Annotated in this window: 49 protein-coding genes and 1 pseudogene (2 of these 50 only partly in view); 22 read left to right on the top strand and 28 right to left on the bottom strand. The window is 72.1% G+C overall.

All coding sequences use genetic code 11. The features are described 5' to 3' along the window. Positions 1-1,091 carry the 5' portion of an MFS transporter gene (locus IE153_RS03625; RefSeq protein ID WP_189588295.1) on the bottom strand. The gene continues 268 nt to the left of window position 1, outside the view, so the window shows 1,091 of its 1,359 coding nt (coding positions 1-1,091); its start codon is at positions 1,089-1,091; the stop codon falls past the left edge of the window. A gap of 163 nt (positions 1,092-1,254) precedes the next feature. Then, a complete protein-coding gene (locus tag IE153_RS03620; protein ID WP_189588294.1) occupies positions 1,255-1,920 on the bottom strand; it encodes a TetR/AcrR family transcriptional regulator in 666 nt (221 codons plus the stop codon). A 142-nt stretch (positions 1,921-2,062) separates the two neighbouring features. Between IE153_RS03620 and IE153_RS03615 the strand changes: the two genes are divergently transcribed. Both IE153_RS03615 and IE153_RS03610 read left to right on the top strand, forming a co-directional pair. Next, entirely contained in the window at positions 2,063-2,938 is an 876-nt protein-coding gene (locus tag IE153_RS03615) for a shikimate dehydrogenase (RefSeq protein ID WP_189588293.1), read from the top strand. 14 nt (positions 2,939-2,952) lie between these two features. Continuing rightward, positions 2,953-4,749, top strand: a complete 1,797-nt coding sequence (locus tag IE153_RS03610; protein ID WP_189588292.1) for a bifunctional sugar phosphate isomerase/epimerase/4-hydroxyphenylpyruvate dioxygenase family protein — start codon at positions 2,953-2,955, stop codon at positions 4,747-4,749. Here IE153_RS03610 and IE153_RS03605 read toward each other — a convergent pair. From IE153_RS03605 to tkt, 8 genes are read right to left on the bottom strand one after another with little or no spacing between them, the layout of a single operon-like run. Then, positions 4,736-6,202 carry a membrane-associated oxidoreductase gene (locus IE153_RS03605; protein ID WP_189588291.1) on the bottom strand — a complete coding sequence of 489 codons (1,467 nt, stop codon included), beginning with the start codon at positions 6,200-6,202 and terminating at the stop codon, positions 4,736-4,738. The genes IE153_RS03610 and IE153_RS03605 overlap by 14 nt on opposite strands. Before the next feature lie 58 nt (positions 6,203-6,260). After that, a complete protein-coding gene (locus IE153_RS03600) occupies positions 6,261-6,848 on the bottom strand; it encodes a histidine phosphatase family protein (RefSeq protein WP_189588290.1) in 588 nt (195 codons plus the stop codon). Between the two features lie 3 nt (positions 6,849-6,851). Next, positions 6,852-7,736, bottom strand: coding sequence for a phosphogluconate dehydrogenase (NAD(+)-dependent, decarboxylating) (gene gnd / locus IE153_RS03595; protein WP_189588289.1), 885 nt, complete (start codon positions 7,734-7,736; stop codon positions 6,852-6,854). 1 nt (position 7,737) lies between these two features. Continuing rightward, positions 7,738-9,402 carry a glucose-6-phosphate isomerase gene (gene pgi / locus IE153_RS03590; RefSeq protein ID WP_189588288.1) on the bottom strand — a complete coding sequence of 555 codons (1,665 nt, stop codon included), beginning with the start codon at positions 9,400-9,402 and terminating at the stop codon, positions 7,738-7,740. Continuing rightward, entirely contained in the window at positions 9,395-10,330 is a 936-nt protein-coding gene (gene opcA, locus IE153_RS03585) for a glucose-6-phosphate dehydrogenase assembly protein OpcA (protein ID WP_189588287.1), read from the bottom strand. Before opcA ends, pgi begins: the two co-directional genes overlap by 8 nt. After that, positions 10,327-11,991 (bottom strand): glucose-6-phosphate dehydrogenase, encoded by a 1,665-nt coding sequence (zwf, locus tag IE153_RS03580; RefSeq protein ID WP_189588286.1) that lies wholly within the window; start codon positions 11,989-11,991, stop codon positions 10,327-10,329. The genes opcA and zwf overlap by 4 nt, the downstream gene beginning before the upstream one ends. Then, positions 11,988-13,133: a transaldolase gene (tal, locus tag IE153_RS03575; protein WP_189588285.1), complete on the bottom strand. Its 1,146-nt coding sequence runs from the start codon at positions 13,131-13,133 to the stop codon at positions 11,988-11,990. The genes zwf and tal overlap by 4 nt, the downstream gene beginning before the upstream one ends. A 19-nt stretch (positions 13,134-13,152) precedes the next feature. Further along, positions 13,153-15,228 carry a transketolase gene (tkt, locus tag IE153_RS03570; protein WP_189588284.1) on the bottom strand — a complete coding sequence of 692 codons (2,076 nt, stop codon included), beginning with the start codon at positions 15,226-15,228 and terminating at the stop codon, positions 13,153-13,155. A 166-nt stretch (positions 15,229-15,394) separates the two neighbouring features. On the opposite strand from tkt, the gene IE153_RS03565 reads away from it, so the two are divergent. After that, the gene (locus tag IE153_RS03565; RefSeq protein ID WP_189588546.1) at positions 15,395-16,282 is read left to right on the top strand and encodes a helix-turn-helix transcriptional regulator; all 888 of its coding nucleotides are present in this window, start codon (positions 15,395-15,397) and stop codon (positions 16,280-16,282) included. An 85-nt stretch (positions 16,283-16,367) separates the two neighbouring features. Here IE153_RS03565 and IE153_RS03560 read toward each other — a convergent pair whose 3' ends face one another. Beyond that, complete coding sequence (locus tag IE153_RS03560; protein ID WP_189588283.1) at positions 16,368-17,762, bottom strand: glycoside hydrolase family 16 protein; 1,395 nt, start codon at positions 17,760-17,762, stop codon at positions 16,368-16,370. Positions 17,763-18,089: 327 nt separating this feature from the next. On the opposite strand from IE153_RS03560, the gene IE153_RS03555 reads away from it, so the two are divergent. From IE153_RS03555 to IE153_RS03540, 4 genes are all read left to right on the top strand, one after another. After that, positions 18,090-18,590, top strand: a complete 501-nt coding sequence (locus tag IE153_RS03555; protein ID WP_189588282.1) for an SRPBCC family protein — start codon at positions 18,090-18,092, stop codon at positions 18,588-18,590. Continuing rightward, positions 18,583-20,202, top strand: coding sequence for a phytoene desaturase family protein (locus tag IE153_RS03550; RefSeq protein WP_189588281.1), 1,620 nt, complete (start codon positions 18,583-18,585; stop codon positions 20,200-20,202). Before IE153_RS03555 ends, IE153_RS03550 begins: the two co-directional genes overlap by 8 nt. Positions 20,203-20,247: 45 nt before the next feature. Beyond that, positions 20,248-21,129 carry an SDR family oxidoreductase gene (locus IE153_RS03545; protein WP_189588280.1) on the top strand — a complete coding sequence of 294 codons (882 nt, stop codon included), beginning with the start codon at positions 20,248-20,250 and terminating at the stop codon, positions 21,127-21,129. A 72-nt stretch (positions 21,130-21,201) separates the two neighbouring features. Then, entirely contained in the window at positions 21,202-22,053 is an 852-nt protein-coding gene (locus IE153_RS03540) for an oxygenase MpaB family protein (RefSeq protein WP_189588279.1), read from the top strand. Between the two features lie 31 nt (positions 22,054-22,084). Here the strand turns inward: IE153_RS03540 and IE153_RS03535 are convergent, their stop codons facing one another. The 4 genes from IE153_RS03535 to IE153_RS03520 all read right to left on the bottom strand — a co-directional run bounded on the left by IE153_RS03535 (position 22,085) and on the right by IE153_RS03520 (position 26,044). After that, positions 22,085-22,828, bottom strand: a complete 744-nt coding sequence (locus IE153_RS03535) for an IclR family transcriptional regulator (RefSeq protein WP_189588278.1) — start codon at positions 22,826-22,828, stop codon at positions 22,085-22,087. Continuing rightward, positions 22,825-24,195, bottom strand: coding sequence for an alpha/beta hydrolase family protein (locus tag IE153_RS03530; RefSeq protein WP_229828684.1), 1,371 nt, complete (start codon positions 24,193-24,195; stop codon positions 22,825-22,827). Before IE153_RS03530 ends, IE153_RS03535 begins: the two co-directional genes overlap by 4 nt. Further along, on the bottom strand, positions 24,192-25,538 hold the full coding sequence (locus IE153_RS03525) for an MFS transporter (protein WP_189588276.1): 1,347 nt from the start codon (positions 25,536-25,538) through the stop codon (positions 24,192-24,194). Before IE153_RS03525 ends, IE153_RS03530 begins: the two co-directional genes overlap by 4 nt. Before the next feature lie 80 nt (positions 25,539-25,618). Continuing rightward, positions 25,619-26,044 carry a MarR family winged helix-turn-helix transcriptional regulator gene (locus tag IE153_RS03520; protein ID WP_308432133.1) on the bottom strand — a complete coding sequence of 142 codons (426 nt, stop codon included), beginning with the start codon at positions 26,042-26,044 and terminating at the stop codon, positions 25,619-25,621. Positions 26,045-26,273: 229 nt separating this feature from the next. Here IE153_RS03520 and IE153_RS03515 point away from each other — a divergent pair, with 229 nt between their 5' ends. From IE153_RS03515 to IE153_RS03500, 4 genes are read left to right on the top strand one after another with little or no spacing between them, the layout of a single operon-like run. After that, positions 26,274-27,191: an SDR family NAD(P)-dependent oxidoreductase gene (locus tag IE153_RS03515; protein ID WP_189588274.1), complete on the top strand. Its 918-nt coding sequence runs from the start codon at positions 26,274-26,276 to the stop codon at positions 27,189-27,191. An 11-nt stretch (positions 27,192-27,202) separates the two neighbouring features. Beyond that, entirely contained in the window at positions 27,203-28,078 is an 876-nt protein-coding gene (locus IE153_RS03510) for an amidohydrolase family protein (protein ID WP_189588545.1), read from the top strand. 10 nt (positions 28,079-28,088) lie between these two features. Next, entirely contained in the window at positions 28,089-29,591 is a 1,503-nt protein-coding gene (locus tag IE153_RS03505) for an acyl-CoA synthetase (RefSeq protein WP_189588273.1), read from the top strand. Positions 29,592-29,599: 8 nt separating this feature from the next. Further along, positions 29,600-30,055, top strand: coding sequence for a MaoC family dehydratase (locus IE153_RS03500; protein ID WP_189588272.1), 456 nt, complete (start codon positions 29,600-29,602; stop codon positions 30,053-30,055). Here the strand turns inward: IE153_RS03500 and IE153_RS03495 are convergent. The 9 genes from IE153_RS03495 to IE153_RS03455 all read right to left on the bottom strand — a co-directional run bounded on the left by IE153_RS03495 (position 30,046) and on the right by IE153_RS03455 (position 42,716). After that, complete coding sequence (locus tag IE153_RS03495; RefSeq protein ID WP_189588271.1) at positions 30,046-30,873, bottom strand: PaaX family transcriptional regulator; 828 nt, start codon at positions 30,871-30,873, stop codon at positions 30,046-30,048. The genes IE153_RS03500 and IE153_RS03495 overlap by 10 nt on opposite strands. 52 nt (positions 30,874-30,925) lie before the next feature. Then, complete coding sequence (locus IE153_RS03490; protein ID WP_189588270.1) at positions 30,926-32,599, bottom strand: histidinol-phosphatase; 1,674 nt, start codon at positions 32,597-32,599, stop codon at positions 30,926-30,928. Between the two features lie 11 nt (positions 32,600-32,610). Continuing rightward, positions 32,611-34,437: a LamG-like jellyroll fold domain-containing protein gene (locus IE153_RS03485; protein ID WP_189588269.1), complete on the bottom strand. Its 1,827-nt coding sequence runs from the start codon at positions 34,435-34,437 to the stop codon at positions 32,611-32,613. A gap of 34 nt (positions 34,438-34,471) precedes the next feature. Further along, positions 34,472-37,405 (bottom strand): glycoside hydrolase family 2 TIM barrel-domain containing protein, encoded by a 2,934-nt coding sequence (locus IE153_RS03480; RefSeq protein WP_189588268.1) that lies wholly within the window; start codon positions 37,403-37,405, stop codon positions 34,472-34,474. Beyond that, complete coding sequence (locus IE153_RS03475; RefSeq protein ID WP_189588544.1) at positions 37,402-38,280, bottom strand: alkaline phosphatase family protein; 879 nt, start codon at positions 38,278-38,280, stop codon at positions 37,402-37,404. Before IE153_RS03475 ends, IE153_RS03480 begins: the two co-directional genes overlap by 4 nt. Positions 38,281-38,455: 175 nt before the next feature. Beyond that, the gene (locus tag IE153_RS03470; protein ID WP_189588267.1) at positions 38,456-39,304 is read right to left on the bottom strand and encodes a carbohydrate ABC transporter permease; all 849 of its coding nucleotides are present in this window, start codon (positions 39,302-39,304) and stop codon (positions 38,456-38,458) included. Further along, positions 39,301-40,185, bottom strand: coding sequence for a carbohydrate ABC transporter permease (locus IE153_RS03465; RefSeq protein ID WP_031111123.1), 885 nt, complete (start codon positions 40,183-40,185; stop codon positions 39,301-39,303). The genes IE153_RS03470 and IE153_RS03465 overlap by 4 nt, the downstream gene beginning before the upstream one ends. A gap of 124 nt (positions 40,186-40,309) precedes the next feature. Then, entirely contained in the window at positions 40,310-41,587 is a 1,278-nt protein-coding gene (locus IE153_RS03460; RefSeq protein WP_189588266.1) for an ABC transporter substrate-binding protein, read from the bottom strand. After that, on the bottom strand, positions 41,571-42,716 hold the full coding sequence (locus tag IE153_RS03455; RefSeq protein ID WP_189588265.1) for a carbohydrate kinase family protein: 1,146 nt from the start codon (positions 42,714-42,716) through the stop codon (positions 41,571-41,573). The genes IE153_RS03460 and IE153_RS03455 overlap by 17 nt, the downstream gene beginning before the upstream one ends. A 149-nt stretch (positions 42,717-42,865) precedes the next feature. On the opposite strand from IE153_RS03455, the gene IE153_RS03450 reads away from it, so the two are divergent. From IE153_RS03450 to IE153_RS03430, 5 genes are all read left to right on the top strand, one after another. Then, positions 42,866-43,630: a DeoR/GlpR family DNA-binding transcription regulator gene (locus IE153_RS03450; RefSeq protein ID WP_189588543.1), complete on the top strand. Its 765-nt coding sequence runs from the start codon at positions 42,866-42,868 to the stop codon at positions 43,628-43,630. A gap of 190 nt (positions 43,631-43,820) precedes the next feature. Continuing rightward, the gene (locus tag IE153_RS03445; RefSeq protein WP_189588264.1) at positions 43,821-45,161 is read left to right on the top strand and encodes a 6-phospho-beta-glucosidase; all 1,341 of its coding nucleotides are present in this window, start codon (positions 43,821-43,823) and stop codon (positions 45,159-45,161) included. A gap of 71 nt (positions 45,162-45,232) precedes the next feature. After that, positions 45,233-48,274 carry an alpha-mannosidase gene (locus tag IE153_RS03440; protein WP_189588263.1) on the top strand — a complete coding sequence of 1,014 codons (3,042 nt, stop codon included), beginning with the start codon at positions 45,233-45,235 and terminating at the stop codon, positions 48,272-48,274. Between the two features lie 4 nt (positions 48,275-48,278). Further along, on the top strand, positions 48,279-49,529 hold the full coding sequence (locus IE153_RS03435; RefSeq protein WP_189588262.1) for an alpha-L-fucosidase: 1,251 nt from the start codon (positions 48,279-48,281) through the stop codon (positions 49,527-49,529). A gap of 78 nt (positions 49,530-49,607) precedes the next feature. Continuing rightward, positions 49,608-50,126 carry a cupin domain-containing protein gene (locus IE153_RS03430; protein WP_189588261.1) on the top strand — a complete coding sequence of 173 codons (519 nt, stop codon included), beginning with the start codon at positions 49,608-49,610 and terminating at the stop codon, positions 50,124-50,126. A 4-nt stretch (positions 50,127-50,130) separates the two neighbouring features. Here the strand turns inward: IE153_RS03430 and IE153_RS03425 are convergent, their stop codons facing one another. Then, on the bottom strand, positions 50,131-51,267 hold the full coding sequence (locus IE153_RS03425; protein ID WP_189588260.1) for an ATP-grasp domain-containing protein: 1,137 nt from the start codon (positions 51,265-51,267) through the stop codon (positions 50,131-50,133). Between the two features lie 257 nt (positions 51,268-51,524). Between IE153_RS03425 and IE153_RS03420 the strand changes: the two genes are divergently transcribed. Both IE153_RS03420 and IE153_RS03415 read left to right on the top strand, forming a co-directional pair. Beyond that, positions 51,525-52,385, top strand: coding sequence for a metallophosphoesterase family protein (locus IE153_RS03420; RefSeq protein WP_189588259.1), 861 nt, complete (start codon positions 51,525-51,527; stop codon positions 52,383-52,385). Then, positions 52,382-53,041, top strand: a complete 660-nt coding sequence (locus IE153_RS03415; RefSeq protein ID WP_189588258.1) for a 4'-phosphopantetheinyl transferase family protein — start codon at positions 52,382-52,384, stop codon at positions 53,039-53,041. The genes IE153_RS03420 and IE153_RS03415 overlap by 4 nt, the downstream gene beginning before the upstream one ends. 200 nt (positions 53,042-53,241) lie before the next feature. Here IE153_RS03415 and IE153_RS03410 read toward each other — a convergent pair whose 3' ends face one another. The 3 genes from IE153_RS03410 to IE153_RS03400 form a co-directional block, all read right to left on the bottom strand. After that, the gene (locus IE153_RS03410; RefSeq protein ID WP_031109019.1) at positions 53,242-53,466 is read right to left on the bottom strand and encodes a hypothetical protein; all 225 of its coding nucleotides are present in this window, start codon (positions 53,464-53,466) and stop codon (positions 53,242-53,244) included. A gap of 176 nt (positions 53,467-53,642) precedes the next feature. After that, entirely contained in the window at positions 53,643-54,173 is a 531-nt protein-coding gene (locus IE153_RS03405; RefSeq protein ID WP_189588257.1) for a toxin-antitoxin system, toxin component, read from the bottom strand. 32 nt (positions 54,174-54,205) lie between these two features. Further along, a complete protein-coding gene (locus IE153_RS03400; RefSeq protein ID WP_189588256.1) occupies positions 54,206-54,865 on the bottom strand; it encodes a helix-turn-helix domain-containing protein in 660 nt (219 codons plus the stop codon). Positions 54,866-55,103: 238 nt separating this feature from the next. On the opposite strand from IE153_RS03400, the gene IE153_RS03395 reads away from it, so the two are divergent. From IE153_RS03395 to IE153_RS03380, 4 genes and pseudogenes are all read left to right on the top strand, one after another. Further along, entirely contained in the window at positions 55,104-55,769 is a 666-nt protein-coding gene (locus tag IE153_RS03395; protein WP_189588255.1) for an MmyB family transcriptional regulator, read from the top strand. 99 nt (positions 55,770-55,868) lie between these two features. After that, positions 55,869-57,023, top strand: a complete 1,155-nt coding sequence (locus tag IE153_RS03390) for an NAD(P)/FAD-dependent oxidoreductase (RefSeq protein ID WP_189588254.1) — start codon at positions 55,869-55,871, stop codon at positions 57,021-57,023. Continuing rightward, a pseudogene (locus tag IE153_RS03385) lies at positions 57,020-57,316 on the top strand ((2Fe-2S)-binding protein); the annotation flags it as partial. The gene IE153_RS03390 and the pseudogene IE153_RS03385, both read left to right, overlap by 4 nt. A gap of 142 nt (positions 57,317-57,458) precedes the next feature. Beyond that, positions 57,459-57,671: the 5' end (the start) of an FAD/NAD(P)-dependent oxidoreductase gene (locus IE153_RS03380; protein WP_189588252.1), read on the top strand. Its footprint extends 1,152 nt past the window's final position; the window shows 213 of its 1,365 coding nt (coding positions 1-213); the start codon lies at positions 57,459-57,461; its stop codon lies off the right edge, out of view.

Genomic DNA, 57,671 nt, shown 5'->3' with positions numbered 1-57,671 from the left:
TCGCCGTAGAACGCGGGCCACACCCCGTTCGCGGCGCTGTAGACGACGCCGAAGCAGACGATGCCCGTCAGGAACGTCAGCGGGTAGGAGCCCGTGGAGACCGCCCACAGGTACAGGAACATCGTCACCGCGCTGCCGGCCGCGCCGATCAGGAACACCGGGCGGCGTCCGATCCGGTCGGACAGCGTCGCCCACAGCGGGATCGCGGCGAGCGCGACGACATTGGCCAGGGCGCCCACCCACAGCATGGCCGTACGCGACATGCCGACCGCGTCGCTCGTGGCGTACGCCAGCGCCCACACCGTGAAGATCGTGCTCACCGAGGCGATCAGCGCGCCCCCGATCACCCGCAGCACATCCGCCCAGTGCTCGCGGAGAAGGATCACGAGGGGCAGCTTGACCACACCCTCCTCGGCGGCCTGCTGGGCGAAGGCCGGCGTCTCGTCCAGCTTGCGGCGGATCACCCAGCCGACGACGGCGACCCCGACGCTCAGCCAGAACGGCAGCCGCCAGCCCCACGACAGCAACTGGTCCTCGGGCAGCGCGGCGACCGGGATGAAGACCAGCGTGGCCAGCAGCTGGCCGCCCTGGGTGCCGCTGAGGGTGAAGCTGGTGAAGAAGCCGCGCCGGTCCGGTGGTGCGTGCTCCAGCGTCATGGAGTTGGCGCTGGCCTGCTCGCCCGCCGCCGAGATGCCCTGCAGCACCCGGCAAAGCACCAGCAGGACGGGGGCGAGAGAGCCGACCTGGTCGCGGGTCGGCAGACAGCCGATGAGGAACGTCGACAGGCCCATCAGCATCAGCGTGAAGACCATGATCTTCTTACGGCCGAGCTTGTCCCCGAAGTGCCCGAGCACCAGCGCGCCCACCGGGCGGGCGGCGTACGCGACGCCGAACGTGGCCAGCGACAGCAGGGTCGCGGTCGCCGGGTCGGACTCGTCGAAGAACACCTCGGGGAAGATCAGCGCGGCGGCGCTGCCGTAGATGAAGAAGTCGTAGTACTCGAGGGCGCTGCCGATCCAGGCGGCGGTGGCGGCCTTCCTGGGCTGGCCGGGCGGGGCGGCAGACCCTGAGGGCATGGCGGGGACGGACACGGCGGCTCCTTCGGGGGCCCCACACTAAGGCGGGGCGAGGCGACGGACGAGCAGAGGGGACGTGCCGGATCGCGGCTAATTAACCCACTGGGTAGTTAGTAGGGGATGGCCAGAGATGCTGCGCCCGCGTGCCGCCGGTGTCAAGGGGTGCTGCGCCGGGCGTTCAGCCGGCCGAGCGCTCCGCCGTCAGGTACGCGATCACCATGTCGCCCAGCATCGCCCGGTAGTGCGCGCGCTGCGCCCCGTCGAGCAGGTCGCGGCCGAACAGCGCGCCGAAGGTGTGCCGGTTGGAGACCCGGAAGAAGCAGAAGGAGGAGATCATCGCGTGCAGGTCGACGGCGTCGACGTCGGCCGTGAACAGGCCGGACTCCTGGCCCGACGCCAGGATCCGGCGGATCACGTCCAGGGCGGGGGAGCCGATCTTCCCGAGTTTCTCGGAGCCGGCGATGTGGTGGGCCTCGTGGATGTTCTCGATGCTGACCAGGCGGATGAAGTCCGGGTGCTGCTCGTGGTGGTCGAAGGTCAGCTCGGCCAGCCGCCGGATCGCCGCCACCGGGTCCAGGTGGTCGACGTCGAGCTCCTGCTCGGCCTCCCGGATCACGCCGTACGCGCGCTCCAGCACGGCCGTGAACAGCTGCTCCTTGCCGCCGAAGTAGTAGTAGATCATCCGCTTGGTGGTGCGGGTGCGGGCGGCGATCTCGTCCACCCGGGCTCCGTCGTAGCCGGCCCGGGCGAACTCCTGGGTGGCGACGTCGAGGATCTCGGCCCGGGTGCGGGCGGCGTCACGGATGCGCTCGCCGGATCGTGCCGGTTCTTCGACGCTGGTCATCAGGTTCCTTCGGGCGGAGGGTCCGGTGCCGGTGATTCTAGAAGCAGGGGCCCGTCCGCCCATGGGGTCTTCCCGAGCCCGTGCTCGACTGATATAGCTAACGTACTAGTTCGTACATTAGTGAGCCGCTCGGGAGGCGCGCGTGCCCAAGGAGTCGTATCTCGTCGGACTGATCGGTTCCGGCATCGGCCCGTCACTCAGTCCGGCGCTGCACGAGCGGGAGGCCGACCGGCAGGGCCTTCGCCTGGTGTACCGGCTGATCGACATCGACACCCTCGGGGTGCCGCCCGAGGCGGTCGGGGACCTGGTGCGGGCCGCCCGCGACCTGGGCTTCGACGGGCTCAACATCACGCACCCCTGCAAGCAGCTCGTCATCGAGCACCTGGACGCGCTCGCCCCGCAGGCCGAGGCGCTGGGCGCGGTCAACACCGTCGTCTTCGAGGACGGCCGCGCGGTCGGCCACAACACGGACGTCACCGGCTTCGCCGCCTCGTTCGCGCGCGGGCTGCCCGACGCGCCGCTGGAGCGGGTCGTGCAGCTGGGGGCCGGCGGTGCGGGGGCGGCCGTCGCCCACGCCACGCTCACCCTCGGCGCCGGACGGGTCACCGTCGTCGACGCCCTGCCCGAGCGGGCCGTGGCCCTGGCCGGCTCCCTGAACCGGACCTTCGGAGCGGGCCGGGCGGCCGCCGCCTCCCCGGACCGGCGGACCGAGCTGCTCGCCCGGGCCGACGGCATCGTGCACGCCACCCCCACCGGCATGGCCGCCCACCCCGGCCTGCCCCTGCCCGCCGAGCTGCTCCACTCCGGACTGTGGGTGGCCGAGGTGGTCTACCGCCCGCTGGAGACCGAGCTGTTGCGGACCGCCCGGGCCCTGGGCTGCGCCACCCTCGACGGCGGCGGCATGGCCGCTTTCCAGGCCGCCGACGCGTTCCGTCTGTTCACCGGCCGGGAACCCGACGCCGCGCGGATGCTGGCGGACCTGACCGAACTGGCCGGGGCCGTCGGAGCTCCGAACTAGAGAGAGGTACCGACGTGCGTACGTCCATCGCCACCGTCTCCCTCAGCGGCTCCCTCACCGGGAAACTCGACGCCGCCGCCCGGGCCGGCTTCGACGGGGTGGAGATCTTCGAGAACGACCTGCTGGCCTGCCCCCTCACCCCCGAGGACATCCGCGCCCGCTGCGCCGACCTCGGTCTCCGCATCGACCTCTACCAGCCGATGCGGGACATCGAGGCCGTCCCCGAGGCGGAGTTCGCCCGGAACCTGCGGCGGGCCCGGCACAAGTTCGAGCTGATGCGCCGGCTCGGCGCCGACACGGTCCTCGTCTGCTCCAGCGTCTCCCCGCAGGCGGTGGACGACGACGCCCTCGCCGCCGAGCAGCTGAGCCGGCTCGCCGACCTGGCGGCGGAGTCCGGTGTCCGGGTCGCCTACGAGGCGCTGGCGTGGGGGCGGCACGTCAGTACCTACGACCACGCCTGGCGCATCGTCGAGACGGCCGGTCACCCCGCGCTCGGCACCTGCCTGGACAGCTTCCACATCCTCTCGCGCGGCTCGGATCCCCAGGGCATCGCGGACATCCCCGGCGAGAAGATCTTCTTCCTCCAGCTCGCCGATGCCCCGCTGCTGGCCATGGACGTCCTGCAGTGGAGCCGCCACTACCGCTGCTTCCCCGGCCAGGGCGGCTTCGACGTCGCCGGGCTGGTGCGCCAGGTGCTGGCCACCGGCTACGACGGCCCGCTCTCCCTGGAGGTCTTCAACGACGTGTTCCGGCAGGCCGACGCCGGTCCGACCGCCGTCGACGCCCGGCGCTCCCTGCTGGTCCTCCAGGAGACGGTGGGCAGGGCACCCCTGCCCGACCCCGTCGTCCCCACCGGCGTCGCCTTCGCCGAGCTGGTCACGCCCGACGCCGAGCCCCTCGCCGCCCTGCTCGGCGCCCTGGGCTTCACCCGCACCGCCCGCCATCGCGGCAAGCCCGTCGCCCTGTGGGAGCAGGGCGACGCCCGCGTCCTGGTCAACACCGGGACGGCGCCCCGCCGCGACGGCACCCGGCTCGCCGCGATCGGACTGGAGTCACCGGACCCGGCCGCAGCCGCCCGGCGGGCCGAGGCCCTGCTCGCGCCCGTGCTGCCGCGCCGTCGCGCGCCGCAGGACGCCCCGCTGGACGCGGTCGCCGCTCCCGACGGCACGGAGCTGTTCTTCTGCGCCACCGGACGCCCGGAACTGCCCGACTGGCGGGCCGACTTCGAGAACACGGGCGTGCCCCCGGCGCAGGCCGGCATCCGGGGCATCGACCACCTCGCCCTCACCCAGCCCTGGCACCACTTCGACGAGGCGGCCCTCTTCCATCGGGGCGTGCTCGGCCTGCACGCCCAGGAGAGCGTGGACGTGGCCGACCCCTACGGTCTGATGCGCAGCCGTGCCGTCACCAGCCCCGACGGCAGCGTGCGGATCGCCCTCACCGTCGGCGCCGCGCCCACCGACGACACCGTCCACGCCCAGCACATCGCCCTGGCCACCGACGACGTGGTCGCCGCTGCCCGCCGGTTCCGCGAGGCGGGCGGCAGTCTGCTGCCGGTGCCCGCGAACTACTTCGACGACCTCGCCGCCCGCTTCGAGTTCGCCGACGGCGAGCTGGAGACCTACCGCGACTTCGGCATCCTCTACGACCGCGACGACCACGGCGTCTTCCGCCACTGCTACACCCGCACCGTCGGCCGGGTCTTCTTCGAACTGGTCCAGCGCGACGGCGGGTACCGGGGCTACGGCGCCGCCAACGCCCCGGTGCGGCTGGCCGCGCAGCACACGGCACGGGCGCTCACTGGCGGCTGACGGTCCGGGTGATGCCGGTGACGACGGTGGTGGCGAGGATCCAGCCCGTGAGCACCAAGGTGTAGGAGAGCCACTGGTAGCCGTCGGTCGGGGCGAACGCGGCCTCCTGTCCGAAGGAGATCACCGGCAGCAGCAGGTCGAGGGTGTAGAACACCGGGTTGAACTGCGGTGCCTCGTCCGCCTTCAGCGGCGCGGGGTGGTGCAGCGCGTAGGCGAGCGAGCCGACCGCGAGCAGGGACACCAGCCAGCCCGCCGCCCGCAGGGGGCGGAAGCCGTAGCCGACGGTGGCGTCCTGCACATGGCCCCACAGTCGGCCGTACCAGGGCAGGGTGCTGCGGCGGCGGCGCTGCTTGGCGAGCTGGACCAGGCGGGCGGCGGGGTCGTCGCCGATCCTGCGGTAGGCGGCGGTCAACTGCTCGTAGGCGTGCGGGACATAGCCCTCGCCGTCCCGCTCCAGCATCGCCAGACGTCGCTCGGCGGGCTCGTGCGGGGTGAGGGAGGTGTAGACGAGGCTGTTGAGCAGGACCTCGCCCGGGACCGCCTCCGGCTCCAGGAACAGCACGTCCATCTGGGCGCGCCGCAGATTGAGGGTGCCCTCCATGGGAGGGCCCTTGCGCACCCAGAGTTCCCCGATGGTGCAGCTGCTGGCCCGCAGCGCCGCGTCACCCGGGTTCGCCAGCCGCGCGTGCGACAGGTCGAGCCGGCCCGCGATCCGGGCGCCCCGCAGGCCGATCCAGCCCAGCACGTCCGCCTCACGCAGCAGGGCGTCGCCCTCCACCGTGAGCGTCTCCGCGTCCAGGGCGACCTCGCCCGCACCGGCCTGCAGCCGCGCCCCGTTGAGATCGATCGAGCCGGCGACCGAGGCGCCCGTCAGCCGCACCTCGCCGCGCGTGCGCAGGCCCGGCGCCGACAGGCCGTCCCCGACGGTCACATGGTTGAGCTGGAGCGCCGGCTGACCGGACTGCGTCTCGTCGATCCCGGCGCCGTCCATGAACAGCGCGCCGGAGATCTGCGCCCCGCCGAGCCGCACGGGCCCGTCGAACAGGCAGTCCGACATGCGCAGGACGCCGTCCACGCGCAGGGTGGCGGCGTCCAGGCCGGGCAGCACCGAGCCGCGCAGGTTCAGCTGGCGCAGCCGCGCCGCGTACAGCACGGGCACGTCCTCGAAGAAGCAGTGGCTGAGGCGCATGGCGTGGTCGAGGTCGGCGTACTGGAGGTTCAGCACTCCGGTGATCCGCGCACCCGCCAGTCTGAGAGCGGCGGTCTCCCCGTCCTCCTGCGGGGCGCTCAGCAGCAGGGCCCGCACCACGGCCGCCCGTACGGTCCGGTCGGGGCCCCAGTCCGCGCCCCGTGCCGGGTCCTCGTCGGCCGCGCCCCGGAAGTCCACGTCCTGCCCGCGCGGAAAGGCGCGCCACACCCGCTCCTCGGCGGGTGTCATGTCGTCGATCTCCATCAGCCGGGACTCTGACGTGCCCGGCCGGAGGTGTCAACTCACCTCCGGCCGGGGCTCGTTACGCCCGGGTGTTCCACTCCGCGATCACGGGCCGGCCGTGCTCGGTCGACAGCCGGCTGACCGTGCCGGTCTCCAGCCGGAACAACTGCCCCCGCGCCGGGGGCAGACCCAGTCGGCGGGCCGTCAGGACGCGGAGGAAGTGGCCGTGCGCCACCAGCATCACATCGCCCTCGGGCAGCGACTTCTCCGCCCGGGCCAGCACCCGGTCGGCGCGTTCGCCGACCTCCTCGGGGGACTCGCCGGGCTCGCCGTCGGGGCCGGGCGGGCACCCGTCGGTCCACAGGTCCCAGTCGGGGCGGGTGCGGTGTGTCTCCTCGGTGGTGACGCCCTCGTAGGCGCCGTAGTGCCACTCGTGCAGGTCCGCGTCCCGCACGGTCCCCGTCAGGCCCGCGAGTTCGGCGGTGCGCACCGCGCGGCCGAGCGGGCTGGTGAGGACCAGTGCGAAGGAGCGGTCCGCGAGGAGCGGGGCGAGCGAGGCGGCCTGCTCCTCACCGTGCGGGGTGAGGGGCAGGTCGGTGAAGCTGGTGTGCTGTCCGCTCCGGCTCCACTCCGTCTCGCCGTGGCGGACCAGCAGCAGATCACCCACGTCCTACGCCTTCTTCGCGGACTCGACGGCGTGGCCGCCGAACTGGTTGCGCAGCGCCGCGATCATCTTCATCTGCGGCGAGTCGTCCTGCCGGGAGGCGAACCGGGAGAAGAGGGAGGCGGTGATCGCGGGCAGCGGCACGGAGTTGTCGATCGCCGCCTCCACCGTCCAGCGTCCCTCACCGGAGTCCTGGGCGTAGCCCCGGAGCTCCTCCAGGTGCTCGTCCTCGTCCAGGGCGTCCACCGCCAGGTCGAGCAGCCAGGAGCGGATGACGGTGCCGTCCTGCCAGGAGCGGAACACCTCGCGGACGTTGTCCACCGAGTCCACGGCCTCCAGCAGCTCCCAGCCCTCGGCGTAGGCCTGCATCATCGCGTACTCGATGCCGTTGTGGACCATCTTCGCGAAGTGCCCGGCGCCCACCTTGCCCGCGTGGACGAAGCCGTACGGGCCCTCCGGCTTGAGCGCCTCGAAGATCGGCCGCAGCCGGTCGACGTACTCCTTCTCGCCGCCGACCATCAGGGCGTAGCCGTTCTTCAGTCCCCACACGCCGCCGGAGACGCCCGCGTCGACGAAGCCGATGCCGCGCTTGCTCAGCTCCTCGGCGTGCTTCTCGTCGTCCGTCCAGCGCGAGTTGCCGCCGTCGACCACCGTGTCGTACGGCTTGAGGAGGTCCGCCAGACGGTCGATGACGTGCTGGGTGGGGTCGCCGGCCGGGACCATGACCCAGACCGTACGCGGCGCCTCCAGCTGGTTGACGAGGTCGGCCAGGCTGGCGACGTCGGACTTCTCGGGGTCGGTGTCGTAGCCGATGACGGTGTGGCCGGCGTTGCGCAGGCGCTCGCGCATGTTGCCGCCCATCTTGCCGAGACCCACAAGACCGATCTGCATGTCAGTTCACTTCCCGAAGTGTGCGGTAGGCGGCCACCAGTGCGGCCGTGGACGGGTCGAGACCGGGGACGTCGGCGCCCTCGGTCAGGGCGGGCTCGACGCGTTTGGCGAGCACCTTGCCGAGCTCGACGCCCCACTGGTCGAAGGAGTCGATGTTCCAGACGGCGCCCTGCACGAACACCTTGTGCTCGTAGAGGGCGATCAGCTGGCCGAGGACCGACGGGGACAGTTCGGTGGCCAGGATCGTCGTGGTGGGGTGGTTGCCCCGGAAGGTGCGGTGCGGCACCTGCTCCTCGGGCACACCCTCCGCGCGGACCTCCTCGGCGGTCTTGCCGAAGGCGAGCGCCTGCCCCTGCGCGAACAGGTTGGCCATCAGCAGGTCGTGCTGCGCCTTCAGTTCGTCGCTCAGCTCGGCGACGGGCCGGGCGAAGCCGATCAGGTCGGCCGGGATGAGCTTGGTGCCCTGGTGGATGAGCTGGTAGTAGGCATGCTGTCCGTTGGTGCCCGGCGTGCCCCACACCACCGGCCCGGTCTGCCACTCCACCGGCTTCCCGTCTCGGTCCACCGACTTGCCGTTGGACTCCATGTCGAGCTGCTGGAGGTAGGCGGTGAACTTGGACAGGTAGTGGCTGTAGGGCAGCACCGCATGCGACTGGGCGTCGTGGAAGTTGCCGTACCAGATGCCCAGCAGGCCCAGCAGCAGCGGGGCGTTGGCCTCGGCCGGGGCGTTGCGGAAGTGCTCGTCGACGATGCGGAAGCCGTCGAGCATCTCCCGGAAGCGGTCCGGGCCGATCGCGATCATCAGGGACAGGCCGATAGCGGAGTCGAAGGAGTAGCGGCCGCCGACCCAGTCCCAGAACTCGAACATGTTGTCGACATCGATACCGAAGTCGGCGACCTTCTCCGCGTTGGTCGACAGCGCGACGAAGTGCTTCGCCACCGCCTTCTCGTCGCCACCCAGGCCCTTCAGCAGCCACGAGCGTGCGGACGTGGCGTTCGTGATCGTCTCGATGGTGGTGAAGGTCTTGGACGCGACGATGAACAGCGTCTCCGCCGGGTCCAGATCGCGCACCGCCTCGTGCAGGTCCGAGCCGTCCACGTTCGACACGAAGCGGAACGTCAGATCCCGGTCGGTGAACGGCCGCAGTGCCTCGTAGGCCATCGCGGGGCCCAGGTCCGAGCCGCCGATGCCGATGTTGACGACGTTGCGGATGCGCCTGCCGGTGTGGCCGGTCCACTCCCCGGAGCGCACCCGGTCCGCGAAGGCGGCCATCTTGTCGAGCACGGCGTGCACGGCCGGGACGACGTTCTCGCCGTCGACCTCGATGATGGCGTCCCGCGGGGCGCGCAGCGCGGTGTGCAGCACGGCCCGGTTCTCGGTGGTGTTGATCCGCTCGCCGCGGAACATCGCGTCCCGCAGCCCGAACACGTCGGTGGCCGCGGCCAGCTCCTGGAGCAGGGCCAGCGTCTCGTCGGTGACCAGGTGCTTGGAGTAGTCGATGCGCAGGTCGCCCACGCGCACGACGTAGCGCTCGGCGCGTCCCGGGTCCGCCGCGAACAGCTCCCGCAGATCGGGCTGCGGCAGGGCGTCCGTGCGGTGGTCCTCCAGGGCGGTCCACTCGGGACGCCGGTCGAGCCTCGGGGAACCGGAGGGGGAGTCAGACATGAGCGGGGGTCTCCTCGGTTGCCTCGCCGTTCAGGGCGATGGCGTACATCTCGTCCGCGTCGAGGCGCCGCAGCTCCTCGGCGATGAGTTCGGAGGTGGCACGGACCTTCAGGGCGAGGGTGCGCGACGGCTGGCCCGGCAGGGTCAGCGTGGCCAGCGGCCCCTCGGGGCGGTCGATGACGATCTCGCCGCTCTCCGTGCCCAGGCGTACGGCCGTGACGACCGGCCCGGCGGTGACCACCCGGTCGACCCGCACGTGCAGCCGCGCCTCCAGCCAGCGGGCCAGCAGCTCGGCGGCCGGGTTCTCGGCCTCGGCCTCCACCGCCGCCGACACGATCCGCGCCCGGGCCTGGTCCAGCGCCGCCGCCAGCATCGAACGCCACGGCGTCAGCCGGGTCCAGGCGAGGTCGGTGTCACCGGGCGCATAGGCGCGGACCCGGGCCTGGAGCGTCTCCAGCGGGTTCTCGACGGCGTACAGGTCGGTGATCCGCCGCTGGGCCAGCGCCCCGAGCGGGTCCTTCGAGGGCACCTCGGGGGCGTCCACCGGCCACCACACCACCACCGGTGCGTCCGGCAGCAGCAGCGGCAGCACCACCGAGTCGGCGTGGTCGGACACCTCGCCGTAGGTCCTGAGGATCACGGTCTCGCCGGTGCCCGCGTCGGCGCCCACCCGCACCTCGGCGTCGAGGCGGGAGGACTGGCGGTCGCGCGGGGTGCGGGCGTGGCGCTTGATGACGACCAGGGTGCGCGAGGGGTGCTCGTGCGAGGCCTCCTCGGCCGCCTTGATCGCGTCGTAGGCGTTCTCCTCGTCCGTGACGATCACCATCGTCAGGACCATGCCCACGGCGGGTGTGCCGATGGCGCGGCGCCCCTGCACCAGCGCCTTGTTGATCTTGCTTGCCGTGGTGTCGGTCAGGTCGATCTTCATGGCCTGCGCCAGCTCCGTCCGTCTCGTGCGAGCATCTCGTCTGCCTCCTCGGGTCCCCAGCTGCCCGAGGCGTACTGCGCGGGACGGCCGTGCGTGGCCCAGTACTGCTCGATCGGGTCGAGGATCTTCCAGGACTCTTCCACTTCCTGGTGACGGGGGAACAGGTTGGCGTCGCCCAGGAGGACGTCAAGGATCAGCCGTTCGTACGCCTCGGGGCTCGATTCGGTGAACGACTCGCCGTAGGCGAAGTCCATCGTCACGTCCCGGATCTCCATCGACGTGCCCGGCACCTTCGAGCCGAAACGGACCGTCATGCCCTCGTCCGGCTGGACGCGGATGACGATCGCGTTGGAGCCCAGCTCCTCGGTCGCGGTGGAGTCGAAGGGGGAGTGCGGCGCCCGCTGGAACACCACGGCGATCTCCGTCACCCGGCGGCCCAGCCGCTTGCCGGTGCGCAGGTAGAACGGGACACCCGCCCAGCGGCGGTTGTCCACCTGGAGCCGGACCGCGGCGTATGTGTCCGTCGTGGACGACTGGTCGATGCCGTCCTCCTCCAGGTACCCGCGCACCTTCGTGCCGCCCTGCCAGGCCGCCGCGTACTGGCCGCGCACGGTGCCCTGCCCCAGGTCCTGCGGCAGCCGCACCGCCTTGAGGACCTTCAGCTTCTCCGTGAGCAGCGAGGCGGCGTCGAAGGCGGCCGGTTCCTCCATCGCGGTGAGCGCCATCAGCTGGAGCAGGTGGTTCTGGATGACGTCACGGGCGGCGCCGATGCCGTCGTAGTAGCCGGCCCGGCCGCCGATGCCGATGTCCTCGGCCATGGTGATCTGCACGTGGTCGACGTACGACCGGTTCCAGATCGGCTCGAACATCTGGTTGGCGAAGCGCAGGGCCAGGAGGTTCTGGACGGTCTCCTTGCCGAGGTAGTGGTCGATCCGGAAGACCTGCTCCGGGTCGAACACGTCGTGCACGATCCGGTTGAGCTCCTCGGCCGACCTCAGATCGTGCCCGAACGGCTTCTCGATGACCGCCCGGCGCCAGGAACCCTCGGGGGCACTGGCCAGCTTGTGCTTCTTCAGCTGCTGGACGACCTTGGGGAAGAACTTCGGCGGCACCGACAGGTAGAAGGCGTAGTTGCCGCTGGTGCCCCGGGAGGCGTCCAGCTCCTCGACGGCGGAACGCAGCTGCTTGAACGCCGTGTCGTCGTCGAAGTCACCGGGGATGAACCGCATGCCCTCGGCGAGCTGCTGCCAGACCTCCTCGCGGAACGGGGTGCGCGCATGCTCGCGGACCGCGTCGTGCACCACCTGTGCGAAGTCCTGGTCCTCCCAGTCCCGGCGGGCGAAGCCCACCAGGGAGAAGCCCGGCGGCAGCAGACCGCGGTTGGCCAGGTCGTACACGGCCGGCATCAGCTTCTTGCGGGACAGGTCGCCGGTCACACCGAAGATGACGAGCCCGGAGGGCCCCGCGATCCTGGGCAGACGGCGGTCGCGCGGGTCGCGCAGGGGGTTCTCGAAGTGAGTGTCGGCGTGCTCCGTCCGGGGAGCGTGACCGCTCACCCCGGTCTGCTCCACCCCGGCCGCCTCCTGTGCGGCCAGGGCTTCCTTCTCCTCCTTGGTGCCCTTGGTCTCCTGTTCGGCCGTCTGGGGGATGCCCTCGCTCATTCCGCGTCAACTCCCTTGCTGTTCAAGGACTTGGTGACCGCGTCCAGCAGCTCCTGCCAGGCCACCTCGAACTTGGCCACGCCCTCGTTCTCCAGTTGCCGCACCACCTCGTCGTATGCAATGCCGAGCCGTTCGACGGCCGCCAGGTCGGCACGGGCCTGGGCGTAACCGCCGGTGACCGTGTCGCCCTGGACGTCGCCGTGGTCGGCGACGGCGTTCAGCGTGGCCTCCGGCATGGTGTTGACCGTGCCGGGGGCGACCAGTTCGTCCACGTACAGGGTGTCCTTGTATGCGGGGTCCTTCACACCGGTGGAGGCCCAAAGGGGGCGCTGCCGGTTCGCACGGGCCCCGCCCAGCGCCTGCCAGCGCGCCCCGGCGAAGACGTGCTCGTACGCCTCGTAGGCGAGCCGCGCGTTGGCCAGGGCCGCGCGGCCCTTCAGGCCGAGGGCCTCGTCCGTGCCCAGCAGCGTCAGCCGCTTGTCGATCTCGGAGTCCACACGGGAGACGAAGAACGACGCGACCGAGTGAATGCCCGACAGGTCGAGACCGGCCGCCTGGGCCTTCTCCAGGCCGGCGACGTAGGCGTCCATCACCTCGCGGTAGCGGTCCAGGGAGAAGATCAGCGTCACGTTCACGCTGATGCCCGCGCCGATCACCTCGGTGATCGCCGGCAGACCGGCCTTCGTCGCCGGGATCTTGATCATCACGTTGGGGCGGTCCACCAGCCAGGCCAGCTGCCGGGCCTCGGCGACGGTCGCCGTCGTGTCGTGGGCGAGGCGCGGGTCGACCTCGATGGAGACCCGGCCGTCCCGGCCTCCGGTCGCCTCGTACACCGGCCGCAGGACGTCGGCGGCGGCCCGGACGTCGGCGGTCGTCATCATCCGCACGGCCTCGTCCACGGTCACCCCGCGCACCGCCAGGTCGGCGAGCTGCTCCTCGTAGCCCGCGCCGGAGCCGATGGCGGCCTGGAAGATGGACGGGTTGGTGGTGACGCCGACGACGTTCCTCGTGGCGACGAGCTCGGCCAGGTTGCCGGACTCGATCCGCCGACGCGACAGGTCGTCGAGCCAGATCGACACGCCCTCGTCGGACAGGCGCTTCAGTGCTCCCGCGTTCGCGGTCGCTTCGGTCACAGTGATCATCTTCTTTCGGGCGGTCGGATCAGCCACGGGCGGCGGCGAGGGATTCCCGCGCGGCGGCGACGACGTTCTCGGGGGTGAAGCCGTACTCGGCGAACAGGGTCTTGGCGTCGGCGGAGGCACCGAAGTGCTCCAGGGAGACGATGCGTCCCGCGTCCCCGACGAACCGGTGCCAGGTCAGCCCGATCCCGGCCTCGACGGCGACCCGGGCCTTCACGGACGGCGGCAGCACGCTGTCGCGGTAGGAGCGCGGCTGCTCCTCGAACCACTCCACGGACGGCATCGACACGACGCGGGTGGGCACGCCGGCGCCCTGGAGCAGCTCGCGCGCCCCGGCGGCGACGTGCACCTCGGAGCCGGTGGCGATCAGGATCACCTGGGGCGTGCCGCCCTCGGCCTCGAACCTCACGTAACCGCCGCGCGCGGCGTCCGGGTCCGGCTCGTACGTGGGCACGCCCTGGCGGGTGAGCGCGAGGCCGTGCGGGGCCGGGGCGGTGCCGTGCCGCTTGAGGATCTCGGCCCAGACGACCGCGGTCTCGCCTGCGTCGGCGGGGCGTACGACGTTCAGGCCCGGGATGGCCCGCAGCGCGGCCAGGTGTTCCACGGGCTGGTGGGTCGGGCCGTCCTCGCCGAGGCCGATCGAGTCGTGCGTCCACACGTACGTCACCGGCAGCTGCATCAGTGCGGACATCCGCACGGCGTTGCGCATGTAGTCGGAGAAGACCAGGAACGTGCCGCCGTAGACCCGGGTGTTGCCGTGCAGCGCGATGCCGTTCATCTCCGCGGCCATGGAGAACTCGCGGATGCCGAAGTGCACGGTGCGGCCGTACGGGTCGGCCTCCGGCAGCGGGTTGCCCGCCGGGAGGAACGAGCTGGTCTTGTCGATGGTGGTGTTGTTGGAGCCGGCCAGGTCGGCGGAGCCGCCCCACAGCTCGGGGACGACCGGGCCGAGCGCCTGGAGGACCTTCCCGGACGCGGCCCGGGTCGCGACCGCCTTGCCCGCCTCGAACACCGGCAGGGCATCCTCCCAGCCCTCGGGCAGCTCGCCCTTGCTGACCCGGTCGAACGTGGCCGCCCGCTCCGGGTTGTCGGACCGCCAGGCGGCGATCCGCTTGTCCCAGGCGGTGCGTGCTTCGGCGCCCCGGTCCAGGGCCAGGCGGGTGTGGGCCAGCACCTCGTCGGCGACCTCGAAGGACCGCTCCGGGTCGAATCCGAGGAGGCGCTTGGTGGCCGCGACCTCGTCCTCGCCGAGCGCCGAGCCGTGGGAGGCCTCGGTGTTGCGCGCGTTCGGGGCGGGCCAGGCGATGATCGTGCGCATCGCGATGATGGACGGACGCTCCGTCTCGGCCTGAGCCGCCCTCAGCGCCGCGTACAGCGCGTGCGGGTCGACGTCGCCGTCCTCCAGCGGCTCGATCCGCTGCACGTGCCAGCCGTAGGCCTCGTAGCGCTTCAGCACGTCCTCGGAGAACGCGGTCGCGGTGTCGCCCTCGATGGAGATGTGGTTGTCGTCGTAGAGGAAGACCAGGTTGCCGAGCTTCTGGTGGCCGGCGAGCGAGGAGGCCTCGGCCGAGACGCCCTCCTGGAGGTCGCCGTCGGAGACGATCGCCCAGATCGTGTGGTCGAAGGGGGAGTCGCCCTCGGGGGCGTCCGGGTCGAACAGGCCGCGCTCGTACCGGGCGGCCATCGCCATGCCGACGGCGTTCGCGACGCCCTGGCCCAGCGGGCCGGTGGTGGTCTCCACGCCCGCGGTGTGCCCGTACTCGGGGTGGCCGGGCGTCTTGGAGCCGTGCCTGCGGAACGCCTTCAGGTCGTCCAGCTCCAGCTCGTACCCCGCGAGGTAGAGCTGCGTGTAGAGGGTCAGCGAGGTGTGCCCGGGGGACAGGACGAAGCGGTCACGGCCGGTCCACTCGGGATCGGCGGGGTCGTGCCGCATCACCTTCTGAAAGATCGTGTAGGCGGCCGGAGCCAGGCTCATCGCGGTACCGGGGTGGCCGTTGCCGACCCGCTGGACGGCATCCGCCGCCAGAAGACGGGCGGTGTCGACGGCACGCCGGTCGAGTTCGGTCCATGCGAAGCGGTCCGCTGTCTGCGTGCTCATCTTCAAGAAGTCCTCGATGGGAGCGAAGTTGCTGGTCTGACGTGTTCAAAATTAAAAGTCTGACTTTTACGGCGGAAGGTCGGCGTGTGCCAGCCTGTGGTGAAAGTGGGACACCCGCCGGCAGCAGGGCACGCGAGCGGGGCGGGACGAGGGGTACTTGGTGGACATTGTGGACAGAAGCGTCCAAGGCGGCGATGGGATCGATACGTTCCCCTTCCCGGTCGAGCTCAGCGTCGGCGGCGTCGGCATGCAGATCGGCCCGATGGGGACCGGCCGCACCTGGCACGCCGACGCGCCCCTGGAGCGCGTGCACCGCATCGACTTCCACGTCGTGATGCTGTTCGGCGCGGGCCCGGTCCGGCACATGGTCGACTTCACCGAGTACGAGGCCACGGCCGGGGACCTGCTGTGGATCCGCCCGGGGCAGGTCCACCGCTTCTCGCGCAGCAGCGAGTACCGCGGAACCGTGCTGACCATGCAGCCCGGCTTCCTGCCCCGCTCGACCGTGGAGGCCACCGGCCTCTACCGCTACGACCTGCCGCCCCTGTTGCGCCCCGACGCGGCCCAACTCGCCGGTCTGGAAGCCGCGCTCGCCCAGCTGCTGCGCGAGTACGAGGACACGGCCACGCTCCCGCTGAGCCTGCACACCGCCGTTCTGCGTCACACCCTGACGGCGTTCCTGCTGCGGCTCGCCCACCTGGCGGCGAGTGCGGCGCAGGCCCTGCGGCAGCGCTCCGACTCCACCTTCACCCTCTTCCGGGACGCCGTGGAGCGGGACTTCGCCACCAACCACAGCGTCAGCGCCTACGCCGACGCGCTCGGCTACTCCCGCCGCACCCTGGTCCGGGCGGTGCGCGCCGCGACCGGGGAGACCCCCAAGGCCTTCATCGACAAGCGCGTGGTCCTCGAGGCCAAGCGGCTCCTCGCCCACACCGAACTGCCCATCGGCCGGGTCGGCGTGGCGGTCGGCTTCCCCGACGCCGCGAACTTCTCCAAGTTCTTCCACCAGCACACCGACCAGACCCCGGCGGCCTTCCGGGCGGAACTGCGCTGAGAGCGACGGGTGCGACGCGGCCGAGGGCGGCCCGGCACAGCGAAAAGGGGCTCCACGCGCGCGTGGAGCCCCTTCGCGAGAGCCGTCAGTGCCCGAAGGTGAACCAGTTGACGTTCACGAAGTCCGCCGGCTGACCGCTGGTGAAGGTCAGATACACGTCGTGCGTGCCCGTCACGGCGCTGATGTTCGCCGGGACGGTCTTCCACGACTGCCAGGCCCCGGTGCTGCCCACCGCGAAGCTGCCGACAGGTGCGTTGCTCCGGCTGTCCAGCCGCACCTCGACCAGCCCGCTGACGCCGCCGGCCGCTCCGCTCGCGACCCGGGCGCTGAACTGCCGGGCCGCCGTGGAGCCGAAGTTCACGCCCTTGAAGTGCAGCCAGTCGCCGTTTGCGAGCGCGCCGACGTTCTGCCCGCCGCCGGAGTCGGCCGTCGTCTCGGTGATCACGCCGGACTGACCGTCGTAGGACTCGGCCTGGATGGCGGCGTAGGCGTCGCGGTTCCCGGTCGGCGGGGGTGTGGTGCCGCCGCCGGACGACAGCACCTGCACGTAGTCGACGACCATCGCGTGGCCCGGCTGCGTCCCGGCGTCCGGGCCGCCGCCGAACGCGTCGGGGAAGCCGCCGCCCATCGCGACGTTCAGGATGACGAAGAAGCCGTGGTCGGTGGCGTTCTTCCAGGTCGTCGCGTCGACCTGGTTGGCGCGCACGGTGTGGTAGTTGACGCCGTCGAGGTAGAAGCGGATCTCCTCGACGCTCGTCGAACGGTCCCACTCCATCCGGTACGTGTGGAAGCCGGCCTGGCAGGAGGTGCCCTGGCAGGTGGTCGAACCGCCGATGCCGCTGGTCTCGTTGCAGGGACCGCCCGGAGAGGTGCCGCAGTGCATCGTCGCGAACACCGTGTTCATGCCCTGGGTGTTCTCCATGATGTCCAGCTCGCCGACCGCCGGCCAGTTCCAGTAGTTGCCGCGGTACGGGGCGCCCAGCATCCAGAACGCCGGCCAGTAGCCCTTGGCGGCGGCGCCGGTGACGTTCGGCACCTGGATGCGCGACTCGACGCGGAGCTTGCCGCCGGCCGGGGGCTGGAAGTCGGTGCGGTTGGTCTCGATCCGGCCGGAGGTCCAGTTGCCGGCGGCGTCCCGCCGGGGCGTGATGCGGAGATTGCCGTTGCCGTCGAGCGCGACGTTGTCCGTGCTGTTCGTCATCGTCTCGATCTCGCCGGTGCCCCAGCCCGTGGGACCGCCCGGGTACCCCCTGCCGGTCGCGTACTGCCAGTCGGAGGTGTTGACGCCGGTGCCGGCGGCGCCGTTGAAGTCGTCCACGAAGAGCTGCGTCCAGCCCGACGGGGGTGTCGGCGCGGAGGCGGTCGCGGACGGGGTGGCGACCGCGGAGGCGGCGGCCGCGAGGCCGAGCGTGCTGACGACGGCGACGAACGCCCGCCGCAGCGGGCGCCGTCTGCGCCGGGTGCCGGTGGTGTCGCTCATGTGGGGATGCCTCTCGGATCGGATGCGGGAGGGTGAGAGCGCTCTCAAAGTGCCGTCAATGTGCTCCCCGCGACCCGGGTCGTCAAGAGGTAAAGCCGGGATTGGTGCGAGGTCGGTCGGTGAGTGCACAGCTTGAACTGGCCGGCGCCGAAGGGTGAGCACGCGCAGGGAGCGCGGCAGGCCTGGTGGGCCTGCATCGCGCGTGTGAGAGCGCTCTCACACGCTGCGGCGCGACAGTCGGCGAGCCGCAGGACCGCGCTGTTGAACCAGGGCTACCGGGGCACTCGGGGTGGACGCAGACCACCGCCCGAGGCAGCAGGAGGCACCGTGGCCGTACGTCATCACCTGATCCGAGTCGGCCCGGGCGCCGTGTGGGACGTCCTCGCCGACGGCCACCGCTACGCGGAGTGGGTCGTGGGCACCTCCGAGTCCCACCCGGTGCGCGGACAGTGGCCGCGCACCGGCGCGGCAATCGGCTACGAGGTCCGCCTCGGCCCCGTGCGGCTCGACAACGAGACGGTCGTCCGCCACTGCGAGGAAGGCAGGCTGCTGGAGCTGGAGGCCCACGCCGGTGCGCTCGGCTCGGCACGCATCGCGATCGAGCTGCGGCCCTGGGGCGAGCACTGCCTGGTGATCGTGGACGAGCACCCCCTACGGGGCGCGGGCGGCCGGCTGCACAACGTCGGATTCGAGGCGCTGATCCAGCTGCGCCACCGCGCCATGCTGGCCAGACTGTGCGAGGCCGAGGCACGGGTCCCGGGAGGCACCCGCCGCGGCCTGGGACAAGTGACCGCGAGGTCCGACGCGGGCGGGCCCGGCCATGCCTGACGCCGTGGTGATCGGCGCGGGCCCCAACGGCCTGGTGGCCGCCAACGTCCTCGCCGACGCCGGGTGGAGCGTCGAGGTGCTGGAGGAACAGCCCGAACCGGGCGGCGCCGTACGCCACGACCGGGGCGTCGACCCCGCCTTCGTCAACGACCTGTTCAGCTCCTTCTACCCCCTCGCGGCCGCCTCGCCCGTCCTGGCCTCGCTGCACCCCGAGGAGCACGGACTGCGCTGGAGCCACGCGCCCAGCGTGCTGGCCCACCCCCTCACCGACGGCAGCTGCGCCGTCCTGGACCGGAACATCGACATCACCGCCGCGTCCCTCGACACCTTCGAGCCGGGCGACGGAGCGGCCTGGCAGCGGCTGCACCAGGTGTGGCAGAGCCTGCGCCCCGGCCTTCTGGACGCCCTGTTCACCCCGTTCCCGCCCATCCGCGCCACGGCACGGCTCGCACTGCGGCTGCGGGCCGCCGGCGGACTGCGCATGGCCCGCTCCCTGGTGCTGCCGGTGCGGCGCCTGGGGGAGGAGGAGTTCAGCGGCCAGGGCGGCCGGCTGCTGCTGGCCGGCAACGCCCTGCACGCCGACCTCGCCCCCGAGTCGGCCGGCAGCGGTGGTTTCGGCTGGCTGATGGCCATGCTGGGCCAGACCTACGGCTTCCCGGTCCCGGCCGGCGGCTCCGGCGCGCTGACCTCGGCCCTGGTCCGGCGTCTGGAGACCCGGGGTGGACGGGTCCGATGCGGGCAGCGCGTCGAGCACGTCGTCGTCCGCGGCGGGCGCGCCGTCGGCGTGCGCACGGCGGGCGGTGACGCGGTGCGGGCCCGCCGGGCGGTGCTCGCGGACGTGTCGGTGCCCGCCCTGTACGGCGAGCTGGTCGACCCCGCTCACCTGCCCGCGCAACTCCTCGACGACCTGCGGCGCTTCCAGTGGGACTTCGCCACCTTCAAGGTCGACTGGGCGCTCGACGGGCCGGTGCCCTGGCAGACCGAGCAGGCGTCCCGGGCCGGCACCGTGCACCTCGCCGACGGCATGGACGAGCTGACCCGCTTCACCGCGCAGATCGCCATGCGGCAGGTCCCGGACCGGCCGTTCACGATCTTCGGCCAGATGACCACCTCCGACGCCACCCGCTCCCCCCAAGGCACCGAATCGGCCTGGGCGTACACCCACATCCCGCACGAGATCCGCGCCGACGCCGCCGACGAGGGCATCACCGGCCGCTGGGACACCAAGGACCAGGAACTCATGGCCGACCGCGTCGAACGTCAGGTGGAGCGCTTCGCACCCGGCTTCCGCTCACTGATCCGGGGCCGCCGCATCCTGGCGCCCCCGACCCTGGAGGCGCTCGACGGCAATCTCGCGGGCGGCGCCATCAACGGCGGCACCACCGCGATGCACCAGCAACTCGTCTTCCGCCCCCTGCCCGGAACCGGCCGCCCGGAGACCCCGGTGCCGGGCCTGTACCTCGCCTCCGCCGGAGCCCATCCCGGCGGCGGGGTGCACGGCGCGCCCGGAGCCAACGCCGCCCGGGCCGCCCTGCGCCGCAACCGGCCTCCCGGCCTCGCCGGGGCCCAGCGGCTCCTCGCCCACCGCGACCGCACCGGAGCCAGGCGCTGAACCCGGCCCTCCGGGCAGGGCCGGCGCCGGAAGGAAGGGCAGCCCATGGCAAGCAGTCCGCTCGCCGAGCGCACGATCGTCGTCACCGGAGCCGCCCGCGGCGTGGGCGCGGCCGTGGCCCGCGAGGTCGCCCGGCGCGGCGCCCGGGTCGCGCTCGTCGGTCACGAGAAGACCGCCCTGGACGCGGTCGCCGCCTCCCTGCCGGGCCCGGCCCTCGCCCTGGAGGCCGACGTCACCGACCTCTCCGCGCTGGAAGCGGCGGCGGACACCGTGCGGGACCGCCTCGGCCCGCCCTCGGCCGTGGTGGCGAACGCCGGCATCGCCGAGGGCGGCGCACTCCTCGCCACGGACCCGGCCGCCTGGCGCCGCGTGATCGACGTCAACCTCACCGGCAGCGCCCAGACCGCCCGGGCGTTCCTGCCGGACCTGCTCGCCACGGCGGGCTACTTCCTCCAGGTCGCCTCCCTGGCCTCGATCGGCGCCGCCCCGCTGATGAGCGCCTACTGCGCCTCCAAGGCGGGGGTCGAGGCCTTCGCGCACTCCCTGCGCGCGGAGGTGGCACACCGCGGGGTCGCGGTGGGCATCGCCTACCTCAACTGGACGGACACCGACATGATCCGCGACGCCGACCGGTACGACGTCCTGCGCGAACTGCGCCTGCACATGCCTCCGCCGGCCCGCCGCGTGTACCCCGTGGAGGTCGTCGCCGCCCGCCTGGTCACAGGCATGGAGCGTCGTCGTACGGCCGTCTACGCACCGGCGTGGCTGCGCCTCGCCCAGCCGATCCGCCCGGCGATGCCCCCGGTGGTCCTGCGCGTCGCGCGCCGCGCACTGCCCCGCCTGGAGGCTTCGGGCCCGGTCCGTTACACGGGGCCGCTCGGCGCCGGGGGCCGGGCCGACCGCGCGGCGGCCGGACCGGGCTCCTGACGACTCCGGCCCGTCACGCCCGCACGGGCGGTGCATGCCGGACACTGGTCAGCAGGAGAAGGGAGGCCGACCGTGCTGACCGGAGTCCGTGAACAGCTGGGCCAGGCCCTGTTCCGCCGCGTCGCGGGACCCGGCGGACCCGCGACCCGTGCCCGTATCCACCACACGCCCGGCCCGCGCTGGTTCGCACCGGACCGGCCGATCCGCACGGTCCACGGCGACGCCTCGATGTTCATCGGCGGGCTGACCGCCCTGCTCCTGCAGTCGCTGCATCCGGTCGCGATGGCGGCGGTCGCCTCGCACTCCGGCTTCCGCGGCGACCCGTGGGGCCGCTTGCAGCGCACCAGCACTTTCCTGGCCGTGACGACGTACGGCACCGCCACGGACGCCCAGGAGGCGGTCGACCACGTGCGCGGCATCCACCAACGGATCCGCGGCACGACCGCCGAGGGCGTGCCGTACCACGCGGCCGACCCGCGTCTGCTCGGCTGGGTGCACGCCGCCGAGACGGACTGCTTCCTGCGCGCCCACGAGCGCTACGGGTCCCGGCCCCTGGACGCCGCCGGCTACGACGCCTACGTCGCCGACACCGCACGCGTCGCCGAGGCGCTGGGGGCGCTCGACCCGCCGCGCGACCGCGGCGAACTGGCCGAGCGCCTGACCGCCTACCGGCCCGAACTGCGGGCCACGCCCGAGGCCCGGGCAGCCGCCCGTTTCCTGCTGTTCCAGCCTCCCCTGCCCCTGCCCGTACGGCCCTTCTACGGCGGGCTGGCCGCGAACGCCGTGACCCTGCTCCCGCTCTGGGCACGCGGCATGCTGTGGCTGCCCCGGGTCCCGGTCGTCGAGGACCTCGCCGTACGCCCCACCGGCCGCGCCCTGACCCGGACCATCCGCTGGGCCATGACCCCGGCCCGGGAGGCCTGAACCCACGGCGTCCGCCGAGCCCCGGCACCGGTCAGGGCTGCCAGCCCAGCGCCCGCGAGATCCCGCGCGCCGCCACCCGCACCGCCGGGCCCAGCACCGGGACCTGGGCGTCCGCGTGGGGCACCACGATCGACACGGCGGCGGTCACCGTGCCGTCCGCGCCACGAACCGGCGCGGCCACCGACAGGGCGTCCTCCGTGACCTGACGGTCGCTCACCGCCACTCCCGACCTGCGCACTTCGGCCAGCACCCGCCGCAGCCGCTCCGGTTCGGTGATCGTGTACGGGGTGAAGGACGCGAGGTCGCCCTCGCAGTACTCCTTCTGGAACACCGGGTCGCCGTGGGCCAGCAGAGCGAGTCCGACCCCGGTGGCGTGCATCGGCCAGCGGGCGCCGACGCGGATGTGCACACCGACCGCCGACCGCCCCGACAGCCACTCGGTGTAGACGACGTCCCGCCCGTCGCGCACGGCAAGCTGCACGTTCTCGTGTGTCGCCTCGTACAGGTCCTCCAGGTACGGCAGCGCGATCTGCCGCAGGGCGAGGCCGCGCGGGGCCAGGGCGGCGAGTTCCCACAGCCGCAGCCCGACGTGGTAGACGCCGGACTCGTCCCGCTCCAGGGCGCCCCACTCGGTGAGCGCGCCCACCAGCCGGTGCGCCGTGGTCAGGCTCAGCCCGGCCCGCCGGCTGATGTCCGTCAGGCACAGCGCCGGATGCTCGTGGTCGAAGGCCGCGAGCACGGACAGCAGCCGATCGGGCGCGGTGGAGGCGGTCATGGCCGGGCGTCTCCCGGGTGAGCGAGATCGTAGGGGCGGGGGTAGTCGGCAGGCCGGTAGGGAACGTAGCGGGCCCCGGCCGTCGGGTCCTCCTGCTGCGCACGGGAGTTGAGCGCCCCGGCCGACACGTCCCAGTGGCCCGTGTCCAGGCGGTCTTCCAGGGCGTCCAGCGCGCCCAGCGTCTCGCCGGCGGTGAAGGTGCAGTGGCCGGGGCCGTCGACGTACGCCTGACGCAGGAGCCCCGCGGAGCCCCCGGCCGTGGCCGCCCGCCGGTAGGCGCTCTCGGCCTGCACCGGGATCAGCGCGTCACCCGTCGTGTGGATGTTCAGCTGGGGGTCGGTGAGCCGGCCCGACGGCACACTGGTCTTCCGCATCCACCCCACGGCCGACGGGTCCGCCGAGATCCGGGGTGCCCGGCCCAGGGCCGAGAGGTCGGTACGCAAGGACAGGCCCGCCTCCTTGTAGAGCTCCGTCACCTCTTTGTACAGCGGGGACCGGGCGAGCATGGCCCCGTAGTCGACGCCCGTGTTCCAGGACGGGTTGCCGCCCGCCCGGCTCTCGGCCTCCTGCCGCCAGCTGAAGGCGGGCCTCTGGATGAGACCTCGGACGGCGGCGAACTGGTTGGACTGCTGGGTCCCCCAGTCGGTGGGGCCCGGCTTCGTCTGCGAGGCGTCGTTGTAGCCGGGGATGTTGTGCAGGGCGGCTGCGAGGCCGATACGGGCCCGGCCAACGGGGGTCTGCTGGGCGGCGTCGACCTTCGTGGTGAGGCTCTTCGCGGCGGCGACCGCCTCGGCCTGGTCCGCGAACCCCGCGAGCCGGATGCCGGAGTCCGGGGCGAGCAGCGTACGCAGCGCGAACACCGGGTCCAGGGTGCTGTTCCAGTTGGCGACGCCGCCCTGCACCAGCCCGCACATCGACAGCGAGCCGTCGAAGCGGTCGGCGTGCCGCTCGGCGAGCATGGTGGTGACGAAGCCGCCGTACGAGGTGCCCCAGGCGAGTGTCCGCCGGGCCGATCCGAACTTCTCGGTGAACAGGTCCAGCGTGGCCAGCTGGTCGGGCACCGCCTCGGTGATCGCCCAGCCGTTCGTCGCGTAGGAGGAGCCGATCAGGGCGTAGCCCTCGGCCAGCAGCTTGTCCCGGGCGGCCGTACTCGGCGTGTTCTGGGCCTGCTTGGGGGAGCCCGCCGGGGCGTAGCCGTGGCTGTACAGCAGCACCGTGCCGTTCCAGGACGCGGGTACGTCCATCACGTACGCGGCGCCGGAAGGGAGTTCGCCCTCCAGGTGGGCGTCGGTGGCGTCGGCGGCCTGCGCGGGCAGCGCGGTTGCCACGGAGAGGCAGGTGGTCAGGAGAGCGAGGCGGATCCTCAACGCGGGGTTCCTTCCAGGGCGGGGGTGGCGGCGGGCGATTCGAGGGCGTCCGTGTGCGTCTCGCGCAGCCGCCACACGGTGACCGCGGTGATCGCGGCGCCCGCGCACAGCAGCAGTGACACCGGGGTGCTGCCGCCGCCGTAGGAGGCCAGGAGGCTGCCGGCGATCAGCGGGGAGAAGCCGGCGCCGATCAGGGTCGCGCCCTGGTAGCCGAGGGAGGCGCCGGTGTAGCGGACACGGGTGCCGAACATCTCGGTGAGCAGGGCGCCCAGCGGCCCGTACATCGTGGACTGGGCGACGCCGTGGCCGAGCGCCAGGGCGAGGATCAGCAGGCCGGGGGAACCGGAGTCGACCAGGGCCAGCACCGGGAAGGCGAGCGCCGCCGAACCGACGGCTCCGGCGAGGACGACGGGCCTGCGGCCGACGCGGTCCGACAGCGCGGACGCGCTGGGCAGCACGACGAGGGCCACGCAGGAGGCGACGGTGACGGCGGTCAGCACCTGTGGGCGGGTGTACCCCTCGTCGACGGCGTAGGAGATCATGAAGCTGGTCAGCAGGGACTGGGCGGTGAAGGCGCCGATGCCGACACAGGCGGCCAGCAGCACGGGCTTCGGGCGGCGCAGCACCTCCACGATCGGCGGCCGGTCCACCGGCTCCCGCTTCACCTGTGCGAACAGCGGGCTCTCGGCGACCTTCAGACGCACGAACAGGCCGACGCCGAGCAGCACGATGCTGAGCAGGAACGGCACCCGCCAGCCCCAGGAGCGGAACTCGTCGTCCGGCAGGGTGGCGACGAGGGTGACCACACCGGCCGACAGCACGGAGCCGAGCGGGGCGCCGAGCTGGGTGAAGCTGGACCACAGGCCGCGCCGGGAGCCCCGCGCGTGCTCGGCGTGCTCGACGACCATCAGCATCGCGCCGCCCCACTCGCCGCCGATGGCGATGCCCTGCACCACGCGCAGGGCGACGAGCAGCACCGGGGCCCAGACGCCGATCGCGTCGTAGGTCGGCAGCAGGCCGATGAGGAAGCTGCCGGAGCCCATCAGCACCATGGTCAGCAGCAGCATCGACTTGCGGCCCAGCCGGTCGCCGAAGTGCCCGAAGAGGATGCCGCCGAGCGGCCGGGCGAGATAGCCGGCGGCGAAGGTGCCGAACGCGGCGATGGTGCCGACCGCCGGGTCGGCCCGCGGGAAGAACAGTTCGCCGAAGACGAGTGCGGCGACGGTGCCGTAGACGAGGAAGTCGTAGAACTCGACAGTCGTGCCGAGCAGGCCGGACACGGCGACGCGGCGCAACTGCCGTGAATCGGAGGAGGGTTGGGGAACGGACGGGGATGGCTGCACGGTGGGCTCCCTGGGGACGGGGCGCGGTTGGTCCGTGAAGTTATGCATCTATCGTGCAGCCGTCAATCATTTGCACAACATCAGTTCAGGCCGTCCTCCGCGATCCGCAGCAGCAGCGCGTGCAGGGACTCCCGTTCGGCCGGGTCCAGCGGGCCCAGCAGTTCGCCGGTCACGCGCAGGCCGGCCTCGTCGGTGTCGCGCAGGAAGTCGCGGCCGCTGTCGGTCAGCACGACGATCCGGCTGCGACGGTCGTCCGGGGAGGGGCGGCGCTCGGCGAAGCCCAGCTTCTCCAGGTCGTCGACCAGGCCGACGATCGCGCTCGGGTCGTAGCCGAGCCGCGTGCTCAGTTCGCGCTGCAGGGCGCCGTCGGTGCCGGCGAGGAAGCGCAGCACCGCGTAGTGGCGCAGGCGCAGGCCCGACTCCTGGAGGCAGGCGTTGAAGAGCTGTCCCGAGCGCAGGCCCAGGCGGTACAGCAGGTAGCCCGTGTCGGCGTGCAGGCCGCGCATCCACGGCTCGTGGGCGTCGATGGGCTTCGCGGTGACGTTCTCGCGTGTGATGGCGGGCTCCCTGTGCTCGGTGCTGCTTCCTGCTGATTCCAGCATCCCGCACCCACAGGTCGGCAACAACTATTGACGTCAACAATTATTGCTCTTAGCTTCGATCTCGCAGTCGAACCCGTGTGACCCGCGTCGAATCCGTGTGACGCGCAGTGAAACCGCGTGAAGGGACCCGCTCGTGCCCAGCATCGATCTCTCCGGCAAGGTCGCCGTCGTCACCGGCAGCGGTCGCGGCCTCGGCCTCGCCTATGCCCACGCCCTGGCCGCCCACGGCGCGTCCGTGGTCGTCAACGACGTCGACGAGGCGGTGGCCGAGGCGGCCGTGAAGTCCATCGTGGAAGCGGGCGGCAGGGCCGTCGCCGAGGTCGTCCCGGTCGGCACCTCCGAGGCCGCCGAGCGGCTGGTGAACCGCGCGGTCGAGGAGTTCGGCCGGCTCGACGTGCTCGTCACCAACGCGGGCATCCTGCGCGACAAGGTCCTGTGGAAGATGACCGACGAGGACTTCGACGCGGTGATCACCACCCACCTCAAGGGCACCTTCACCTGCGCCCGCGCCGCCGCTGTGCGGATGCGCGAGCAGGGCGAGGGCGGCTCGCTGATCCTGGTCGGCTCCCCGGCCGGCCAGCGCGGCAACTTCGGCCAGACGAACTACGCCGCGGCCAAGGCCGGCATCGCGGCGATGGCCCGTACCTGGTCGATGGAGCTGGGCCGCGCCGGCATCACGGTCAACGCGATCGTGCCGGTCGCGGCCACCGCGATGACCGAGACCATCCCGGCCTTCGCCCCGTACATCGAGGCCATGAGGAGCGGCGAGCCGCTCCCGGACTTCCTGCGCAAGGGGGAGGGCTTCGGCACCCCCGAGGACTGCGCCGCCCTCGTCCCGTTCCTCGCCTCCGAGGCCGCCCGGGGCGTCACCGGCCAGGCCATCGGCATCGGCGGCGACAAGGTGGCACTCTGGTCGCATCCGCAGGAGATCAGGGCGGCCTACGCCGACGGCGGCTGGACCCCCGACACGCTGGCCGACGCCTGGCCCACCTCGGTCGGTGCCGAGCCCCAGTCGGTCGGCATCCCGGCGCCGAAGTTCCCGGAGGCGTGATGGACCGCTCGATGAACGTCGACGACCTGGTCGCGATCGACGTCCACACCCACGCCGAGGTCTCCTCCAAGGGCCACTCCTCCCTCGACGAGGACCTGCACGACGCCTCCTCGGCGTACTTCAAGGTCGAGGGCAAGCGAAAGCCCACCCTGGAGGAGACGGCCGCGTACTACCGCGAGCGGAACATGGCCGCCGTGATCTTCACGGTCGACGCCGAGTCCGCGACCGGCACCCCGCCCGTCCCCAACGAGGAGGTCGCCGAGGCGGCCGCCGCCAACGCCGACGTCCTCATCCCCTTCGCCTCCGTCGACCCCTTCCGGGGGAAGGCGGGAGTGAAGCAGGCCCGCCGCCTGGTCGAGGAGTACGGGGTGAAGGGCTTCAAGTTCCACCCCAGCATCCAGGGCTTCTTCCCCAACGACCGCGCGGTGGCGTACGACCTGTACGAGGTGATCGAGGAGACCGGCGCCATCGCCCTCTTCCACACCGGCCAGACGGGCATCGGCGCCGGAGTCCCCGGCGGGGGCGGGATCAGGCTGAAGTACTCCAACCCCCTCCACGTGGACGACGTGGCGGCCGACTTCCCGCACCTGAAGATCATCCTGGCGCACCCGTCCTTCCCCTGGCAGGACGAGGCCCTGGCCGTCGCGACGCACAAGCCGGGCGTGCACATCGACCTGTCCGGCTGGTCGCCGAAGTACTTCCCGCCGCAGCTCGTGCAGTACGCGAACACGCTGCTGAAGGACAAGGTGCTCTTCGGTTCCGACTTCCCCGTCCTCACCCCCGACCGCTGGCTCGCCGACTTCGGCAAGCTGACGATCAAGGACGAGGTCCGGCCGAAGATCCTCAAGGAGAACGCGGCCCGCCTGCTCGGGCTGACGAAACCGTAAGGGGCGTGACATGCGCAACGAGGGACTGGGGTCATGGCCCGCACGCCGGGCCCGCAAGACCCCGCACCGCACCGCCCTGATCCACGGCGAGTCGGCCACCGACTACGGCGCCCTCCACACCCGCACCACCCGACTGGCCCACGCCCTGCGCGCCCGGGGCGTGCGCCGCGGCGACCGCATCGCCTACCTCGGCCCGAACCACCCCTCCTACCTGGAGACGCTGTTCGCGGCCGGCACGCTCGGCGCGGTCTTCGTCCCGCTCAACATCCGCCTCGCCGGCCCCGAGATCGCCTACCAGCTCGCCGACTCCGGCGCCCGGGCCCTCGTCTACGGCCCGTCCTACGCCGGTCTGGTCGCCGGCCTGCCCGGCAGCACGGACGTCCGCGTCTACCTGGAGGTCGGCGGCGAGTACGAGGCGGCCGTCGCCGAGGCGCCCGCGGAGCCGATCGACGAACCGGTCGGCGCCGACGACACCTGCATCATCATGTACACCTCGGGCACGACCGGCCGCCCCAAGGGCGCCATGCTCACCCACGGCAACCTCACCTGGAACGCGGTCAACGTCCTCGTCGACACCGACCTGATCGCCGACGAACGCGCCCTGGTCTCCGCCCCGCTGTTCCACACGGCGGGCCTGAACATGCTGACCCTGCCGGTCCTGCTCAAGGGCGGCACCTGCGTCCTGGTCGACGCCTTCGACGCGGACGCCACCCTCGACCTCGTCGAACGCCACCGCATCACCTTCATGTTCGGCGTGCCGACGATGTTCGACCAGGTGGCCCGCCACCCGCGCTGGCCGGACGCGGACCTCTCCTCGCTGCGCATCCTCACCTGCGGCGGCTCCCCGGTCCCCACCCCGCTGATCGAGGCGTACCAGGAGCGCGGCCTGACCTTCCTCCAGGGCTACGGCATGACCGAGGCCGCTCCCGGCACGCTCTTCATCGACGCCGAACACGCCGTCGCCAAGGCGGGATCCGCGGGCGTGCCGCACTTCTTCAGCGACGTCCGCGTCGTACGGCCGGACCTGTCGCCGGTCGCCACCGGCGAGGTGGGCGAGGTCGTGGTGCGCGGCCCGCACGTCATGCCCGGCTACTGGGGGCTGCCCGAGGAGACGGCCGCCTCCTTCGCGGACGGCTGGTTCCGCAGCGGGGACGCCGCCCAGGTCGACGAGGACGGCTACGTCCACATCGTCGACCGCATCAAGGACATGATCATCTCGGGCGGCGAGAACATCTACCCCGCCGAGATCGAGGACCGGCTCCTCGCCCACCCCGACATCGTCGAGTGCGCGGTGATCGGGGTGCCGGACGACAAGTGGGGCGAGGTGCCCCGCGCGGTCGTCGTGCCCCGCGAGGGCGCCGCCCTCGACCCCGACGAGGTGCTCGCCTCCCTCGCGGGCAGCCTCGCCAAGTACAAGATCCCGAAGTCGGTGGTCCTCGCGGACGAACTCCCGCGCACCGCCTCCGGAAAGCTCCTCAAGTCCCGCGTCCGTACCCGCTACGGCAAGAGTTAAGGATCCGCATGAGCATCACCGTCAACGGCCTCGACGAACTCAAGAAGCTCGCCGGCAGCGACCTCGGCACCAGCGACTGGATCGAGGTGACGCAGGAGCGCATCGACACCTTCGCCGACGCCACGGGCGACCACCAGTGGATCCACGTGGACCCCGAGCGCGCGAAGGAGGGCCCCTTCGGCGCCCCCATCGCGCACGGCTACCTCACGCTCTCCCTCTTCATCCCCCTGTTCACCGAGCTGCTGGACGTCCAGGGCGTGACGACGAAGGTCAACTACGGCCTCAACAAGGTGCGTTTCCCCTCACCGGTCAAGGTCGGCTCCCGCATCCGCCTGACGGCGAAGCTCGCCGAGGTCGAGGAGGTGCCGGGCGGTGTGCAGATCACCGTCGAGGGTGCCATCGAGATCGAGGGCGCCACCAAGCCGGCCGCGGTGCTGCAGAGCCTGTCGCGGTTCTACGCCTGAGGCCGCGCCGGCACCAGGTCCAGAAGGCGTTCCGAGGCCTCGTGGGCGAGCGGTGAGAGCCGTTCGTGCACGGTCCGGAACGTCTTCTCGGCCTGTTCCGCCGGCCAGTCGTCCGGAAGGTGCCCGACGGGCAGCCGTGGGTCGCGCCGGACGATCTGCAGCCACTCCGTCTGCAGGCGCAGGCGCAGCACGAGGGCGTCGCCGGCGTCCGGCAGGGCGTCCTCCCAGGGCTGCCAGCGCCCCACGAACCCCTGGTAGTGCCCGGCCAGGTCGGACAGCTCCCAGGTCTCCTCGATCATCTGGCCGATGTCCGTGCCGGTGTCCGCGTGCGCCCGGAACACCTTCACATGGGCGGACAGGCCGAGCTCGGCCACCAGGGCCGACACGTCGACCTCGCCGGGGGCGATCCACAGGCCGTTGAACAGCGGGCCGAAACCGCTCCAGGTCAGCTGGGAACGCAGGTCGTGGCGCCGGCGCTGCCAGGACTCCGGCAGGGAGAAGCCGAGCAGCGTCCAGGTGCCGTCCCAGTGCCGGTTGACGGCGCCCGTCTGCCAGATGCGCTGCTCGCCGTCGCGCAGCACCGCCTCCGAGCGTTCGGTCAGCCCGAAGTACATGCGGCGGCCCTCGCGCTGCCGGCGCAGCAGGTCACGGCCCACCATGCGGCTCAGCGTGGAGCGCGTGGCCTGCTCGCCGATCCCGGCGCGGGCGAACACGTCGATGACGCTGCCCGAGTACACGCACACGTCGCGGCCGAGCACCTGGTCGCCCAGGAACGTCAGCATGAGGGACTGGGGCCGCAGCGACTCTTCACCGGTCACGCGGCCCACCGTACCTCCGCCGGATCACTCCGTGACCTGCTGGGACCCGGAGTCAGGAACCCCCGACATCGACGAACACGGGGTTGGAATAGAACCACGTGTCCGCCCACGGGTCACCGTTCCCGGGCTCGTGCGGGATCGGCCCGTTCGGGTCGACGGAGGCACCGAGGTACCCCGCGCCATGGCGGTTGCCGTCACTGCCGCGCAGCCGGACGTAGAAGGACTCGTCCCCGGCGGTGAGGGGGATGCGCAGCGTGTACGTCCCCTTGCGGCCGGCCACGTCCTTCGTCTGTACGACCCTGGTGTCCGGCGCCCGCCAGCTGTCCCGGTCGGCCACCGGACCGCGCACCGCGCCCCGGATCACGTCCACGTGCGCCAACTCGGGCAGGATCCCCTGGGGGTTGGGCCGGGAGGCGCTTGTGACGGTGACGTACAGCGTGATCCGCTCACCCTTGCGGACCCGCAGCCTGCCGCCCAGCGTGACACCGCGCCCGGCGTCGCAGTCCCGCTTCAGCCGGACGTCGAGCCCGTCGAGCAGGTGCCCGTGGTCCAGCCAGACACGGCCCGCGCGCAGGCCCGCCATCACCGACCGGTAGCCGTAGCGGGTCACCCCGACGTGGGTGCGGCTGAACTCGCCCGGCCAGAAGTCGCTGCCGGGCTGCGGGGTGTCGGTGTTCACCGGGTCGGGGAGCCTGCCGGTGTTGTCGAAGTTCTGCCCGGCCGGCCAGTCGCCGTTCTTCCAGGTGTCGAAGACCGTGCGGTGGTTGTCGGAGTTGGTGGTGACCGAGTACAGGCTGCCCTCGGCCAGCATCGAGTCCCACAGCCCGCCGACCGTCGCGGTAGCCCAGTCGAAGCCGCCGTACGTCACGTACGCCTCGGGCGGATACCCCGGCCAGGACTGCGCCGAGGGCTTGTTCTCGTACTCGCCGCGAATGGACGTGCTGCCCCGCCAGCCGGGGAGCGCCGCGCCCTGGGCGCCCGGCGCGCCCTCCATGCCGATCATGATCTCGGGGGCCGCATCCCGCCAGGCGCGCATCTCGTGCGGCGAGTCGATGCCGAGGCGCAGCGGGTGGTTGGCGATGACGAGGACGTCGTCGACATATCCCGAACGGCGTTGCTGCGCGAGCCACTCGATCGCCCTGACCGCGTGCGCCTCGTTGCGGGCGGTGTCGGCCGCACCGGCGGAGCCCTCGGTGTAGCCGAGCAGCTTGCCGTCGTAGGCCAGCTCGAACTGCGTGAGCAGATCGGTCTCGTGGGGGCCGGGGGCCGCGAAGACCGTGCAGTGCTCGGCGGCCGGGATGTACCACTCCAGGCCCTGGAAGATCAGCTGGCGCGGGTTCCGGGCACGCGCCTTGACGATCTCGGCGTGCTCCAACTCGGCCCCGTAGTACGCGTGCCCGAAGTTGGAGTGCTCGTTGAACACCATCCAGTCCAGGCCGTACTCGGCGCCTGCCCGTGCCAGCTGGGAGAACGTGTACTTGGCATCGTGGCTGTAGACGGAGTGCACATGGTGGTCGCCGACCAGGTAGGCCAGGCGCGGGTCCTCGCCGCCGAAGCCCCGCTTCTCGGCGGAGGCGAAAGCGGGGGTGGCGGCGGACCCGAGGGCGAACGCGGCGCCGAACAGGCCCGCGCGGCGCAGGAGTCCACGCCGCGACACGCCCTGGGCGTCGAGGTCGGCGGGGGAGACGGAGGGGTCCGCCCAGGAGGGGAGCTGCTGCTCGGTCATGGTGATCCCAGTCAGTGAGTCATGAAGGACGAGACGGGCAGTGCCCGGGCGGCGATCCGGACGTCGCCGAGGCGGCCGTGGAAGATCTGGTCGATCTTGTCGGCGTAGGTGTAGCCGCCCAGCAGCCACGGCCCTCCCACCGAGGTGATCCCGACGGAGGGCGCTTTCGGGTTGCGGAGCACCGGGCAGCCCTCGACGTAGAGCGTGGTGTGCCTGCCGTCGTTGACGACCGCGAGGTGCCACCAGGTCTCCAGCGGCGTCTCCTGGCCCCAGTTGGTGGCGATGCCCTGCTGGTCGAGCGGCCGCATCGCCCACTGCGGCTCACGGTCGTTGGACAGGGACAGTGTGGCCAGCGGCTCGTCCGGGTCGTCGGCGGTCTTTCCGGCGGCGCCGCCCGTGCCCGTGCGGGAGACCAGACCCGACCAGGCGTTGTGGTCCGGGTCCCAGTCGGCGGGCAGCCGGTAGAACGCCTCGATGGTGTAACCGTCCCCGAACGTCGCCGCGTTGAGCGGGGCGCCGTCGACCGTCCTCAGATACGCGCCCTTCAACGGGGACTTGAAGCCCTGGAACTCCAGGCTGCCGTGGCCCGGCTGGTCGGGGTGGTGGTCGGCCGACCAGCCCAGCGCGCCGCCGCCGACGGTGACCGGGGAGAGGTCGTTGCCCCGCCCGGACAGGTCGCGGACCCTCCCGTCCACGGGCTTCTCGAAACGCCAGTACGCCACCGTGCCCGGCAGCAGCATCGTCGAGACGGGCCGAGCCGGCCGTGCGGGTACGGGCGCGAAGCCGGAGAAGCGTTTCTGGAAGTCGATCTCGACGGAGAAGCGGTCGGCGTCGCCGCTCAGCTCCATCTCCTGCCGCTCCAGCTCGTTGAGCCCCTTCGCCGCCCGGCCCAGGATCCACGGCGAGAGCGTCTCCACGTCGATCACGCCGCGGTCCAGGTCGAACCGGTAGAGGCGGATCATCGCCGCGCCGCCGAAGTAGCGGTTCTGGTAGTTCGTCAGATGCAGATGGACGTCGTGCCCGGCCGCGTTCTTCCGGGTCGCGCGGGCGGCGGGCCAGTAGTGCCCGCCCAGGGCCAGGAAGATCTGGTCGTGGTCCTCGATCAGCTGGTCCCACAGCTGCTGCCCGTAGTCCGACAACGTGTCGTCCTCGACGACCAGTTCGTGCGTCGTGAGGATCACCGGCGTCTTCGGGTGCTTCGCCAGTACGCCCTTGGCCCACGCGTAACCCTGCGGCGACAGCCGCCAGTCCAGGGCGAGCACCAGCCACTCCCGGCCGCCCGCCTCGAACCGGTGGAAGGAGTTGTAGCCGTCCGGGGAGGCCCCGCCGAACGTCCGCTGCTCCTCGAACCGCCGCGGCCCGAAGGCGTCCAGGTACGGGGTGCTGCCGCGCTGGTCGGTCGTCGACGACTTCACGTCGTGGTTGCCGGCCAGGACGCTGTAGCCGACGCCCCGCCGGTCCAGCAGCCGGAACGCCTCACCTATCGCGGCGAACTCCTCCTTCGCGCCGTTCTGCGTGAGGTCACCGAGGTGGGACAGGAAGACGATGTTCTCCTCCCGGCCGTGCTCCAGCAGGTAGCGCAGCGAGGCCTCGACCGGCGCCTTGTCGATGCTCGGCCCGTCGAAGAGGTACTGCGTGTCCGGCATCACCGCGAGCGTGAAGCGGCGGCTGCGCGGGTCGGGGCGCCACGACGAGGCCGCCGCCTGGGCGGTGGCGGCGGGCAGCGCGGTCACCGCCGCCGCGGTCGCGCCGAGCAGCGCCGTCGCGCGAAGGAAACCGCGTCGTCCGGCACCGGCCTGGGGCGCCTCGCCCAGGTCGTGGTCATGCGAAGTGCACACGGGTGCTCCATGAGGTGACTGAGAGGGGAGGAACTCAGAGAACGCGCAGGGTCCAGCTCCAGCGGTGGACGCCTGCCGCGACGAGGTAGGAAGCGAAGGTGTCGGGCCCGCAGGAGGCCGTGCCCAGTCCGCGGTGCGCCGCGTCGATGTGCACCACGCACCCGGCCCGCGGCACCAGTTCGTCATGGTGCGCGACGGCGGCGAGATCGGCCGCGCGATGCCGGGTCACGGAGACCTGGCGGGCCCGGTCCAGCCGCACCGCGAGGCCGGTGGCGTCGGGTGCGGACAGCGTGAACCGCCGTACGCCGTGCCGCCCGCCGCTCTCCTGCGGCCGCAGATAGGGCGTGAACAGCTCGTCGACCGGAAGGCGGTGGTGACCGACGGGCGCGCCCGCGGCCCGGTCCGGATACGACTCCCAGGGGCCCTGCCCGAACCACTCCAGCAGGTTCAGCCCGGCGACCGTCTCGAACACGGTCCCCACCCGGGCCACGTCGTGCAGCGCCTCGGGCAGTTCGGCGCTCTCGTCGACGATCAGCCCGCCGTCCACGGCCGTGATCACCTGCTCGTGCCGGACGGTCCCGCCCGCGCAGCGGTAGTCGGACACCACGGCGACCCGGCCGGGAGACCGCCGTACGGAGACGACCTCGCGGATGGGCGCCTCCAGCCCCCAGTCCCGCCAGCGGTCCGCCATGCCGCCCAGTGCGTCGTTGTCGGTCGGCGCCCGCCACAGCGACAGGGTGGGCGCGGCCGTCAGCAGCGGATGGACCAGCAGTCCGTCCTCGCCGACCTCGACCGTGCCGTCCGGGACCCGGGTGTGCGCCGGCGGGAGCGCTGCCCGCAGCCGGACCTGCGGCAGGCACACCACCGTGCCGCGCGGTGCCCACGGCTCGTCCCCGGCCGTCGTGACCCGCAGGGTCAGCCACGCCTCGCCGCCGTCCTCCGGCACCGCGAACGGCAGCGGCACCGCGGCCGTCTCGCCGGGCCGCAGAGCGGGCAGTTCAGCGGGCGCCGTCAGGGTGTCGCCGTCGGCGAGGGACAGCTCCCACTCGCCGGACAGCCACTCCAGGCCCCGGAAGTGCTGGTGGTTGCCCAGGACGACGCCCTCGTGCCGGAAGGCCTCGATCCGCACCGGCGCGGCGATCTCGCGGTGCTCGAACATCACCGGCTTGGGGGTGCGGTCGGGAAAGACGACCCCGTCGGCGATGAAGGCGCCGTCGTGGTCCGTCTCGCCGAAGTCGCCGCCGTACGCCCAGCGGTGCCCGGGCGCGGCGACACCGTTGTCGTAGAGCCCGGCGCCCCCACGCCCGGCCGGTCTGCCGTCGTTCACACGCTGGAGGATGCCGTGGTCCCAGAACTCCCAGATGAACCCGCCCTGAAGACCCGGGGTGGCCTCGATGGCCGCCCAATGGTCCGCCAGCGTGCCGTTGCTGTTGCCCATGGCGTGCGAGTACTCGCACTGGACGAGCGGCTTGGTCTGCGTGCCGGACAGGGCGTGCGCGAGGCACTCCTCCAGCGGGGCGTACATCGGGCAGGCGATGTCCGAGGCCAGGTCCGGATCGGCCCAGCCGCGCTTGGCCGCGCCCTCGTACTGCACCGGCCGGGTCGGGTCGTGCCGACGCACCCACCCCGCCGCCGCGTCGTGGTTCGCGCCGTAGTCGGACTCGTTGCCCAGCGACCAGATGATCACGGACGGGTGGTTCTTGTCCCGCAGCACCATCCGCGCGACCCGGTCCACGAACGCGCCCAGGTAGCGCGGGTCGTCGGCGATCTCGTGCGCGTGGTCGTGGGACTCGATGTCGGCCTCGTCGACCACGTAGAAGCCGAGCTCGTCGGCCAGGTCGTACAGCGCCGGGTCGTTCGGGTAGTGCGCGGTGCGGATCGCGTTGAAACCGAACCGCTTCAGCAGGACGAGGTCCGCGCGCATGTCGTCGTAGGTCACCGTCCGCCCGGTCAGCGGGTGGAAGTCGTGCCGGTTGACGCCGCGGATGAACACCCGCTCCCCGTTGACCAGCAGATCCCTGCCGTCGATCTCGACGTCGCGGAAGCCGACGCGGTGCCGGGAGGTGTCGGCGACCGTGCCGTCGGCGCGGTGGAGGCGGACGGTCAGGCCGTACAACTCGGGCGTCTCGGCGGTCCAGGTGCGCACGTCCGGTACGGCGGTACGCAGCCGTGCCTCCCCGAGGAAGTCGGAGACGCGCTCGTCCTCGGCGTTGGCCCGGTCGAACGCCGTGTCCTGCGCGAGCAGCTGCCCGTCCAGCTCCCCGCTGACGTACCAGCCCCCGGGCAGCGCCCCGCCCGCGTCCCGCACCCGGCACTCCACCAGCAGGTCGCCGTTTCGCCGGGCCCGCACGGTCACGTCCGCGAGATGCAGGGGGTCGACGGCGTACAGCAGCACCGAGCGGGTGATCCCGCCGTGCCACCACTGGTCCTGGTCCTCGATGTGCGAGGCGTCCGACCACTTGACCACGGTCAGGCGCACGGTGGCCCGCTCCCCGGGGCGCACCAGGCCCGTCAGGTCGAACTCGGCGGCCAGGTGCGCGTCCTTGGAGATCCCGACGGGCAGCCCGTCCACATGCACCAGCAGCACGCTCTCGGCCGCCCCGACCTGGAGGACGATCCGCCGCCCGGCCCACTCGGCCGGCACGTCCACACCACGCTCGTACACCCCGGTCGGGTTGGCGGTGGGCACGTCCGGCGGGAACTCGGCGAACGGCATGCGGATGTTCAGGTACTGCGGGAGGTCGCGGGTGCCCTGCATGGTCCACACCCCGGGGACGTGCGACGACGACCAGACCTCCCCGAGCGGGGCGTCCGGCGCGGGCAGCAGCTGGAAGCGCCAGTCGCCGTCGAGCGGGACGGCTCCGGAGCGCCGGTCGACGGCGTTCATCGGCAGCCGGCCCCAGGAGGTCACCTCGGGGGCCTCCCAGGGGCGCAGGGCTGTCAGGGGATCGAGGGGTGCGTCGTTCATGACCATTCCGAAGTCGGTGCGGTGGGCCCGGGCAGAACACGGCCCTGCAGACCCCAGGCGGGGTCCACGGGGATGCCGAGACGGTCCAGGACGGTGGGGGCGATGTCGACGAGGCGGGGTGTGTCGAGCCGGGTGCCTGCGGGCCGGGCGGGTCCGCCCGGTTCGGCGAGGACGACGAAGACCTCCCGCTCGGCGCGGGAGTCACCACCGTGGCCACCGGAGTCGAGGTGTCCGTGGTCCGTGGTGACCAGCACGGTCCAGTGCTCCTCGGCGCGGCCGGGGTCCGACGCCCGGGCGCCGATCGCCGCGAGCAGCCGCCCGAGGTGGCCGTCCTGGGCGAGGAGGGCCCGGTCGTAGGCGGGGGAGAGGGGGCCCGTGTCGTGACCGGCCTCGTCGGTGGCGCCGAAGTACACGAACACCACGTCCGGGTCGGACGTGGTGAGCCAGCGCAGGGCGGTGCGGGCGACGCGGCGGTCCGCGGTCTCGTAGCCCCTGGATTCGCCGTTGTGGCGCACCCGTCGACCGATGGTCCGGCCGAGGGTGCCGCGGCGGACCAGGGCCGGCCAGGACACCGCGGCCACCGTCCGCAGACCGGGCCGGGCGCGGGCGGCGCGGGTCAGGAAGTCGGGGTAGCGGGCGTAGTCGGCGCCTTTGAAATCGTTGCCGGTGACCCCGTGGCGGTCGGGCCACACCCCGGTGAGGACGCTCGACCAGCCGGGGCCGGAGTCGGTGTAGGCCGTGCCGGTCGAGGGCTCGTCGTCCGCTCGGCCGTAGGGCAGCAGGCTCGTGCCGACGGCGCCTGTGGCCATCAGGGCGTGCAGGACCGGGGCGTGGGCGGGCGAGCGGGTCAGGCGGTCGTAGCGCAGGCCGTCCATGCCGACGAGGAGGACCTTGGGGCGTGGGGCCTCGGTGTTGACGTCCGTCACTGGGGTGCCCTTCTCTGTGACTGCTAGGAGCTCGGGACCGACCGCCGGTTCCTGGCTGCGCGCCCGCGGTGGCTGGTCGCGCGGTTCCCCGCGCCCCTCAAGGGGCGCCACCCTTCGGTGCGCCTCAACTCCCCTGCACCGCCCCCTCCGTGGCCCCCGCGATGAACCCGCGGGCGAAGATCGTGAAGACCACGACCAGCGGCACGGACGCCATGAGGACACCGGCCATGACCATGCTGTAGTCGGTGGTGTGGCCGACGTGGAGCTGGGCCAGGGCCACCTGGAGGGTGAGGTGGGTGGGGTCGTTGAGCACGACCAGCGGCCAGATGTAGTCGTTCCAGGCGCCTACGAAGGCGTAGATGGCGAGGAAGGACAGCGCGGGCTTGATCATCGGCAGCACGATGTTCCAGTACTGGCGGAGGAACCCCGCGCCGTCGATGCGCGCGGCGTCGAGGAGTTCGTCCGGCACGCCGTTCTCTATGTACTGGCGCAGCCAGAAGATGCCGAAGGCGTTGGCGAGGGCGGGCAGGACGAGCGCCTTGAGCGTGCCGACCCAGCCGATGTCGGACATGAGGATGAACTGCGGGAGCACGGCCAGCTGGAGCGGCAGCATCATGAACCCCACCAGCAGGGCGAACAGCGTCTTGCGGCCGGGGAAGTCGAACTTGGCGAACACGAACGCGGCCAGGGAGTCGACGAACAGGACCAGGACGGTCGTGACGGTCGCGACGACGAGCGTGTTCAGCATCGACCCGAAGAAGTCGATGGTGTCCAGCACGTGCCGGACGTTCTCCAGCAGGTGGGAGCCGAAGCTCAGCTTCGGCGGGCTCTTGTAGATGTCCTCGGTGGTGTTCGTCGCCATGACGATCGTCCACACGAACGGGAAGACCGAGACCAGCACGGCCAGGACGAGGACGATGTGCGCGGTCAGGCCCTTGGGACGCCGGGATCGCCTGGGGACCACTGCGGTCATGACTTCCTCCCGCGCTGGACCAGACGCCAGTTGACGACGACCAGCACCATGATCAGTACGAAGAAGGCCCACACGATGGCCGCGCCGTAACCGTAGTCGTTGTTGACGAAGGCCGACTGGTAGAAGTACAGCAGCGTGGTCAGGCCCGCTTGCCCTGGGCCGCCGAGGTTCGGGTTGGCGGCGTTGCTGCCGAACAGGACCTGGGGTTCGCTGAAGCTCTGCAGGCCGTTGATGGTCGAGATGATGACGGTGAACAGGATGATCGGCCGCATGATCGGCATGGTGATCTGGAAGAACGTGCGGATCGGCCCGGCGCCGTCCAGCCTGGCCGCCTCGTAGATCTGGGTGGGGATGGCCTGGAGGCCGGCCAGGTAGATGATCATGTTGTAGCCGGTCCACATCCAGGTCATCAGCAGCGCGATGACCAGCTTGATCAGCCACGGATTGCTCAGCCATGGGACGGGCGAGATCCCGACCGTGCCCAGGATCGCGTTGACCAGGCCGAAGTTGTTGCTGAACACCGCGCCGAAGAAGATCGACACGGCGACGATCGAGGTGACGTTCGGTACGTACAGGGCGATGCGGTAGAAGCCCTTGAAGCGGCGCACCGAGTGCAGCAGCGTCGCCAGCACCAGGGCGCCGAACAGCGTGGGGACGGTGGACAGCACCCAGATCACCAGGGTGTTGCGGATCGACAGCCAGAAGACCGGGTCGTCCCACAGGAAGCGGAACTGCTGCAGCCCCACGAACTGCACGCTGCCCAGGCCGTCCCACCGCTGGAAGGCGAGGTACAGCGAGTAGAAGACCGGGAAGAACGAGAAGACGCCGAAGATCAGGAAGAAGGGCGAGATCGCGAGGTACTGCCGCCAGTGGGACAGCACACCGCGACGCCCTGGCCGCACGGCACCGGCGGGCGGCGTGCGCCGCGGGCGGAAGCGGGCCGGGCCGGGTCCGCCGTGGTGCCGGGGCACCGCGACGGAACCGGTGACCGGAGGTGAGGACACCTCAGTTCACCCCCTGGCGGCGGGCGATCTGCTTGGCCTGACCGACCGCGTCCTTCCAGGCGTCCTCGGGCTTCTTGCCCTTGGCCTCGATGCTGGACAGCTCGGTCATGAAAGGCGCCATGACGGCGGCGTCGGCGGGTGCCTCGTAGCTGGACGGGATGGCCTTGGCGGCCGGACCGAAGACCTCGATGATCTTCTGTCCGCCGAAGAACGGGTCACCGCCGGTCATGGCCGGCATGGAGTAGGCCGCCGGTGCGGCGGGGAAGATCGCTGCGTCGGTGAAGCCGCGGGCGTCGTTCTCCGGGCTGAGGATCCAGCTGATGATCTTGAACGCCTCTTCGGGGTTCCGGCACTGCCTGGGCAGGGCCAGGTAGGAACCGCCCTGGTTGGCCGGTCCGCCGGGCATCGCGCAGACCCGCCACTTGCCCTTGGTCTTCGGGGCCGCCTGCTCGATGTCCAGGGCGTGCCAGGCGGCACCGAGTTCGGTGGTCAGGGTCTTGCCGACGGCGGCGTTCCAGGTGTTGTCGTTGATCTTGGCGTCGAGACCGAGGGTGTAGGGGCGGACCGCCGTGGTCCACGCCTTGCGGATGTGGTCCTGGTCGCCGATGAAGTGGTTGTCCTTGTCGATGAACCGCTCGGTGCCCTGCCCGACCGCCATGGTGAAGACCGAGCCGATGTTGTTGACCAGGTAGGTGCCCGGCACCTTCCTGCGCAGCTCCGTGCCGAGCGCGAAGTACTCCTCCCAGGTTCCGGCCCGGGCGGCGACCTTGTCGGGGTCGGTGGGCAGCCCCGCCTTGTCGAAGAGGTCCGCCCGGTAGAAGAGCGCGGTGGGGCCGATGTCGATCGGGAAGCCGATCTGCTTGCCGTCCTCGGTCCGGGCGAGCTTGGTCTTCCAGTCCAGGTACTGGGACGCGATCTTCTTGAAGCCCAGGTCGTTCAGGTCGAGGAAGCGGCCCGCGTTGGGCAGGAAAGACGCCATGTCCTCGCCCTTGATGCCGGTGATGTCGGGCACGGAGGCGCCGGCGGCGAGCGTGGTGGTGAGCTTCTGCTTGAAGTCGCCGCCTATGGAGGCGGCGGTGAGCTTCACCTGGCCGCTGAAGTGCGTCTTCGCCTCGGCGACGACCTTGTCGCTGAGTGCGCCTCCCCAGTACCACAAGGTGAGGTTCTTGCCGTTCTTGCCGCCGGTCGATCCCGAGCCGCCGCCGCAGGCGGCGGTCAGACCGGAGGCGGCCGCGGTCAGCGCGGCGGCCTGGAGGAAGCCTCTACGAGAAAGGTCCACGGGTCACTCCTGTTGTTCCTGTTCGACGTGCGGAGGGGTGCAGTGGGGGAGGGGAAGGGAGCGGGGGAGAGAGTCGGTGCCGCCCTGTTCCGGAGGCGTGGGGACCGGAGGGGGTGGGAGGGCTCGGCGGGGTGACGGGGGCGTGGTGCGGGGGCGGCCCGGGGTCGGCCGGGATGCGGTCGGCGAGGAACCCGTAGGCGCGTCGCAGTCCGGGGTCGGTCCGGGAGCGCCACCAGCGTGCGACGCCGTACCAGCCGGGAGCCGCGAGGGCACCGCCGTGGTGGCGGACGGACAGCCCGGCCGCGAGCACCGCGAACCGCAGCCGCTCCGCCAGCGGCCAGCCGCCGAGGGAGGCCGCCACGAAGCTCGCGCCGAAGACGTCCCCGGCGCCCGTCGCGTCCAGGACGTCGGTGTCCAGGGCCGGGACCTCGGCGTACTCGCCGGTGATCTGGTCGACCGCGAGGGCGCCGTCCCCGCCCCGCGTCACCACGGCGACCGGCACCAGCTCGGAGAGGATGCCGAGCGCGGCCACCGCGCTGTCGGTGCGGGTGTAGGCCATCGCCTCGGTCTCGTTCGGGAGGAAGGCGTGGCACAGGGACAGTTGCTCCAGCAGGGCCGTCGGCCACTCCTGGGTGGGGTCCCAGCCGACGTCGGCGTAGATCTGCGTGCCGTTGGCGGCGGCCTTGGCGAGCCATTCGCGTGGCTCGGCCTCGAGGTGCACCAGGGCGGTCCGCGCGTCGGGCGGGTCGCCCATCAGCGCGTCCTGCGAGTACGGCGGCTCCTGTCCGTGGGTGAGCAGGGCCCGGTCGTGGCCGTACGCGACGGAGACGGTGACCGGGGTCGGCCAGCCGTCCGCGGTACGCGAGAGCGAGAGGTCGACGCCCTCCTGGTCGCGCAGGACCTCGCGGCAGTGCGCGCCGTAGAAGTCGTCGCCGAACACCGTGGCCAGGGAGGTCCTGAGGCCGAAGCGGGAGGCGGCCACGGCGAGGTTCGCGATGCCGCCCGGGCCGCAGCCCATGCCCCCGGTCCAGATCTCCTCGCCCGGGGTGGGCGGCTTGCCGAGGCCCGTGAGGACGAGGTCGTAGAAGAGCAGCCCCGTCAGCAGCACATCGGGCCGGTCATCGTCCACGGATGTGTCCTCTCGCTCACGGCTTCGACGGAGATCGTCAAAACTCGTCATTTCTCTGGCCGGAATCGTGCGCCGCCCAGAGAGATTGGTCAATACCCGAGCAGAACTGAGCATAGAAATGATTGAAGATGACGAGTAGTGTTCCGGCCGTGCTGGCAGAACGACGACACCAACTCATCCTGCGGGCCCTGCGCGCCGGCGGGCCCGCGGCCGTGACCGACCTCTCGGAGCAACTGGGGGTGAGTCCCGCCACCATCAGGCGTGACCTGGTCAAACTGGAAGAAGACGGACTGCTCACGCGTGTGCACGGCGGCGCCGTCGTGGAGGAGGGCGACCAGCCCTTCGCCGAGGTCGCCGAGGTGCGCGTCAACGAGAAGGACGCCATAGCCGAACGCGCCGCCGCGATGGTCAAGGACGGCGAGTCGGTGCTGCTGGACATCGGGACGACGGCCTACCGGCTGGCCCGGCAGCTGCACGGCCGCCGGCTCACCGTGATCACCAGCAACCTGGTGGTCTACGAGGAACTCGCCGACGACGAGGGCATCGAGCTGGTCCTGCTCGGCGGCATGGTTCGCCGCGAGTACCGCTCCCTGGTCGGCTTCCTCACCGAGGACAACCTGCGCCAGCTGCACGCCGACTGGCTCTTCCTGGGCACCAGCGGCGTACGGCCCGGCGGGCAGGTCATGGACACGACGGTCGTGGAAGTGCCGGTCAAGCGCGCCATGATCAACGCCGGCGAGAAGGTGGTGCTGCTCGCCGACGCGGCGAAGTTCCCCGGGCACGGCATGGCGAAGGTCTGCGGGCCCGAGGAGCTGGACGCGGTGGTGACCAACGAGCCCGTCGACGCGGCGACGCGGGCCTCCTTTCAGGAGGCGGGCGTCGAGGTCGTCGTCGTGGGAAAGGTGCAGATGTGAACCCATTCCCGGCCGAAGCGGGCGGACTCCCGGCCCAGGCGGCCCCGCCCTTCGGTGAACAGCAAGGTCGCACGCCCCCGACACCGGCCGGGCCGCAACCGGCCCGGGGCCGTGAAGCGAGTTCAAGAAGGCGGCACGTGCCCGGTTCTCACGACGTGCCGCGCACAGCCTGCCGAATCGGAGGAACGCGGTGAAGCTGACGATTCTGGGCGGCGGAGGATTCCGCGTGCCGCTGGTGTACGGAGCACTCCTCCGGGACCACGCCGAGGGCCGGGTGACCCGTGTCGTCCTGCACGACCTGGACGCCGGGCGGCTCTCGGCGGTGACACGTGTCCTCGCCGAGCAGGCGGCCGACGTCCCCGACGCCCCCGAGGTGAGCGCCACCACCGACCTCGACGAGGCCCTGCGCGGCGCCGACTTCGTGTTCTCCGCGATCCGCGTCGGCGGCCTGGAGGGACGCGCGAACGACGAACGTGTGGCCCTGGCCGAGGGCGTGCTGGGCCAGGAGACGGTGGGCGCGGGCGGCATCGCCTACGGCCTGCGCACCGTCCCGGTCGCCGTCGACATCGCGCGGCGGGTGGCCCGGCTCGCCCCCGACGCCTGGGTCATCAACTTCACCAACCCGGCCGGCCTGGTCACCGAGGCCATGTCCCGCCACCTCGGCGACCGCGTCATCGGCATCTGCGACTCCCCGGTCGGCCTCGGCCGCCGCATCGCCCGGGTGCTCGGCGTGGAGAACCCGGGCGAGGCGTGGATCGACTACGTCGGCCTCAACCACCTCGGCTGGGTGCGCGGCCTGCGCGTCGCGGGCCGTGACGAACTGCCGCGGCTGCTTGCCGACCCCGACCTGCTCGGCTCGTTCGAGGAAGGCAAGCTCTTCGGCCCGGACTGGCTCCAGTCTCTCGGCGCGATCCCCAACGAATACCTGCACTACTACTACTTCAACCGCGAGGCCGTACGGGCCTACCAGCAGGCCGAGAAGACCCGCGGCGCCTTCCTGCACGACCAGCAGGCCCGCTTCTACGCCGAGATGAAGAACCCGCACGCCCCCGCCCTCACGGTCTGGGACCGCACCCGCGCCGAGCGCGAGGCCACGTACATGGCCGAGAACCGGGAGACCGCGGGCGCCGGCGAACGCGACGAGGACGACCTGTCCGGCGGCTACGAGAAGGTGGCCCTCGCCCTGATGCGGGCGATCGCCCGGGACGAGCGCACCACCCTGATCCTCAACGTCCGCAATCGGCGCACGCTGTCGGTCCTGGACACGGAGGCCGTCATCGAGGTCCCCTGCCTCGTCGACGCCAACGGCGCCCACCCCGTCACCGTCGACCCGCTGCCCGGCCACGCCACGGGCCTGGTCTGCGCGGTCAAGGCGGTCGAGCGCGAGGTGCTGGCCACGGCCGACTCCGGCTCCCGCGCGACGGCCGTGAAGGCCTTCGCCCTGCATCCGCTCGTCGACTCCGTCAACGTGGCCCGCAGGCTGGTCGAGGGCTACACCGAGGTCCACCCCGGGCTGGCGTACCTTAGGTGAACGCCGATCGGTAAGCGCTTTCCCCCACCGCTTCCCGCCTGCTCGCTCTTCCCGCTTCCTGGAGACATCCCATGCACGACGAAAGCCGCCGCATCGAGGAGCGCGTGCAGCGCCTTCACGACCAGCGCATCAAGACCGCCGTCTACGCGGCCACCGTCCCCTTCGAGGTGGAGGCCTGGCAGGCCCCGGGGGAGCCGGTCCCGTTCGAGGAGGCCGCCGCCGCGTCCTACGAGCCGTTCTCGATGGGCACCCCGTGGGGCCCGCCCTGGGGCACCACCTGGTTCCGCATGCGCGGGCAGGTGCCCGCCGAGTGGGCCGGCAGGCGCGTCGAGGCCGTCATCGACCTCGGCTTCGTCGGCGACTGGCCCGGCAACCAGGCCGAGGCCCTCGTCCACCTCACGGACGGCACCCCGCTGAAGGCCGTCAACCCGCTCAACCAGTACGTGGCGATCGCCAACCCCGCGCAGGGCGGCGAGAGCGTCGACTACCTGGTCGAGGCCGCCTCCAACCCGGACATCCTGGCGGACAACTTCTCGAAGACAACACCCCTCGGCGACAAGCTCACCGCGGGCGACAAGCCCCTCTACACCTTCCGCGCCGCCGACATCGCCATCCTCGACGAGGAGGTCTGGCACCTCGACCTCGACGTGCAGGTGCTGCGCGAGCTGATGCTGGAGCTCGGCGAGCACGACCCGCGCCGTCACGAGATCGCCCACGCCCTCGACCGGGCGATGGACCTGCTCGACCTGGACGACGTCTCCGGCTCGGCCGCCGCGGTCCGCGAGGCCCTGAAGCCGGCGCTGTCCAGGCCCGCGCACGCCAGCGCGCACACGATCTCCGGCGTCGGCCACGCCCACATCGACTCCGCCTGGCTCTGGCCCATCCGCGAGACCAAGCGCAAGACCTCCCGCACCTTCTCGAACGTCACCTCGCTCGCCGACGAGTACGACGACTTCATCTTCGCCTGCTCCCAGGCCCAGCAGTACGAGTGGGTCCGCGACAACTACCCCAAGGTCTGGGCCCGCATCCAGGCGTCGGTCAAGAACGGCCAGTGGGCGCCCGTCGGCGGCATGTGGGTCGAGTCCGACGGCAACCTGCCCGGCGGCGAGGCCGTCGCCCGCCAGTTCGTCCACGGCAAGCGGTTCTTCATGGACCACTTCGGCATCGAGACCAAGGGCGTGTGGCTGCCGGACTCCTTCGGCTACAACGCGGCCTATCCGCAGATCGCCAAGCTCGCCGGGAACGAGTGGTTCCTCACCCAGAAGATCTCCTGGAACCAGACCAACAAGTTCCCCCACCACACCTTCTGGTGGGAGGGCATCGACGGCACCCGCATCTTCACCCACTTCCCGCCGGTCGACACCTACAACGCCCGCTTCAGCGGCGAGGAGATGTCCCGCGCGGTCCGCAACTACTCGGAGAAGGGCGGCGCCTCCCGCTCCCTGGCCCCCTTCGGCTGGGGCGACGGCGGCGGCGGCCCCACCCGCGAGATCATGGAACGGGCCCGCCGGCTGGCCGACCTGGAGGGCTCCGCGAAGGTCGTCGTCGAACACCCCGACGAGTTCTTCGCCAAGGCCCGCGAGGAGTACCCGGACGCGCCCGTGTGGGTCGGCGAGCTCTACCTGGAGCTGCACCGCGCCACCTACACCTCCCAGGCCCGCACCAAGCAGGGCAACCGCCGCTCCGAGCACCTCCTGCGCGAGGCCGAACTCTGGGCGACCACGGCCGCGCTGCACGCGCCGGACTACAGCTACCCGCACGAGAAGCTGGACCGGCTGTGGAAGACGGTGCTGCTGCACCAGTTCCACGACATCCTGCCCGGCTCCTCCATCGCCTGGGTGCACCGTGAGGCCGAGGCCGAGTACGCCCGCGTCGCCCGGGAACTGCACGCCCTGACCGCCGAGGCGGTGGCCGCACTGGGCGCCGGGGCGCCCCGCGCCTTCAACACCAGCCCTTACGACCGCGCCGAAGTGGTCCGCTCCGCCGACGGCACACCGGTGTACGTGGAGGTGCCCGCCAGCGGCTCCGCGCCCCTGGCCGACACCGCACCCCCGCAGCCGGTCGCGGTGGACGGCCTGGTCCTCGACAACGGACTGGTCCGCGTGCAGGTGGCCGAGGACGGCACCCTCTCCTCGGTCCGTGACCTGCGCGCCGGCCGCGAGGTGCTCGCCGAGCCGGGCAACCTGCTCCGCCTGCACACGGACCTGCCCAACTACTGGGACGCCTGGGACATCGACAAGCACTACAAGAACCGCTACACGGACCTCCTGGACGCCTCGTCCGTCACGGTCGTCGAGCAGGACCCGCTGGTCGGCGCGATCCGCGTCGAGCGGTCCTTCGGCAACGGTTCCACGATCACCCAGACGATCACCGTCCGCGCCGGCAGCCCCCGCATCGACATCGAGACGGACATCGACTGGCACGAGACCGAGAAGATCCTCAAGGCGGCCTTCCCCGTCGACATCCGCGCCCCGCACTCCTCCGCCGAGATCCAGTTCGGCCACATCCAGCGCCCCACCCACACCAACACCAGCTGGGAGTCGGCCCGCTTCGAGGTCTCCGGCCACCGCTGGGTGCACCTCGCCGAGCCCGGCTACGGCGTCGCCGTCATCAACGACTCGACCTACGGCCACGACGTCTCCCGCACCGTCCGTGACGACGGCGGCACCACGACCACCGTCCGCCTCAGCCTGGTCCGCGCCCCGCGCATCCCGGACCCCGAGGCCGACCAGGGCCGCCACCGCTTCACCTACGCGCTGCTGCCCGGCGCGACCATCGAGGACGCCGTCGCCGAGGGCTACTCCCTCAACCTGCCGCTCCGGGTGGCCGACGCGGCCGGCGCCCCCGAGCCGGTCGTCTCGGCCGAGGGCGAGGGCGTGACCGTGGAGGCGGTCAAGCTCGCCGACGACGCCTCCGGCGATGTCGTCGTACGGCTCTACGAGTCCCGCGGCGGCCGGGCCACCGGCACCCTGCGCACCGGGTTCCCGCTCGCCGGCGCCCAGATCACCGACCTGCTGGAGCGTCCGCTCCAGGACGCGGAGATCACCGACGGCGCCGTCGCCGTCGCGCTGCGGCCCTTCCAGATCCTCACCCTGCGCCTGCGAAGGGGCTGACCGCATGGCCATGCAGCCGTGGTTCGAGGACGCCAAGCTCGGCATCTTCGTCCACTGGGGCATCTACGCCGTCGACGGCGTCCAGGAGTCCTGGTCGTTCTACGACGACATCGTTCCGCACGACCGGTACATGTCCCAGCTCGACCGGTTCACGGCCGCCCGTTACGACCCGCGCGACTGGGCGAGGCTCTTCGCGCGGGCCGGCGCCAGGTACGCCGTCCTCACCAGCCGCCACCACGACGGGGTCGCCCTGTGGGACACCGCGTACGGCGAGCTGAACGTGGGCCGTGACCTGATCGGCGGCTACGCCGAGGCCCTGCGCGAGCAGGGCCTCAAGGTCGGCCTCTACTACTCCCACTCCGACTGGAGCCACCCCGACTACGCCTCCACCCGCAAGCCGGGCCGCCCGCCGGAGCTGGAGGACAACCGCTACTCCGAGGTCGCCGCCGAGTTCGAGGACCTCCAGGCCTGGGAGAGGTTCCTCGCCTACCGCGACGGCCAGATCCGTGAACTCACCCACCGCTACCGGCCCGACCTGATGTGGTTCGACGGCGAGTGGGACCGCAGCGAGGAGCAGTGGCGCATCCCCGAACTCGCCGCCCTCATCCGCTCCGAGGTGCCGGACGTCGTCTTCAACGCCCGCATGCTGAGCGAGGGCGACTACGCCACCCCCGAGCAGGGCGCCCCCGTCATCCCCCCGGAGGGCCCCTGGGAGCTCTGCCTCACGATCAACGACTCCTGGGGCCACCAGCACCACGACCACCACCACAAGTCCGTCGACCAGCTGATCCGCTACTTCACCGAGACCATAGGCGGCGGAGGGAACCTGCTCCTCAGCGTCGGCCCGCGGGAGGACGGCACGATCACGGACGAGCAGGCCCGGCGGCTGGAAGGGCTCGGCGACTGGATCGCCCGGCACGCCGAAGCGGTGTACGGCACCGTCCGAGGACTCCCGCCCGGGCACCACTACGGCCCGAGCACCCTGTCCAAGGACCGCCGCACCCTCTACCTGACCCTCTTCGACGCCCCGCGGGCCGAGATCAACGTCCGCGGACTGCTCAACACGGTCCGCCGGGTCTCGGTCCTGGGCAGCGGCACCGAACTGGCCCACCAGGTCACCGGCGGCCTGCACGAGACACCGGGCATCCTCTGGATCGCGCCGCCGTCCGCAGCCGACGTCGACCCGCACGCCACGGTGCTGGCCGTCGAACTGGAAGGAGAACTGGACCTCTACCGGGGCGGGGGCCGCTTCTGACACCCCTCGAATTGACCCACGATCACGGCACCGAAGTGCCCCCTGCCGTGGGTCGCCCGGCTCCCTAGAGTCGATGTCATGACGACGACACAGAACGACACGCGAAACAGCAGCGGCTTCGCACCGGTCCTCACCCGCGCCGCCGAGGCCGAGACGACGCGCGACCCCAGCAGCGTGATGACCCTGCTCACCGACTCCGGGAACACCGGCGGACGGCTCACCGCCTACCGGTCGACGTTCGCCGAGGGCGCGGTCGGCGCACCCGCCCACCTGCACACCGAGGCGTCCGAGATGTTCTACGTCATCGACGGCGCGCTCCAGGTACTGGTGGGCGAGGAGATCACCGTGCTGCGAGCCGGTGACTTCCTTCTCGTACCGCCGAACACCCCGCACGCCTTCGCCGCCGCGCCCGGTGCGACAGCCGACGTGCTGTTCGTCTTCACCCCGGGCGCCGGGCGCTTCGACTACCTCCGGCTGCTGGGCCGGGTGATGCGCGGCGAGGCCGACCCGCAGGAGATCAAGGACTCCTCGGAACGCTTCGACAACCACTACGTCGACAGCCCCGTGTGGCGCGAGGCGATCGCCGCCAGGGTCTGAGACCTCAGAGGGGCAGCGCCTGGGCCGCCGACCCGACGGCGTCGGCCGGTGCGGCCGACGGGGGCGCCGGTACCGCCGGCAGCGGGTCCGCCGTCTCCGGCCGCTGGTGCGGCAGCGACACCGGTCGCAGCGGACGCGGCCCCGACACCACCGTGTAGTCCTGGCCCAGGAACGGCGGCACCACCTCTCCCGGGTCCTCGCCGAGGGCCAGCTGCACAGCGGCCCAGGGGGCGTTGACACCGCACAGGGACAGCTGGTGCAGTCCGCCGGCCGGGCGGGTGTTGACGTCCATGAGGACCGGCCGGTCGCCGAACATCCGGAACTGGATGTTGGACAGGTAGTGCAGACCGAAGCCCTCCGCGATCCGCCGCGCCGGGTCCAGCCACTGCTCGTGCAGCGTGAAGCCCCGGCGGCGGCCGTTCTTGGTGCGGCCCACCGCCAGCCGGACCCGGTTGTCCGGGCCGGTCAGGCAGTCCACCGACACCTCGGGCTGCTCCAGACGCGGCATCACCAGCCAGTCGACCGGCTCCTCGGCCTGCCGCAGTGCCTCCAGCACCACGTCGAGCGGCACATACGGGCTGGGGAACCCGCTCAGATGCGTCAGCGAGAAGGGCGTACGCGTGATCACCCGGAAGCCCACCCCGCCGGCCCCGGACGCCGGCTTGAAGCAGGCCTTGTGCCCGCCGGACTCCAACTCCTCGACGGCTGCGACGAGTTCGTCCGCCGCGCGGACCCGGTACCACGGCGGAACCGGCACGCCGATCGCCTGGACCGCCTCGTAGGCGATCACCTTGTCGTGGAAGACGGCCACGGCCTCCGGCGGCGGCGCCAGCAGCGCGGTGCCGATCGCCTCGAACTCGGCGCGGTGCGCCACGATCGCCGACTGGTGCAGCCGGGGCACGAACACGTCGATGCCGCGCCGCGCGCACTGGTCCAGCGCGTACTCGACGTACCCGGCCGGGGACAGGTTCTCGGGCTCCAGCTCGGCGGTGTCGGCGGCGGCCAGCACCGGCGAGTCGGGGTCGCCGTGGGTGGCGTGGATCTCGACGGCCCGGTCGCTGGGATTTCTCCGCAGCTGATCCATGAAGAACACGTTCTCCGCGTACGTGCGGTTGAGCCAGACGCGTACGCGAGAGACCATGCAGGCCGCCTTTCACGGTTCGCGGGCAGGGCTGAGCAGCCCGTGCCCGGGCAGGAAAATGGAGGGACACCAAACCGCCCCTGTGAAAGGGAAGTTCGTAGCGGTGGTGTTGGGCCAGATCATACGGCTTCGGCGAGCCCTGTCGTGCAACGCGCGTGTGAAGGAATTCTCCGGCCACGGCGCCGGGCCGCTCTTGCACCCCGTCGCGCGGATGTGATCTCTTGGTGACGTCCGGGTGCGCGCGGAGGGGGCGAGAGGTGACGTCGACGGCCGGTGGCGCCGCACAACTGCTGGCCATCAGCGATCTGCACATCGGCTACCCGGAGAACCGCGCCCTGGTCGAGGGCATGCGGCCCGGGACGGACGACGACTGGCTGCTCGTGGCCGGTGACGTCGCGGAGACCGTGGCGGACATCCGCTGGGCCCTGGAGACGCTCGCGGGCCGCTTCCGCAAGGTCGTCTGGGTGCCCGGCAACCACGAGCTGTGGACCCATCCGAGCGACGCCGTCACCCTGCGCGGTGCCGACCGCTACACGCACCTGGTCGAGCTGTGCCGCGAACTCGGCGTGACGACCCCCGAGGACCCCTACCCCGTCTGGGACGGCCCCGGCGGCCCGGTCGCCGTCGCCCCGCTGTTCCTGCTGTACGACTACTCGTTCCTGCCGGCCGGCTGCACGACCAAGGAGCAGGGCCTGGAGTACGCGCAGGGCACCGGGATCGTGTGCACCGACGAGTACCTGCTGCACCCCGACCCGTACCCGAGCCGGGAGGCCTGGTGCCGGGCCCGGGTCGCCGAGACCGAACGCAGACTCGCCGCACTCCCCGGCGACCTGCCGGTGATCCCCGTCAACCACTACCCGCTGCACCGGCATCCGATGGACGTGCTGTGGCACCCCGAGTTCGCCATGTGGTGCGGCACGGACCTGACCGCCGACTGGCACCGCAGGTTCCGCGTGCACACCATGGTCTACGGCCATCTGCACATCCCCCGCACCACCTTCCACGAGGGCGTGCCCTTCGAAGAGGTGTCGGTGGGCTATCCGCGCGAGTGGAGCAAGCGGGCCCAGCCGCCGGGGCGGCTGCGGCGCATCCTGCCGAGGGAGGGCGAGCAGCGGTGATCGAGGAACTGCTGCCGGACGCCGTGGTCACCGTGGAGGCGTACGGCCACGAGGACACGGACACCCCGCTGTACCCCGAGGAGGCGGCGCTCGTGGCCCGGGCGGTCGCCAAGCGGCGCAGGGAGTTCGCCACCGTGCGCTCCTGCGCCCGCCGCGCCATGGAGAAGCTCGGTGTGCCGCCGCAGCCGATCCTGCCCGGGGAGCGCGGCGCCCCCCGCTGGCCGGCCGGACTGGTCGGCAGCATGACCCACTGCGACGGCTACTGCGCCGCGGCCCTGGTCCGCGCCGGCGACCTGGCCTCCCTGGGCATCGACGCCGAGATCCACGGGCCGCTGCCCGAGGGTGTCCTGCCGTCCGTGGCCCTGCCGGCCGAGGCGGACCGGCTGCGCGGGCTCGCGGCCGAACGCCCCGACATCCATGGGGACCGGCTGCTGTTCAGCGCGAAGGAGTCCGTCTACAAGGCGTGGTTCCCGCTCACCGGGAAGTGGCTGGACTTCATGGAGGCCGACATCGAACTCACCGCCGACGGCACCTTCCGCGCGGCGCTGCTCGTCCCCGGCCCCTGGGTGGGCGGCCGCCGCATCGGCCACTTCGACGGCCGCTGGACGGCGGGGCGGGGCCTGATCGCGACGGCGATCGCCCTGCCGCACGGCTGACCCGGTCCCAAGCAACCCGGCCGGGTCTGCCGCACGGGCGCCCCCGCCCTCCCGATCCGGCCCGGGTCTGCCGCATGGCTGCCCCTGCCCCCCCAACCCGCCCAGGGGCTGCCGCACGGCCGCCCCCGTCCCGCACAACCCGGCCCGGGTCTGCCACACGGGCGCTCCCGCCCTCCCGATCCGGTCAGGGGCGCCCCGGGTCAGGGGCCCGGCTCCGGGCACCAGTTCTCCAGGAGGCGGAAGAACGCCTCCTCGTTGCCGGTCAGTCCCGCGCGCTCCAGGGCCTGCTCGGCCTCGGCGAGCACCGCGGGCGGGACGAGCGGCGGGCTGCCCTCCAGGTCGAAGGCGGCACGGACGGTGTGCAGCAGCCGCAGATAGGCCTGGACGGCGGTGCGTTCACGATCGGTCAGAACGGCGGTGGGCATCGGTCGGCTCTCCCCGTGTCGGCGTCGTCGGTCCCGCGCCCTCGCGGCGCGCACGCCCCGCACGGCGGTGGCGCCCCTCCAGCTTGCCGCCCACCACTGACAATCCGGTCCCGCCGCCCTCCGGTTCGCCCGCTCGGCGGAGGCGGACCGCACCACGTTGCCGTGGCGGCGCCCCGTCAGCCCTGCGGTCCGCGATACCCCAGTGACGCCTCGATCCGACCCGCCAGGTGGTCCCGCTGCACCGGCCCCCGCGACGACGAACCCGCGAGCCACGCCCGGCACTTGCTGGCGAGCAGCAGGCCGAAGCTCTCGGCCTCCATCTCGTCGTCGAGGTCGAAACGGGTGCGCGCGGCGACCTTCAGCACCGTCGCCTCGAGGTCGGCGCCGTCGTCGAGCAGCCGGGCCGCCACGGCCGCGCCCTCGACGTGGTGGGAGCAGTGCCCGGCCTTCATGTGCCACAGCTCGTGGCCCAGGATCACCAACTGGTGCTCGGGAGCGGTGCGTTCCTCGATCACGACGAGGTCCTGGTCGGCCATGTCGAGCCAGAGCCCGCTGGCGGTCCCGGGCGGGAACGCGGCCGTACGGAAGAGGACGGGACGGCCGCGGCGTCTGCTCATGCCGTCGCACAGGGCGGCGTACAGCTCCTCGGGCCGGGCCGGCGCGGGGAGGGTCAGCTCCGCGACCAGCTCGCCACACAGGCGGCGCATTTCCTTACCGATGCCCACAGTTCTCCCCACGGTCACGACTCGGGCCGCTTGACGCTCTCCAGGAGCATGTCCAGCCACTCCGCGACCTTGTCGCGGTGCTGGTCGGTGGGCAGTTGCGCGGCCCGCCAGGCGATGCCGCGCACGCCGTGGTCCTGCAGCAGCCGCTCCAGCGGGTCGTCCGCCGCCGCGGCCGCCTCCCGCTCGCGGTCGGCGAGCTTCTGCAGCAGCTCCTGCTCGGTGTGCTGGAGGGCGCTCACGAGCGCCTCGGGGTCCTCGGCCGTCAGGAAGCCGGCGTGCACCCGGAAGAACCTCTGGAGGGCGTCGCAGTGTTCCATGGTCGGCCGCCGGTCGCCGTTGATGAGGGCGCCGGCCTGCTGGCGCGACATGCCCGCGCCGTCGGCGATCTCCTGCTGGGTGTACTTGCGGCCGTTGGGCTTGAGCCGGGTCCGGCGCAACAGGTCCAGACGCTGCAGGAATCGGGCCTGGACGTCGGGCTCGCCCGCCGGCCGGCCGCAGAGCAGGGCCTTGACCACGGGATCCGGAACCCCGGAGGCGACGGACAGCCGGCCGATGTCGAAGACCTCGGCCTGCGGCACGCCGAGCCGGTCGGCGAGCGCGCCGACACGGGAGACGACGGCCGGTAGCACGGCCGTCGGCGTGGCGCCCGGACCCTCGACGAAGCCACCCGTCACCGACAGATCTCCTACGTATCTCACAGGCTTCTCACAAGTGGATGCCGTGACCTACCCCGGCGTGAACTTCCCGGAGCGTAGCCGGTGCTTCGAACTCACATCCAGGTCTCGCCACAACTGTGGCCAATTTCAGCCGTCAACAGGCACGGAATGCCACGATAGTTGACACGCCTCAACCCGGGGCAGCAGGATCGGGGCGCCGCGTCAAGGCCGCACAGGCAAGAGGGGTGACCTCCCGATGGCATATCAGGCAGGAGGGCAGCGGCCGGCACCGCGGCCCGTCCCCGAGACTCCCGAGGCCCAGGCCTACCTGGAGGACTACGCCGGGCTCCTGGAGGGAGTCTCCTTCCCCTCCCTCGTCGTCGACCACTGCTGGGACGTGGTGCTGACCAACAGCGCCTTCCGGTCACTTTTCCGTGAGGTCGGACCACACCCGACGGCGATGCCGGGCGACAACTTCCTCAGGTTCGTGCTGTTCCACCCCGACGCTCCCGGCGTGCTCGGCGACCACGAGGCCAGCTGGTGCCTGCCGATGCTCGCGCACTTCGCGCGGACCGTGGAGGGGTACGGCCCCGATCACGGCCTGCAGGCCATCCGCCGCGACATCGCCCAGGACCCGATCATGGAGGCCGCCTACCGGCACGGCCTGCCGCACTGGATCCGCGCGGTCGGCGAGGACGCCGTCGAGCAGGACGGTGCCGTACGGCCGCTGCTGCACCCCGATCCGCGCCGGGGCGTCACCGAGTGCAGGATCGTCGTCGAGACGTCCAGGACGCTCGAGGAACTGGGCTGCGCCCGGGTCACGTTCGTCCTGCGCGAGGCCCGCCGCTCCGCGTCCCGGGAGCGCCGCACGCGCCGCGCCGCGACCGTGTCCCACCTGAGGGTCGTCCCCGCGGCCGACTGACCGCTCCCGCGCGTTCGCCCCTTGTCGACCGCCTCCGCGCGTCCGCCTGTCCTTGTCCGCACCCTTCCCAGGCCCTGTGGTGTGTGACATGGTACTGACGTGAGCGAGTCGCTGACCTGCGATGTCGTGGTGGTCGGTGCCGGCGTGGTCGGCGCCGCCACCGCCCTGTACGCGGCCCGCGCCGGCCTGGACACCGTCGTGGTGGACCGGGGCCCGGTGGCCGGCGGCACGACCGGAGCGGGGGAGGGGAACCTTCTCGTCTCCGACAAGGAACCCGGACCGGAGCTCGAACTGGCCCTGCTGTCCGCCCGGCTCTGGGCCGGACTGGCCCGGGAGGGGCTGGGCGAAGCCGTCGAGTACGAGGCCAAGGGCGGTGTCGTCGTCGCGGGCACGGACCGGGCTCTGACCGGGCTGGAGAAGTTCGCCGCCGAGCAGCGCGCGGCCGGGGTCGAGGCCGTCCCGGTGCCGCCCGACCGGCTCACCGACCTGGAGCCCTGCCTGGCCCCGGGCCTCGCGGGCGGCATGCACTACCCGCAGGACGCCCAGGTGATGCCCGCCCTCGCGGCGGCCCATCTGCTGCGCGCCTCGAAGGCCCGGGTGCGCACCGGGCAGGAGGTGACCGGGGTGCTGCGCGGCCCGGACGGTGCGGTGCGCGGCGTGCGCACCGACCGGGGCGACCTGCACGCGCCCGCGGTCGTCAACGCGGCCGGCACCTGGGGCGGCGAGCTGGCGGCCCGCGCCGGAGTCCTGCTGCCGGTACGGCCCCGGCGGGGTTTCGTGCTGGTCACCGAACCGCTGCCGCCCCGCATCCGGCACAAGGTGTACGCCGCCGACTACGTGGCCGACGTCGCCAGCGACTCGGCGGCGCTGCAGACCTCCCCGGTGGTCGAGGGCACCCCCGCCGGACCGGTCCTCATCGGCGCCAGCCGCGAACGGGTCGGCTTCGACCGGTCCCTGTCTCTCCCGGCGCTGCGCGCGCTGGCCGCCGGCGCGATCGCGCTCTTCCCGTTCCTCTCCGGAGTCCGGGCCCTGCGGACGTACGCCGGCTTCCGGCCGTATCTGCCGGACCACCTGCCCGCGATCGGCCCCGATGCGCGGGTGCCCGGGCTCTTCCATGCCTGCGGGCACGAGGGCGCGGGCATCGGACTCGCCACCGGCACCGGGCATCTGATCGCCCAGGCGCTGACCGGGCGGACGCCCGACCTGGACCTCGTCCCGTTCCGGCCCGACCGTTTCACCAAGGAGGCCGAGTGAACCCGCTGGAGCTGGCGGGGGCCAGGCCCGGCCCCGCCTTCACGGTCACGTTCGACGGGCGGCCGGTCGAGGCGCTGCCCGGGCAGACGGTCGCCGCCGTGCTGTGGTCGGCAGGGGTGACGTCGTGGCGTTCCACCCGGGGCGAGGGCCGTCCGCGCGGGGTGTTCTGCGGGATCGGCGTGTGCTTCGACTGCCTGGTCACCGTCAACGGCCGTCCCAACCAACGGGCCTGCCTGGTGCCGGTCCGGCCGGGGGACGAGATCGGCACGCAGGGCGGCACGGGCCATGGGGAGATGGGCACGCAGGGCGGCACGGGCCGTGGGGAGATGGGCACGCAGGGCGGCACGGGCCGTGGGGAGATCGGCACACAGGACGGGACGGCCCACGGCGAGACCGGCACACGGGGCGGCCGCACTGGCGACGAGGAGGCGCGTCATGCGGACTGACCTCGTCGTGATCGGCGCCGGGCCGGCCGGGCTCGCCGCCGCCTTGGCGGCCTCCGCGCGCGGCGTCCGGGTCGCGCTCGTCGACGCCGCTGCGCAGACCGGCGGGCAGTTCTACCGGCAGCCCGCCGCCGGACTCGGCGCCGGGCGGCCCGAGGCGCTGCACCACCAGTGGCGGACCTGGGAGCGGCTGCGGGACGGGCTC

This window comes from Streptomyces massasporeus, from assembly GCF_014648995.1.
In the GTDB taxonomy this organism is placed as follows: domain Bacteria; phylum Actinomycetota; class Actinomycetes; order Streptomycetales; family Streptomycetaceae; genus Streptomyces; species Streptomyces massasporeus.
Note: the sequence above shows the minus strand (reverse complement) of the source record. Positions and strands in the feature narration are given on the sequence as shown.

Coding starts and splice junctions, on each gene's coding strand:
- IE153_RS03520 (WP_308432133.1), bottom strand. CDS start 26,044: ATGCGCGGCCTGCACGCCGACACGGGCTACCTGCTGTACCGCCTGGGC.
- IE153_RS03480 (WP_189588268.1), bottom strand. CDS start 37,405: ATGAACGACGCACCCCTCGATCCCCTGACAGCCCTGCGCCCCTGGGAG.
- zwf (WP_189588286.1), bottom strand. CDS start 11,991: ATGAGCGAGGGCATCCCCCAGACGGCCGAACAGGAGACCAAGGGCACC.
- tal (WP_189588285.1), bottom strand. CDS start 13,133: ATGATCACTGTGACCGAAGCGACCGCGAACGCGGGAGCACTGAAGCGC.
- IE153_RS03545 (WP_189588280.1), top strand. CDS start 20,248: ATGGCAAGCAGTCCGCTCGCCGAGCGCACGATCGTCGTCACCGGAGCC.
- IE153_RS03430 (WP_189588261.1), top strand. CDS start 49,608: ATGACGACGACACAGAACGACACGCGAAACAGCAGCGGCTTCGCACCG.
- IE153_RS03435 (WP_189588262.1), top strand. CDS start 48,279: ATGGCCATGCAGCCGTGGTTCGAGGACGCCAAGCTCGGCATCTTCGTC.
- IE153_RS03490 (WP_189588270.1), bottom strand. CDS start 32,599: ATGACCGAGCAGCAGCTCCCCTCCTGGGCGGACCCCTCCGTCTCCCCC.
- IE153_RS03560 (WP_189588283.1), bottom strand. CDS start 17,762: ATGAGCGACACCACCGGCACCCGGCGCAGACGGCGCCCGCTGCGGCGG.
- IE153_RS03410 (WP_031109019.1), bottom strand. CDS start 53,466: ATGCCCACCGCCGTTCTGACCGATCGTGAACGCACCGCCGTCCAGGCC.
- IE153_RS03470 (WP_189588267.1), bottom strand. CDS start 39,304: ATGACCGCAGTGGTCCCCAGGCGATCCCGGCGTCCCAAGGGCCTGACC.
- IE153_RS03505 (WP_189588273.1), top strand. CDS start 28,089: ATGCGCAACGAGGGACTGGGGTCATGGCCCGCACGCCGGGCCCGCAAG.
- IE153_RS03500 (WP_189588272.1), top strand. CDS start 29,600: ATGAGCATCACCGTCAACGGCCTCGACGAACTCAAGAAGCTCGCCGGC.
- IE153_RS03620 (WP_189588294.1), bottom strand. CDS start 1,920: ATGACCAGCGTCGAAGAACCGGCACGATCCGGCGAGCGCATCCGTGAC.
- gnd (WP_189588289.1), bottom strand. CDS start 7,736: ATGCAGATCGGTCTTGTGGGTCTCGGCAAGATGGGCGGCAACATGCGC.
- IE153_RS03550 (WP_189588281.1), top strand. CDS start 18,583: ATGCCTGACGCCGTGGTGATCGGCGCGGGCCCCAACGGCCTGGTGGCC.
- IE153_RS03510 (WP_189588545.1), top strand. CDS start 27,203: ATGAACGTCGACGACCTGGTCGCGATCGACGTCCACACCCACGCCGAG.
- IE153_RS03425 (WP_189588260.1), bottom strand. CDS start 51,267: ATGGTCTCTCGCGTACGCGTCTGGCTCAACCGCACGTACGCGGAGAAC.
- tkt (WP_189588284.1), bottom strand. CDS start 15,228: ATGAGCACGCAGACAGCGGACCGCTTCGCATGGACCGAACTCGACCGG.
- pgi (WP_189588288.1), bottom strand. CDS start 9,402: ATGTCTGACTCCCCCTCCGGTTCCCCGAGGCTCGACCGGCGTCCCGAG.
- opcA (WP_189588287.1), bottom strand. CDS start 10,330: ATGAAGATCGACCTGACCGACACCACGGCAAGCAAGATCAACAAGGCG.
- IE153_RS03395 (WP_189588255.1), top strand. CDS start 55,104: ATGGCATATCAGGCAGGAGGGCAGCGGCCGGCACCGCGGCCCGTCCCC.
- IE153_RS03405 (WP_189588257.1), bottom strand. CDS start 54,173: ATGCGCCGCCTGTGTGGCGAGCTGGTCGCGGAGCTGACCCTCCCCGCG.
- IE153_RS03605 (WP_189588291.1), bottom strand. CDS start 6,202: ATGGAGATCGACGACATGACACCCGCCGAGGAGCGGGTGTGGCGCGCC.
- IE153_RS03475 (WP_189588544.1), bottom strand. CDS start 38,280: ATGGACGGCCTGCGCTACGACCGCCTGACCCGCTCGCCCGCCCACGCC.
- IE153_RS03535 (WP_189588278.1), bottom strand. CDS start 22,828: ATGACCGCCTCCACCGCGCCCGATCGGCTGCTGTCCGTGCTCGCGGCC.
- IE153_RS03440 (WP_189588263.1), top strand. CDS start 45,233: ATGCACGACGAAAGCCGCCGCATCGAGGAGCGCGTGCAGCGCCTTCAC.